Annotated in this window: 46 protein-coding genes (1 of these 46 cut by a window edge); 15 read left to right on the forward strand and 31 right to left on the reverse strand. The window is 59.2% G+C overall.

Annotation, left to right across the window (positions count from 1 at the left end; translation table 11 throughout):
- Positions 1-48: 48 nt before the first annotated feature.
- The 3 genes from CIK76_RS11100 to CIK76_RS11110 are packed head-to-tail and all read right to left on the reverse strand — an operon-like array spanning position 49 to position 4537.
- Entirely contained in the window at positions 49-1233 is a 1185-nt protein-coding gene (locus tag CIK76_RS11100; protein ID WP_096286403.1) for a nucleotide pyrophosphatase/phosphodiesterase family protein, read from the reverse strand.
- 6 nt (positions 1234-1239) lie between these two features.
- Positions 1240-1824 (reverse strand): DUF5998 family protein, encoded by a 585-nt coding sequence (locus tag CIK76_RS11105; RefSeq protein WP_096286405.1) that lies wholly within the window; start codon positions 1822-1824, stop codon positions 1240-1242.
- 52 nt (positions 1825-1876) lie between these two features.
- The gene (locus CIK76_RS11110) at positions 1877-4537 is read right to left on the reverse strand and encodes a GNAT family N-acetyltransferase (RefSeq protein WP_096286407.1); all 2661 of its coding nucleotides are present in this window, start codon (positions 4535-4537) and stop codon (positions 1877-1879) included.
- 99 nt (positions 4538-4636) lie between these two features.
- On the opposite strand from CIK76_RS11110, the gene CIK76_RS11115 reads away from it, so the two are divergent.
- A complete protein-coding gene (locus tag CIK76_RS11115) occupies positions 4637-7267 on the forward strand; it encodes a DNA topoisomerase IV subunit A (protein WP_096286409.1) in 2631 nt (876 codons plus the stop codon).
- A 13-nt stretch (positions 7268-7280) separates the two neighbouring features.
- Here CIK76_RS11115 and cydC read toward each other — a convergent pair whose 3' ends face one another.
- Genes cydC through CIK76_RS11130 form a run of 3 tightly spaced genes read right to left on the reverse strand, consistent with a single transcriptional unit; the run spans position 7281 to position 13253 of the window.
- On the reverse strand, positions 7281-10598 hold the full coding sequence (gene cydC, locus CIK76_RS11120; RefSeq protein ID WP_096286411.1) for a thiol reductant ABC exporter subunit CydC: 3318 nt from the start codon (positions 10596-10598) through the stop codon (positions 7281-7283).
- Positions 10599-10624: 26 nt separating this feature from the next.
- Complete coding sequence (gene cydB, locus CIK76_RS11125; protein WP_096286413.1) at positions 10625-11650, reverse strand: cytochrome d ubiquinol oxidase subunit II; 1026 nt, start codon at positions 11648-11650, stop codon at positions 10625-10627.
- 13 nt (positions 11651-11663) lie between these two features.
- Positions 11664-13253, reverse strand: coding sequence for a cytochrome ubiquinol oxidase subunit I (locus tag CIK76_RS11130; protein WP_096286415.1), 1590 nt, complete (start codon positions 13251-13253; stop codon positions 11664-11666).
- A gap of 393 nt (positions 13254-13646) precedes the next feature.
- Here CIK76_RS11130 and CIK76_RS11135 point away from each other — a divergent pair, with 393 nt between their 5' ends.
- Positions 13647-14018: a BlaI/MecI/CopY family transcriptional regulator gene (locus CIK76_RS11135; RefSeq protein ID WP_096286417.1), complete on the forward strand. Its 372-nt coding sequence runs from the start codon at positions 13647-13649 to the stop codon at positions 14016-14018.
- Positions 14019-14041: 23 nt separating this feature from the next.
- Positions 14042-15007: a M56 family metallopeptidase gene (locus tag CIK76_RS11140; RefSeq protein WP_096286419.1), complete on the forward strand. Its 966-nt coding sequence runs from the start codon at positions 14042-14044 to the stop codon at positions 15005-15007.
- Between the two features lie 115 nt (positions 15008-15122).
- Here the strand turns inward: CIK76_RS11140 and CIK76_RS11145 are convergent, their stop codons facing one another.
- The gene (locus CIK76_RS11145) at positions 15123-17231 is read right to left on the reverse strand and encodes a DNA topoisomerase IV subunit B (RefSeq protein ID WP_096286421.1); all 2109 of its coding nucleotides are present in this window, start codon (positions 17229-17231) and stop codon (positions 15123-15125) included.
- Positions 17232-17454: 223 nt separating this feature from the next.
- Between CIK76_RS11145 and CIK76_RS11150 the strand changes: the two genes are divergently transcribed.
- A complete protein-coding gene (locus tag CIK76_RS11150) occupies positions 17455-17679 on the forward strand; it encodes a hypothetical protein (RefSeq protein ID WP_096286423.1) in 225 nt (74 codons plus the stop codon).
- Between the two features lie 157 nt (positions 17680-17836).
- On the opposite strand, the gene CIK76_RS11155 is transcribed toward CIK76_RS11150, so the two are convergent.
- The 4 genes from CIK76_RS11155 to CIK76_RS11170 all read right to left on the reverse strand — a co-directional run bounded on the left by CIK76_RS11155 (position 17837) and on the right by CIK76_RS11170 (position 22710).
- Positions 17837-19066: an RNA polymerase sigma factor gene (locus tag CIK76_RS11155; protein WP_096286425.1), complete on the reverse strand. Its 1230-nt coding sequence runs from the start codon at positions 19064-19066 to the stop codon at positions 17837-17839.
- Positions 19067-19318: 252 nt separating this feature from the next.
- Entirely contained in the window at positions 19319-20422 is a 1104-nt protein-coding gene (locus tag CIK76_RS11160) for a DUF4192 domain-containing protein (RefSeq protein WP_096286427.1), read from the reverse strand.
- Between the two features lie 66 nt (positions 20423-20488).
- Complete coding sequence (locus CIK76_RS11165) at positions 20489-21757, reverse strand: MFS transporter (RefSeq protein WP_096286429.1); 1269 nt, start codon at positions 21755-21757, stop codon at positions 20489-20491.
- A complete protein-coding gene (locus CIK76_RS11170; protein ID WP_255248438.1) occupies positions 21754-22710 on the reverse strand; it encodes a PAC2 family protein in 957 nt (318 codons plus the stop codon). The genes CIK76_RS11165 and CIK76_RS11170 overlap by 4 nt, the downstream gene beginning before the upstream one ends.
- A 245-nt stretch (positions 22711-22955) precedes the next feature.
- Here CIK76_RS11170 and CIK76_RS11175 point away from each other — a divergent pair, with 245 nt between their 5' ends.
- From CIK76_RS11175 to CIK76_RS11190, 4 genes are all read left to right on the forward strand, one after another.
- Complete coding sequence (locus CIK76_RS11175) at positions 22956-24470, forward strand: leucyl aminopeptidase (RefSeq protein WP_096286433.1); 1515 nt, start codon at positions 22956-22958, stop codon at positions 24468-24470.
- Between the two features lie 257 nt (positions 24471-24727).
- Complete coding sequence (gene lpdA, locus CIK76_RS11180; protein ID WP_096286435.1) at positions 24728-26107, forward strand: dihydrolipoyl dehydrogenase; 1380 nt, start codon at positions 24728-24730, stop codon at positions 26105-26107.
- Positions 26108-26265: 158 nt separating this feature from the next.
- On the forward strand, positions 26266-27933 hold the full coding sequence (gene sucB, locus CIK76_RS11185) for a 2-oxoglutarate dehydrogenase, E2 component, dihydrolipoamide succinyltransferase (protein ID WP_096286437.1): 1668 nt from the start codon (positions 26266-26268) through the stop codon (positions 27931-27933).
- Positions 27934-28041: 108 nt separating this feature from the next.
- Positions 28042-28392, forward strand: coding sequence for a hypothetical protein (locus CIK76_RS11190; RefSeq protein ID WP_096286439.1), 351 nt, complete (start codon positions 28042-28044; stop codon positions 28390-28392).
- A 72-nt stretch (positions 28393-28464) separates the two neighbouring features.
- Here CIK76_RS11190 and CIK76_RS11195 read toward each other — a convergent pair whose 3' ends face one another.
- Positions 28465-29979 carry a protein kinase gene (locus tag CIK76_RS11195; RefSeq protein ID WP_096286441.1) on the reverse strand — a complete coding sequence of 505 codons (1515 nt, stop codon included), beginning with the start codon at positions 29977-29979 and terminating at the stop codon, positions 28465-28467.
- Between the two features lie 105 nt (positions 29980-30084).
- Here CIK76_RS11195 and lipB point away from each other — a divergent pair, with 105 nt between their 5' ends.
- From lipB to CIK76_RS11210, 3 genes are all read left to right on the forward strand, one after another.
- On the forward strand, positions 30085-30732 hold the full coding sequence (gene lipB, locus CIK76_RS11200; protein WP_096286443.1) for a lipoyl(octanoyl) transferase LipB: 648 nt from the start codon (positions 30085-30087) through the stop codon (positions 30730-30732).
- Between the two features lie 31 nt (positions 30733-30763).
- Positions 30764-31765: a lipoyl synthase gene (lipA, locus tag CIK76_RS11205; protein WP_096286445.1), complete on the forward strand. Its 1002-nt coding sequence runs from the start codon at positions 30764-30766 to the stop codon at positions 31763-31765.
- Positions 31766-31923: 158 nt separating this feature from the next.
- On the forward strand, positions 31924-32667 hold the full coding sequence (locus CIK76_RS11210) for a DUF4191 domain-containing protein (protein WP_096286447.1): 744 nt from the start codon (positions 31924-31926) through the stop codon (positions 32665-32667).
- Positions 32668-32726: 59 nt separating this feature from the next.
- Here the strand turns inward: CIK76_RS11210 and CIK76_RS11215 are convergent, their stop codons facing one another.
- The gene (locus tag CIK76_RS11215; RefSeq protein WP_096286449.1) at positions 32727-33164 is read right to left on the reverse strand and encodes a hypothetical protein; all 438 of its coding nucleotides are present in this window, start codon (positions 33162-33164) and stop codon (positions 32727-32729) included.
- A 240-nt stretch (positions 33165-33404) separates the two neighbouring features.
- On the opposite strand from CIK76_RS11215, the gene glnA (CIK76_RS11220) reads away from it, so the two are divergent.
- Together glnA (CIK76_RS11220) and CIK76_RS11225 are read left to right on the forward strand one after the other, a co-directional pair.
- Complete coding sequence (gene glnA / locus CIK76_RS11220; protein WP_096286451.1) at positions 33405-34829, forward strand: type I glutamate--ammonia ligase; 1425 nt, start codon at positions 33405-33407, stop codon at positions 34827-34829.
- Positions 34830-34968: 139 nt separating this feature from the next.
- The gene (locus CIK76_RS11225; RefSeq protein ID WP_096286453.1) at positions 34969-35337 is read left to right on the forward strand and encodes a hypothetical protein; all 369 of its coding nucleotides are present in this window, start codon (positions 34969-34971) and stop codon (positions 35335-35337) included.
- Here the strand turns inward: CIK76_RS11225 and CIK76_RS11230 are convergent.
- From CIK76_RS11230 to glnA (CIK76_RS11245), 4 genes are all read right to left on the reverse strand, one after another.
- On the reverse strand, positions 35334-35801 hold the full coding sequence (locus CIK76_RS11230) for a nucleoside deaminase (RefSeq protein ID WP_096286455.1): 468 nt from the start codon (positions 35799-35801) through the stop codon (positions 35334-35336). The genes CIK76_RS11225 and CIK76_RS11230 overlap by 4 nt on opposite strands.
- A gap of 85 nt (positions 35802-35886) precedes the next feature.
- On the reverse strand, positions 35887-36450 hold the full coding sequence (locus CIK76_RS11235) for a DUF1990 family protein (RefSeq protein ID WP_096286457.1): 564 nt from the start codon (positions 36448-36450) through the stop codon (positions 35887-35889).
- Positions 36450-39476: a bifunctional [glutamine synthetase] adenylyltransferase/[glutamine synthetase]-adenylyl-L-tyrosine phosphorylase gene (locus CIK76_RS11240; RefSeq protein ID WP_096286459.1), complete on the reverse strand. Its 3027-nt coding sequence runs from the start codon at positions 39474-39476 to the stop codon at positions 36450-36452. The genes CIK76_RS11235 and CIK76_RS11240 overlap by 1 nt, the downstream gene beginning before the upstream one ends.
- 51 nt (positions 39477-39527) lie before the next feature.
- The gene (glnA, locus tag CIK76_RS11245) at positions 39528-40868 is read right to left on the reverse strand and encodes a type I glutamate--ammonia ligase (protein ID WP_096286461.1); all 1341 of its coding nucleotides are present in this window, start codon (positions 40866-40868) and stop codon (positions 39528-39530) included.
- Between the two features lie 133 nt (positions 40869-41001).
- On the opposite strand from glnA (CIK76_RS11245), the gene panB reads away from it, so the two are divergent.
- Positions 41002-41838: a 3-methyl-2-oxobutanoate hydroxymethyltransferase gene (gene panB / locus CIK76_RS11250; protein WP_096286463.1), complete on the forward strand. Its 837-nt coding sequence runs from the start codon at positions 41002-41004 to the stop codon at positions 41836-41838.
- Between the two features lie 70 nt (positions 41839-41908).
- On the opposite strand, the gene CIK76_RS11255 is transcribed toward panB, so the two are convergent.
- Positions 41909-42103: a hypothetical protein gene (locus tag CIK76_RS11255; RefSeq protein ID WP_096286465.1), complete on the reverse strand. Its 195-nt coding sequence runs from the start codon at positions 42101-42103 to the stop codon at positions 41909-41911.
- A gap of 112 nt (positions 42104-42215) precedes the next feature.
- On the opposite strand from CIK76_RS11255, the gene map reads away from it, so the two are divergent.
- Positions 42216-43091, forward strand: a complete 876-nt coding sequence (gene map / locus CIK76_RS11260) for a type I methionyl aminopeptidase (RefSeq protein WP_096286467.1) — start codon at positions 42216-42218, stop codon at positions 43089-43091.
- Positions 43092-43198: 107 nt separating this feature from the next.
- Here the strand turns inward: map and nrdR are convergent, their stop codons facing one another.
- The 13 genes from nrdR to murG form a co-directional block, all read right to left on the reverse strand.
- Positions 43199-43687 carry a transcriptional regulator NrdR gene (gene nrdR, locus CIK76_RS11265; RefSeq protein WP_096286469.1) on the reverse strand — a complete coding sequence of 163 codons (489 nt, stop codon included), beginning with the start codon at positions 43685-43687 and terminating at the stop codon, positions 43199-43201.
- A gap of 85 nt (positions 43688-43772) precedes the next feature.
- Entirely contained in the window at positions 43773-45125 is a 1353-nt protein-coding gene (gene hisD, locus CIK76_RS11270; protein WP_096286471.1) for a histidinol dehydrogenase, read from the reverse strand.
- A gap of 75 nt (positions 45126-45200) precedes the next feature.
- Positions 45201-48764: a DNA polymerase III subunit alpha gene (gene dnaE, locus CIK76_RS11275; RefSeq protein ID WP_096286473.1), complete on the reverse strand. Its 3564-nt coding sequence runs from the start codon at positions 48762-48764 to the stop codon at positions 45201-45203.
- A gap of 83 nt (positions 48765-48847) precedes the next feature.
- Positions 48848-49795: an RluA family pseudouridine synthase gene (locus CIK76_RS11280; RefSeq protein WP_096286475.1), complete on the reverse strand. Its 948-nt coding sequence runs from the start codon at positions 49793-49795 to the stop codon at positions 48848-48850.
- Positions 49792-50364 carry a signal peptidase II gene (gene lspA / locus CIK76_RS11285; protein WP_255248439.1) on the reverse strand — a complete coding sequence of 191 codons (573 nt, stop codon included), beginning with the start codon at positions 50362-50364 and terminating at the stop codon, positions 49792-49794. Before lspA ends, CIK76_RS11280 begins: the two co-directional genes overlap by 4 nt.
- A gap of 108 nt (positions 50365-50472) precedes the next feature.
- On the reverse strand, positions 50473-51210 hold the full coding sequence (locus CIK76_RS11290; RefSeq protein WP_096286479.1) for a DivIVA domain-containing protein: 738 nt from the start codon (positions 51208-51210) through the stop codon (positions 50473-50475).
- 226 nt (positions 51211-51436) lie between these two features.
- Positions 51437-51733 (reverse strand): YggT family protein, encoded by a 297-nt coding sequence (locus CIK76_RS11295; protein WP_096286481.1) that lies wholly within the window; start codon positions 51731-51733, stop codon positions 51437-51439.
- 23 nt (positions 51734-51756) lie between these two features.
- Positions 51757-52308: a cell division protein SepF gene (sepF, locus tag CIK76_RS11300; RefSeq protein ID WP_096286483.1), complete on the reverse strand. Its 552-nt coding sequence runs from the start codon at positions 52306-52308 to the stop codon at positions 51757-51759.
- 126 nt (positions 52309-52434) lie between these two features.
- Positions 52435-53157 (reverse strand): polyphenol oxidase family protein, encoded by a 723-nt coding sequence (locus CIK76_RS11305; protein WP_096286485.1) that lies wholly within the window; start codon positions 53155-53157, stop codon positions 52435-52437.
- Between the two features lie 20 nt (positions 53158-53177).
- On the reverse strand, positions 53178-54368 hold the full coding sequence (ftsZ, locus tag CIK76_RS11310) for a cell division protein FtsZ (protein ID WP_096286487.1): 1191 nt from the start codon (positions 54366-54368) through the stop codon (positions 53178-53180).
- Between the two features lie 218 nt (positions 54369-54586).
- A complete protein-coding gene (locus tag CIK76_RS11315; protein ID WP_096286489.1) occupies positions 54587-55321 on the reverse strand; it encodes an FtsQ-type POTRA domain-containing protein in 735 nt (244 codons plus the stop codon).
- A gap of 14 nt (positions 55322-55335) precedes the next feature.
- Positions 55336-56739, reverse strand: coding sequence for a UDP-N-acetylmuramate--L-alanine ligase (gene murC, locus CIK76_RS11320; RefSeq protein WP_096286491.1), 1404 nt, complete (start codon positions 56737-56739; stop codon positions 55336-55338).
- Positions 56740-56741: 2 nt separating this feature from the next.
- Positions 56742-57671, reverse strand: the 3' portion of a protein-coding gene (gene murG / locus CIK76_RS11325; RefSeq protein ID WP_096286493.1) for an undecaprenyldiphospho-muramoylpentapeptide beta-N-acetylglucosaminyltransferase. 195 nt of this gene lie beyond the right edge of the window; only the last 930 of its 1125 coding nucleotides appear in the window; its start codon lies beyond the right edge, outside the window; it ends in the stop codon at positions 56742-56744.

Genomic DNA, 57671 nt, shown 5'->3' on the forward strand with positions numbered 1-57671 from the left:
TGTGCAGTGCCTCTAGCTTTACTGGTCTGAAATCGACTTTTCAGCGAATTACTTGGTGCGATGCGTAAACAGCGGCACGAAGCGCTCACCGGCGGTCAGCGAGCCATGCTGGCCAATCATGTCAAAGGCCATCGGAGCCACCCGCCGCCCATCGTAGAACGCGATCGCTTCGGCTGCCATGATGATCAAGTCGCCCATGCGAGCGGCATGGGCATCAGGGATCTTGCCGAAGTACCCTAGATCGATCGCTTCCTCGCGGCTGAGCACCCAGGCCTTCGAGCCGTAGGCCCGTTGCCATGCGTCGCGTACCTGCTGGCGTTGCCCGTCGCTGGTCGCCGCGGCAAAAGTTAAATGCACGCCGCGCGGTTCCCCACTGGTGAGCTCGACTCCCTCGATGAGTTCCGGTTCGAGGCTGAAATCGATGCGCTGTGATTCAGGGACGTCGACCATTCCGTGGTCACCGGTGATCAGCACGGTGGTCTCTTCCGGCAATCGGGAGACCAGCGATTTGATGACGTAGTCAATTTCTTCGAGGGTGTCGCGCCACTGGCTGGAATCCACACCGAATTTGTGGCCGACTTTATCTAGTTCATTAAAGTAGGTATACACCAGTGCGTTGCGGTGGCTGGCAAAAACTTCTTGAGTGGCCCGGGCCCGTGCGGTAATTTGTTTTGCCGCCACAAATTTCGGTCCGCGCAAGGCGGCACGGGTCAATGCAGAATTCGCAAAGAGGGGCAATGAAACCGAAGCAACATGGATGCCGTGTTCATGGACTCGCTCAAATACCGTGGGAACGGTCTGCCAGGATTCTGGCTTCAGGTCCGCGGGCCAGCCGCCAAGTTGGTTAACTACTCGCCGGCGCTCGGGATCGACCACGTCATAGCCGAGCATGCCATGCTCGCCAGGTGCCACACCTGTGGCCAGGCTGGTCAGGCTCGTCGCGGTCGTCGAAGGAAAACCGGTGCCCAGCTTCTGCGCTCGCTCAAAGAGTGAACGTAGGAATGGGGCGTGCGCCGCGTGAGATTTGAACTGATTCCAACCCAGCCCATCAACCATGATCATGCTGACCCGTTTAGTGGGTTTCAGCCCCAGCGGATTCAGGTAGCCGGGAACGCCTAGTGCGTGGGCGGCGGAAGGGAGGATTTCCGACAGTGTCGTTTTCCCGTAGGCAGGGGCCGCAGGCAGGGCCTGCGGCGGCGTAGGCAAAGCGGGGTCACTCAAAATTTGGCTCATACGCAATCAGATAGTTTCTTGTCGCAAACGCACCGCGAACTCGCGTGCCTTGTTGACCGCGCGCTGCCCGTCGGCCTCTGCGCTAACCCGAATCACCAAGTCCTCGGGTTGCGCGGTTCCGTTCAGCCCATGATCTGCATCGCACTGCGGATCGGTGCAGGGAGCAGGGGCGAGGTCGATTCGGCTCGTCCCGTTCCATGACATGCCGAAGGTCAACTCACGCACCTCATCGCCTGTGCGGTAATGCTGTGGCTGGTGATAGACATAATTGGTAGCGACCGAGGCGATACGTCGCAAAGAGATCATTTCGGTCGAGACCTGAGCCACGACATTATTGCCGTGGTCATCGAGCTGCTGATCGTCTACGTGGATGATGAACAAGACTTTTTCGCTGAGCACCAAGACCGTGATGTGGCGGTGCACTTCGGTGTGGTCGAAGTGCGTCTCCAGATGGACATAGTGGTCAAGCACCGGTTGGGACATCATTGCTTCGGCTAGGACGTCCTGCACCATCTGCGGGTAGAAGCCGGCCCTGACCAGGTCGTGCTGCAATTCAGCACCAGCGGTAGTGGAATACGTTGGTGAGTTCATAACCTAATTCTACCGAGTGCAACGGACCAATTCATCCAAGCCACCCCTCAGCTCAACTTCGCAGGGCCCGTCGCACGCTATCGGTACGCTGTTCGGTATTGCCGATCTTCATGCTGACCCCCAGGACACTCAGCGAATCCTGAGCCACGCTAACCGGCGCAAAGTTCATAATCGTCACCGCTGGGTGATGGTCCTTGAGCATCGAGACGCGAGTGATGAAGTCTTTCAGGGATTCCAGGTCTACCGCCGGCAGACCCTGATAGCCAAGGAGCCGAACGCTGCTACGCGGGCGCCGAATCAGGTTGTCGAGGTCTTCCGTGGTCAGTGGCGCCACGCCGTGGGCCCAATCGTCGAGCAGGTTCACCGGATCGCCGCTCAGCCCAAAGGAGATCACCGGTCCGAGCAGCGGGTCTTCCACCGCCTTGATCACGCAGGCTTGTCCGGCCGGTGCCATGGATTGCACTTCGAGCGAGGTCACGTCGTACGAGGCCATGAGGGCGCTCATATGTTTGAAGTTTGCCTCTAGGCTCTGCGCATCTGGAATGTTTAATCGAACGCCGCCCAGATCGAGGCGTTGGCGCATATCCGGATCGTTGGCTTTCAGCGCGACCGGCCAACCGAGCCGGTCGGCAGCCTCCAACGCTTGTTCAGCTGACCTGACCACCGTCGAATCGAATACCTTGATGCCATAGTAGCCAAGGAGTTTACTGGACTGTTCGTGGTTCAGCTCTTTCAGTTCGGTACCGACGATGTCGCCGACCAGCTGTTCAAGGTACTCATGCGCGCCGGCAACATCCACATCTGTGGGTTCCGGCAGGGCTTGAAAAGGGACATTCATCCACTGGCTATAGCCGTACGCTTTGGACAGCGCGCCAACGGCCTCGGTAGGCGAGGTAAACACCGGAATTCCTTGATGCACACCCTCACGGAATTTCGGATCCGCGATGCCTGGCATGAGGGCAATGACGGGCTTGTCCTGCCCACTGAATTCGGTCAGCACCTTGATCACCGATTGCGCGCTTATCCCGATGGCCGGAAGATGCGCCACGATCACCGAGTGCACCTGCGGGTCTTGCACCAGTTCGGTCACCCGCGCACGCAATTTCGAAATCGATCGTGATTCTCCGAGCGAGTAATCCAATTCTTCACTCTGCGCGGTGGCGAACAGGTTGCGTCCCACCGTGACATCACCGACGATTTCGGCCAGGGCCAAAGAGTTTGAGAGCACCGCTACTTGTGGTCCGGCAGGGGCCGGGAATACCGACAGCAGCGAGGCGACGTCCATGAGCTCTTCGATGGACCTCACCCGGATCACCCCGGATTGCCGCAGCATCGCATTCAACGCCGCCGGCGGGGCCTCGCCCAAGCGCACCGAGTGCCCCGGTGGTATCCGCCGGCCCATCAGGTCCGATTTAGCCACGATCACCGGCTTGCTGCGCGCCAGGCGACGGGCGATGCGGGAGAACTTACGTGGATTGCCGAAGGATTCCAAATGCATCGCCACGACGCCGGTGCGCTTGTCATCCTCGAAATACTGCATCGCGTCATTGCCTGACACATCTGCGCGCAGCCCGGCTGAGATGGCGCTGCTTTGGCCGACCGCGCGTTGCATCGCCGCGCCTTGCAAAACAATGCCCATAGCTGCCGACTGGCTGAACAGACCGACCGGCCCTGCCTGCGGCAATTCGCTTGCCAGCGAGGCGTTGAGGCGGATCTGCGGATCGGTATTGAGCACTCCCAAGGATGCTGGGCCGATGACGCGCATGCCGTTTGCCCTGGCCAGCGCCACCAGCTTGCGTTGGGCCACTAGGCCGTCGGCGGTCTCATAACCGGCGGTCATGAGAATCAGGCTTTTCACTCCGTGCGCGCCACAGTCCTGGATGGTTTCCAGAACCCGTTCTCGTGGCACGCAGATAATTGCCAAGTCCACCGGGCCGGGGACGTCGGTGATATTTCCATAACTCAGCAGCCCGCCGACCTCGAAGGCCTGCTCGTTGACGGCATAGATGGTCCCGGTAAATCCGCCTTCGACGAGCCGGTCCAGCACGTCGTGGCCGATACTCCCCCAGGCGCGGCTGGCACCGATCACCGCTACGGCGGACGGTGCGAGGACCCCGGCAACGCTGCTCGCTTCGGCACGGTGTTCTCGTGCTTCGGTGACTTCCTTCGATTTCTCGGTGGGGCTGATGGGGAATTCCAGCATGATCACCCCATCTTCGAAGTGCCGGGCCACCGCATAGCCGGCATCCGAGAACACAGTGAGCATCTTGCGGTTTTCCGGCAGGATTTCGGCGGTGAATTTGACTATGTCGTTTTCCCGCCCGGCGGCGGCAAGGTGCTCGAGCAGGATTGAACCGATCCCGGTGCCTTGGTATTCGTCCGAGACGTTGAAGGCGACCTCGGCTTCGGCCGGATTCTCCAGCCGGTCGTAGCGGCCTACCCCGATGATCTTCGAACCGCGCAGCACGGTGAAGGCCACCCGGTTGCGATGATCGACATTGGTGAACCGTTCAAGCTCTTTAGGAGTCAGCGACGACTTGTACGTAAAATAGCGTAGGTAAACCGAAGTTTCAGATTGCTGTTTATGCATGTCTTGCAAGGCTTGAGCATCTTGGGGCGTAATTGGCCGAAGATGCGCGGTCGTGCCGTCGCGAAGAACAACATCTGCTTCCCAGTGGGCTGGATATGCCGCTGAAAGTTTACGATCCACCATAGGCTTAGAATAGTCGCGCTTTCGCGTTTGCGCCCAGCTGCAACACGAAATCCGACATTTTAGGCCGTGAAGCAGCAGATGAAGGGCGAAGGCAGAGTAATGGCTCGCAAAAAAACTCCCGAGATTCCCGAGGATTTCGTCGAGAACATCGTCGATATCGATGTCACCAGCGAAATGGAATCCTCCTTCTTGGAGTACGCCTACTCGGTGATCTATTCGCGTGCGCTACCGGATGCCCGAGATGGCCTGAAGCCGGTGCAGCGACGCATCCTCTTCCAGATGGCCCAAATGGGCCTGCGCCCGGAGAAGGGCCACGTGAAGTCCGCTCGTGTGGTCGGGGAGGTCATGGGCAAGCTCCACCCGCACGGGGACACCGCGATCTACGATGCGATGGTTCGTCTGGCGCAGAGCTTCTCGCTGCGCTTGCCGCTGATCGATGGCCACGGCAACTTCGGTTCGCTCGATGACGGACCGGCCGCCCCGCGTTATACCGAGGCCCGGCTCGCGGCCTCCGCGGTGGCGATGACCGCAAACCTCGACGAAGACGTGGTGGACTTCGTCCCCAACTATGACAACCAGTTCATACAGCCCGAAGTTCTGCCTGCGGCGTTCCCCAACCTGCTGGTTAACGGCACCACCGGTATCGCGGTGGGCATGGCCACGAATATGGCCCCGCACAATCTCAATGAGGTAGTCGCCGCGGCGCAGCACTTGATCGCGAATCCGGATGCACCGGTTGAAGAACTGATGAAGTTCGTTCCGGGTCCGGATCTGCCCTCCGGCGGCACGATTGTGGGACTTGACGGCGTCAAGGACGCCTATCGCTCCGGCCGCGGCGCATTCCGCACCCGCGCCACCGTGAACCTGGAAAAGATCTCCGCCCGCAAATCCGCGCTGGTGGTCACCGAGCTGCCCTACACGGTAGGGCCCGAAAAAGTCATCGAGAAGATCAAGGACGGCGTCAACAACAAGAAGATCGTTGGCGTCTCCGATGTCGTTGACCTCACCGACCGCCACCATGGTCTGAAGCTTGTGATCGAGCTCAAGAACGGCTTCAACCCGAACGCCGTGCTGGCCGCTCTCTACAAGTACACCCCGATGGAAGACTCCTTCGGGATAAATAATGTGACCCTGGTCGAGGGGCAGCCGCGCACCTTGGGACTGCGCGAACTGCTGACCGTCTATGTGGAGCACCGTATCGATGTGGTCCGCCGGCGGACCGCGCACCGTCTGGCCAAGCGCGAAGACCGGTTGCACCTGGTCGAGGGGCTGCTGATCGCGATTCTCGACATCGATGACGTCATCGCAATCATCCGTTCCTCCGAGCAGACCGCCGAAGCCCGCGAACGGCTGATGACGGTCTTCGATCTCAGCGAACCACAGGCAAGCCACATTCTGGAACTGCGCCTGCGCCAGCTGACCAAGTACTCGCGGATCGAGCTGGAGGCCGAGGCCGAACAGCTGCGCGCTGAAATCGCCGAACTGCGCGAAATCCTGGGCGACGATCAGAAGCTGCACGCCCTGGTTTCCGCGGAGCTCGGGCAGATGGCGGAGACCTTCGGCACGCCGCGGCGCACCAAGCTGAACAAGTCCTCCGCCCTCGAACCGCTGAAGGGCACCGCTCTGCCCGAAGAGGTAGGCACCGGAAAAACAGCGAAACTGGCCCTGGAAGTCTCCGATTCGCCCTGCTTCGTGCTGCTCTCGGCCACCGGGCAGATCGCCCGCACCCATGACCGGAGCCCGCTGGACTTCTCCTCCGCACGCATCAAGCACGATGTGCTCTCCTCCCAGGTCCCCTCGACCGCCCGCGGAGAGATCGGCGCGCTGACAACCACCGGGCGGATGATCCGCATTTCGTTGATCGATGTGCCGGTGCTGCCCGAAACTCATGGCTTCCCGCAGCTGGCCAATGGTGTTCCGGTCGGCGAATTCCTGAAGCTTGAAAAGGGCGAACGCGTGGTGGCGTTGCTGCCGCTGAACCGGGTCTTCGCTCTGGGCACGCAAAATGGCGTAGTCAAACGCGTCACCCCCGATTATCCGTTGAATCGCGAAGAGTTCGAGGTGATCACCTTGAAGGACGGCGATGTCGTCGTTTCGGCCGCACCGGCCGAGGACTCCGATGAGCTGGTCTTCCTGACTCGCCAGGCCCAGCTATTGCGATTCCCCGCCACCGCCGTGCGTTCGCAGGGGCGTACCGCCTCGGGCATGGCCGGTATCAAGCTGGCCGGAGAGGACAGGGTCATTCATTTCGGCGTGGTGGGCCAGGCCAATGAGGACGCGGTCGTGGCGACCATAGCTTCCGGATCGCAGACCCTTCCGGGAACCTCGGGCCAGTCGGTGAAGCTCAGTTCCTTCAGCGAGTTCCCCGTGAAGGGACGCGCGACGGCCGGAGTGCGGGCACACCGCTTCGCCAAGGGCGAGGACTACCTGGCGCTGGGCTACGCCGGTTATGGGCCGGCCCGCGCCAGTTCGGCCGCCGGGGTGGTGCGCGCCTTGCCGACCGAATTCGCCAAGCGTGATGGTTCCGGCGCCCCGCTGGCGCAGACGATCAACATTCTCGGCGGTTCCCTTCCGGGCCAAGCTCCGGCCGGTGCGGTGGCCGGCAGTGAGCCTGGCGCGCCTGCTCCGCAGCAGAGCGACGCCGCCCCGGCCGCCAAGCCCCGGGTGAAACCAGAGCTGCATCCCGGAGAGGACACCTTGCCGTTCTCCGATGGCGGCGTGCTGCTCTGACAGGCGGCTGCTTTTAGCTGGCGGGTGCGAGGGTTCGGTCCAAGCAGATCGACCCCTCGCAGATTTCGGCCAGCTTCGGCTCGTGGGTGATCAGCACGACGGTCCGCCCGGCGAGCGCGGCACGCAGCGTGCGGATTAGTTCGGCACTTTCATCAACGCCTAGGTGCGCGGTCGGTTCATCGAGCAGGATCACCTGCTGCCCGCCGACCAGGGCTCGGGCGACCGCAAGTTTGCAGCGTTGCCCGCCGGAGAGCCGGTGCCCGCCGCTGCCGATCCGCGTCTCGAGCCCGGCAGGTTGTGCCGCATACCAGCCGGCGAGCCCTACCCGGTGCAGGATTCCGATGAGCGCTTCGTCGGACGCCGGCGCCGCGCTGTTGGCTGCCAGGTTCAGGTTCCGTCGAAGAGTGGAATCGAATAGGTGCGCTTCTTGCGGGCACCAAGCCACCGAATCCATCGCCCCTTGCTCCAGGGCGCGGTAGTTGCCGTGCTCATCGATGCTTTCCAGGCGTCCCCCGCTCGCGGGCAGGGCACCGAGCAAGGCGGTGAGCAGCGTGGATTTACCCGAGCCTGAGGTTCCGGTCAAGGCGGTCCACTCTCCGGGGCGGATCTGCGCGTCCAAGTTGCTGATCACCGGGTTACCGGGCACGTAGCCCAGTTCCAGCCCGGCCAGCCGGTAGCCGTGGACCGTGTAGCCAGGTTGCGTTGCGGTTGCGCCTGGTCGGGCAGTTCCCTGCTCCCCTACCCCGCGGCCTGCAAGCTGATCGGTCAGCTCGTGCAAGGCTCGTCCCTGCTGGATCGCGCCCAGTGCGCTAGCTGCCGGTTCTGCCAGGGACAGGGCCAGCAGCACGGCCAGGGCGGTGAACGATGCGCTGCTTTGTGAGAGGGTCACCAAGGCCGTGGCAAGCAGCACCGTGGTTAGCGCGGCCAGGGCCGGGGCGGTGCCTTGGCCATAGGCGTGGCGGCGAGCCCGGGCGGTATTCCGGCTTTCGGCCCGGGCAAGCTTGTGGAGCACCGGACCGAGGCTGCCGTAGGCACGTAGCGCTTCCTTATTGCGCAGAGTGGATAGCACCAGTTGGTTCAGCTGCAAGCGATGGCGCAGCGCCAGAGCCAGGTGCCTCCCCTCGACGAGTTTCACCAGCCAGCGCGCCGGGAAGGCCAGAAAGAGCCCGGCGCCAAGTGCTGCGTAGCCGAACTCTGGCTGGATCTGGAAAAGCACCACGGTACCAAGAGCCCACACGATCAGTGCTTGCAAGGGTGGGAAGAGCACTCGGGCAAGGGCGTCGCGTAATTCGTCGACTTCGGCGAGCAGATACCGCAGCACCACCGAGGAGCGGCTCATCATGCCCCAGCGTGCGGGGTTGGCGACCATGGCGTTCCACAGCTTTTCACGCAAGGCCCCGGCATAGCCGAGCACCGCGTCGTGGATGGCGAGTTGCTCCAGATACCTGAATACCGCGCGCCCGATGCCCAAGGTGCGCACCATGACAAAGGCGACCGTGAGGTGCAGGATGGCCGGCTGGTAGCTGGCTTCGACGATGAGCCAGCCGCTGAGCCCGGCGAGCGCAACGGCGCAGAGGATGGAGAGCGCCCCGTAGCACAGCGCCTTGCGGGCGGCCCGATAGTTGCCCATGACTTCCCGGCGTGGGTTCCACCGGGGATTGCCCTCTGGTTTCCCCTGGGGCGCGGCCCCGCCGCGCATCGGCGCCTGGGATACTGCGCGCAGGTGATCGGGCGTTGGCTGGCGGGTGCTCAGCGTGGGGCCGGTTTCGGTGATGAGCGGGTCGTGGCTGGCCACCAGCATGGCGCAATCCTCAGGTAGTTCGGCGAGCAGCCGGCGGACCGCGGCCGCGTTCTGTTCGTCCAGATGGGCCGTGGGCTCATCGGCCAGCAGCAGCCGGCAGCTGGGCACCGAGTGCAGCCGCAATAGCGCGCGCAGCACCTCGAGCCTGCGGAGTTCCCCTGGCGAGTACTCCGCTATGGCCCGAGGCAGCATGGCGCGCAGGTTCAGTTCGGCAGCTAGCCTTTCGGTCAGCTCTTTGGGCGCCTCTGGTGCGTCTTGTGCTATCTGCTCGGTTCCCGTCTGGGCGTTGAACTGCGGGTGCTGGCTGATGCATGCCAATTCTCCGGCCACAAAGATTTCCCCGCTCACCAGCTCGGCGGCGAACTCATTGCTGCTGGTTTGCGCCTCGGCGATGAGCTTGAGCAGACTGGTTTTTCCGCTACCGCTTGCGGTGCTCAGCAGCTGGCGGTCTCCGGCGCGCAGGTCCATACTGAAATCGCTATAGATCGGGTTCTGCCCCGGGTATCGAAGCGACAGTTTTCGCACTTCGAGCACATTGGCCTTGCGCATCGGGCCGGTCGGGGCGCGCAGCGAGCTGGCGGGCGTGCCCTGTATTTGTTTGCGGTAGCGTTCGTAGGCTGCGAGCCCGTCATCGGCCGCATGGTAGGCCGAACCGACCTCGCGCAAGGCGATGAACAGTTCGGGCGCGAGGATCAAGATGGTCAGCCCGGCGGCCAGATCCATGTTTCCGCCAACGAGTCGAACACCGATGAGTACGGCGAGCACCGCAACCGAAAGCGTTGAGATCAATTCCAGCCAGAAGCTGGACATGAAAACGGTCCGCAGGTTCTGCATGGTCGCGGCCCGGTAGCGTTCGCTGACCTGCGCGATGGCGTGCCCTTGGTGGCGGGCACGCCCCAATCCGAGCAGCGCCGGCAGCCCTTGGGCGAGTTCATAGAGTTGATTGGCTAGGGCGTCGAGCTTGGCCTGCGACTGCTCGATGGTGTCTTGAGTGTGCATCCCGATGAGCGCCATGAATACCGGAATCAGCGGAATTGTCAGCAGCAGCACCAGGGCACTGAGCCAATCGATCCGCAAGATGTAGATCCCCAGAAGCAGTGGGACAACCGTGGCGCCGATCAGCGCGGGAATGAATTTGGTGAAGTAGTCATCGAGCTTTTCAATGCCATGGCCTGCCAACGTCGAAGCCTCCGCCAGCGACAGGTCATTTCGCTGATCTGCAAGGATCCCCGGGCGCGAAGCGGCGGATGCGATCAGATTTGCGCGCATCTGCTCTTTCGCTCCGGCCCCCAAGCGCCGGGAGCCTGCGTTGAGTCCCCAGACTCCCACTGTGCGCAAGGCCGCCCCGCCCAGCGCCAACCAGAGCAGCAGCTGCTGGTGCGGCTGCCCGAGGGACATCTGGGTAATCCACGTGGCCAACGTGTAGGCCACGAGGATCAGCCCGCTGGTTTTGAGCACCGAGAAGGCCGCCAGCAGGGCAACCTGTCGGCGGGGCAGCAGGTCGCGAGGCAAAAAGCGGGGCGCAGACATGATCGGTTCCTTTCGAGCTGGCTAAATTACTTCACGACCGAGGTCACCAAGTGATCCTCCGGTATATGCTTTTCGCTGATGCGTTTGCGAAATACCCAGTAGCTCCAGGACTGGTAAGCAAGCACCAGGGGAACGCCGAAGGCGGCCACGATGCTCATCAGCTTCAGCGTGTAGGGCGAGCTCGACGCGTTATCGATGGTCAAATCAAAGGCTGCGTCAAGAGTCGAGGGAAGCACCACCGGGAAGGCTGCGACGAAGATCGCGGCCACCGCGGCCAAGAGCGTGATGCCCAGAGCGATGAAGGAGCGAGCTTCATGTCCCGACCGTGCGCTCATCCATGCGCCGCACACCGCGATCAGGGCCAGCCCGAGGAGTCCCCAGGCAGCGGGTGAGCGCTGCCCGAGCAGGACGACCAGGGACCACAGCAGCAATGGTGCGATGCACAGCGGGAGCCAACGGACAAAGAGCCTGCCCGAACGTGCACGGATTGGCCCGTCGGTCTTCAGCCGCAGGAAGGCGATCGAGTGGATCCAGCTAAAGGCCACCACCGCTACACCGCCGAGTATTGCGGACCAGGTGAGCCAGGCGAAGGGCCCGCCGACCCGGTCGCCATTTTCGTTCAGCGGCAGGCCGAGAGTGGTCAGGGCGAGCATTGCGCCGACCCCGAAAGCCGCAACAAGCGACCCCCAGCCCAGGGCCAGATCCCACAGTCCGCGAGTTCTGCTGCTTACGGCTTTTCCGCGGTACTCGATGGCTACCGCACGGAAGATCAATGCCACCAGCACGAGGGTCAGCGGGAGGTACAGCGCGGAAAACAGTGACGCATACCAGTAGGGGAAGGCCGCGAAGGTTGCCCCCGCGGCGGTCAGCAGCCAGACCTCGTTTCCGTCCCAGACCGGGCCGATGGTGTTGAGCAGCACCCGCTTGTGCTTTTCGCCGCCGCGGCCCAGACCGATCTGCATGCCGATGCCGAGGTCGAAACCTTCCAGAAATAGATAGCCGGTCCAGAGCACGGCGATGAGGATAAACCAGAGAGTAGGAAGCCAATCCATTGCTATCGCCTGTCTAATATGCGAAGGCGAGAACGTCGCCCTCGTCGTCGCTAGGGTCTTTGTCCGATGTCTGCTCGTGATCCCGCAGTTCCGGCATGGCCGATCCGGTGCCTCCCCGGATGTATCGGGTGAGCAGCACCAGTTCCACCACCAGCAACACCCCATAAACCAAGGTCAGCGTGATCAAGGAGAACAGCATTTCTCCGGCGCTCACGGTGGGGGAAACCGAGGCGGCGGTGTACATGAACACTTGGTCCACCCCGCCCATCTGAGGGTTCGGCGCCACGGTGAATGGCTGCCTGCCCATTTCGGTGAAGATCCAGCCCGCCGAGTTCGCGCCGAAGGGGGCTGCGATGCTCAGCAGCGCTAGCCGTGAAAGCCATTTGCTGTAGGGCACAGTCCCCTTGCGGGTGAGCCACAGCGCCAGGGCCGCAGTGACCGCCGAAAGCCCGCCGAGGGTGATCATCAGCCGGAATCCCCAGTACGTTACTTCCATCACCGGAAGGTAGCTGATCTCTTCGCCTGCATATTGCCCGAAGGCCGGGTCATCTGGGTAGTGGCTTCCGTACTTTTCCTGGTATTCGGGAATCAGCGTGTTCACGCCCTTGACCGGAGTCTCAAAGTCGCCATTGGCGAGGTAGGACAAAAGCCCCGGCAGTTCGAAGACCGCAACGACGTCGTCACAAGTGGTCGCCCCTTCGGTGCTCACGTTGCCCAGCGTGAGTACCGAGAACCCGGTTCCGTCGTGGCATGCGGCTTCGGCGGCAGCCATCTTCATGGGCTGCTGCTCGAACATGAGCTTTGCTTGTTCATGGCCGGACAGCGCAACTCCAGCGAAGGAGACCACGGCGATCACTGCGCCGATGCGCAATGAAGTGATCCAGACTTTGTGATCCTTTCGATCTCGCACCCGGCCCTTAGCCGGGTCCTCGCCGACGATGACTCGTCCATTGGCATCAACGCTGTCGATGCCTTCCTTGCGGCGGCGGTAGAGGTGGAACCAGGAGATGCCCAGCAGGAAGCCTCCGGCGACCGCGAATGCTCCGAAAATTGTGTGCGGGAAGGTCACCAGTGCGGTGTTGTTGGTGAATACCGCCCAGGCGTCGGTCATCACCGCGCGCCCGTCGATGAGCTCAGTGCCTACCGGATGCTGCATCCAGGAGTTGGCGACCAGAATGAAGTAGGCCGAAAGGATCGCCGCCAGCGAGGCGCACCAGATGGTGGCTAGGTGTATCCGCGGAGGTAGTTTTTTCCAGCCAAAGATCCACAGCCCGAGGAAGGTGGACTCGACGAAGAAGGCGAGCAGCGCCTCCATGGCCAGGGGTGCGCCGAAGACATCGCCCACGTATCGACTGTATTCGCTCCATGCCATTCCAAATTGGAACTCCTGGACGATGCCCGTAGCTACCCCCATGATGAAGTTAATGAGGAAGAGCTTGCCCCAGAACTTCGTCATGCGCAGCCAGTGTTCGTTGCCGGTTCGGTGCCAGACCGTCTGCATCACGGCAACGGTGAGTCCGAGGCCAATGGTTAGCGGCACCATCAGGAAGTGGTACACGGTGGTAATGCCAAACTGCCACCGAGCAATCTCTAATACATCCATGGATTCCTCAACTGTCCCGAGAAGTCGATACTTCATTTTCTACATGTCGTAGAAAATGCCCGTATTGCCAGAATAGACCAATTTCGACAGCTTGTAGAACTCGTGGACCACCGGAAGGGCGGCAGTTTCCTAGGGATGAAAAAGCCAAGATTCCTAGCATTGACACAGAAAGGACTTTCTGAAAGAAAAAACCCCAAGTCAACACCAAGCAGCACCACCCGCTGGCCGATCCAAGGCGGTTATCCGCAAACCCAGTCATCACTCGATATTTTTACGCCACGTAGAAATATCGGACAAACGCCTATATAATGAAATTTCCAAGCAGAATGCTTTCCCCACCCTGTGGAGGTTGGCAGCACTGCATCAGCACTAAAGCAAGTGAGGTAAGACCTGGTGGCCAGCCTTGGCGATCTGGAACGCTCCGTCATGGACCTGCTGTGGGATTCTGCAGAACCGCTTACCGCTAACGATCTTCGTGATGCCCTAGCGGCACTCGGTACTGATGCAAAAGAACTCGCAGTTACCACGGTACTTACCGTGTTGGCCCGACTGGAGAAGAAGGGACTTGTGGCGCGGGAACGCTCCACTCGTCCACATCGTTACACCGCGTCCTCGTCTCGCGAGGACCATACTGTTGGACTGCTAAACGACGCTTTGGGCACCGCTCAAGATCGCGAAGCCGTCCTCGCCCGATTTATCGGAGGAATCTCGGCTGATGAAGCAGTCTCCCTGCGTGCTATCTTGGATTCTGTAAAGACTGTCTGAGTAACATGAACTTCGGGGACTGAGTGCTTCTCACCTCATATTTCCTAGCGGCGTTGGCTATCGTCTTGGCGTGGCCGACGCCGTTGGCATTGTCTAAAGCAAAATGGACCGCGCGCGCCCCGGTGGCGGCGGTATTGCTCTGGCAAGCGATCGCCCTGGGCGGTGGCCTGTCCATGATCGGCTCGATGCTTGTCTGGGGGCTGACCCCGCTCGGCAACGACCTCATCTCCGCGCTGCATGCTAGTTGGCTTCTGGTCACCGGCGATCCCAGCATTAAGTACCCCGGCGTCGTTCACTTATTTGCGCTCAGTACAGCATTGCTCTTCGCTTTCCATCTGGTGCTCACCCTGGTGAGAGCTTCGTGGCGCACGACCCTGCAAAGAGCCAGGCACCGTCAGCTCTTGCGATTGTTGAGCAACCCCTCGCAGACCCGGCCCAATACGCTCGTGCTCGATCACGACCTTCCGGTGGCCTATTGCGTGCCGGGCTTCAACGGATCGGTTACGGTGCTGTCAAAGGGCCTGCTGACCCAGCTCTCCCCCGAGGAACAACGCGCCGTCATCTCGCATGAGAATTCGCATCTCGATCAGCGGCACGATCTGCTGATTCTGGCCTTTACCGCCTGGCACGAAGCATTGCCCTGGCTGCCGACCTCGCGTCTGTCACTGGATGCGGTGCGGCAACTGATCGAGATGCTCGCCGATGACAAAGCACTCGAGGTAGTGGACCGACCGGTTCTGCTTCGCGCCATAGTGAGCGTAGCGTCCTCTATTGCCTCGGTTGGGGCGCCCAAGGATGCCTCAAGCGGAGCCACCGGCGAAGTCGTAGGGATGCCCGGCGGTGAAGTTTCCTCGCGGCGGCTGCAACGCCTGCTGTCACCGGTAGCTCCGCTGAATCGATTGCAGAATTTTGTGGTTCTATCCTGCACGGTGCTGCTCCTGGTGTGCCCCACCGTCTTGCTCATTGCCCCGCGTTTGCTGTCCTGGTAACTAGCCAACGCAAGCGGGAGCATGCCAGCGCTACAAGCTGCGACAAGGCCCTCCCGGACTTGCGGTTAGGCAGGTCATCCGGGAGGGCTATCTCGTGCATAAACATCATGGTCGACTACATGTCGATGCGGTCCCGTTCAAGGTTTTCGGCGCCGGCGATGATGAAGTTCTTGCGCGGAGCCACGTCCGAGCCCATCAGCAAGTCGAAGACTTCCTCGGCCGCCTGAGCGTGTTCGATGCCCACGCGCCGAAGCATCCGATGATGTGGATCCATGGTCGTCTCGGCCAGCTGGTCAGCGTCCATCTCGCCAAGTCCCTTGTAGCGTTGGATCGGTTCCTTATAGCGCTTTCCTTCGGCTTCAATCTTGGCCAGCAGGGCAGACATCTCGGCCTCGGAATAAGTGTAAATTACCTCGTTGGCCTTCGAACCCGGGTTGATCACCTCAATACGATGCAATGGCGGCACGGCTGCATAGACGCGGCCGTGCTCGATCATTGGTCGCATGTATCGATAGAACAGCGTCAACAGCAGCGTTCGAATGTGCGCCCCATCAACGTCGGCGTCCGTCATCAAGATGATCTTGCCGTATCTGGCCTGCTCAATATCGAAGCTACGTCCCGATCCGGCGCCAATCACCTGAATCATGGCAGCGCATTCCACATTCGATAGCATGTCCGAAATGGAGGCCTTCTGCACGTTGAGGATCTTGCCTCGAATTGGCAGTAGCGCCTGGAATTCGCTGGAACGCGCCACACGCGCAGTACCCAATGCGCTGTCGCCCTCGACAATGAAGAGTTCAGAACGCCCGACTTCTTTGCTCCGGCAATCAAGCAGCTTGGTAGGAAGCGAGGACGACTCGAGCGCGGTTTTGCGGCGCTGAGTTTCCTTATGCATCCGAGCTGAAACCCTGGACTTCATTTCGTTGACAACTTTTTCAAGAAGCGTCGACGCTTCGGCCTTTTCATTGCGTTTGGTGGATGCCAGGCGCTCGTTCAGCGCCTTTTCGACGACCTTCGTGACAATCTGCCGGACCTGCGAGGTACCAAGAATTTCCTTGGTCTGTCCTTCGAATTGCGGCTCGGCAAGTCGCACGGTGAGCACCGCGGTCAGCCCGGCCATCACATCGTCTTTCTCAATTTTGTCTTTTTGACCGAACTTGAGTTTGCGAGCATTTGCGTGGACGTTCTTGCGGAAAGACTTCAGCAGCGCTTGCTCGAAGCCGGAAATATGCGTTCCGCCTTTAGGCGTGGCAATGATATTCACAAAGCTTTGGATGGTGGTGTCATATCCGATCCCCCAACGCAACGCGACGTCGACCTCGCACACGCGCTGAACATCTTCGATATGGCTCCGCCCGTTCTCGTCGATTACCGGAACCTTCTCGTGGAACGAACCACTGCCATGGACGCGCCACACGTCGGTAACCGATGAATCGCTGCTCAGGTACTCGACGAACTCACTAATGCCGCCGTCGTGCTGGAAGACTTCCTCGTACGGCCCTTCGGCTCCCTCGGTTCCGGCCAGCGCACGTTCGTCGCGCAAGGTGATCCGCAGACCAGGAACCAGGAAAGAGGTCTGACGGGCACGGTTCTGGAGTTCTTCATATGAGAATTTTGCGTCCGACGTGAAGATATGGTCATCTGCCCAATAACGGATACGGGTGCCGGTCACCCCGCGCTTTGCTTTGCCGATGATTTCCGGAACGGTTGCTTTTTCATGAGCGGCGAACGGGGCATCGGCTTTGGGCCGGCCACGATCTGCGAATTTGCCTGGCTCGCCACGGCGGAACTGCATCGAATAGGTTTTGCCGCCGCGATCAACTTCGACGTCTAGCCGGGCCGAAAGAGCATTGACCACCGAAGCTCCTACCCCGTGCAAGCCACCGGAAGCCCCATAGGAGCCGCCGCCGAACTTGCCACCGGCATGCAGTTTGGTAAAGACGACTTCCATGCCGCTCAGACCGGTTTTTGGCTCGATGTCTACGGGAATGCCACGACCGTCATCATGGACCTCGACCGAACCGTCGGCATGCAAGATGACATTGATGGATTGCCCGAAACCGCCGAGCGCCTCGTCGACCGAGTTATCAATGATCTCCCACAGGCAGTGCATCAAGCCGCGAGAGTCGGTAGACCCGATGTACATGCCAGGTCGCTTGCGTACGGCTTCGAGCCCCTCAAGAACGGAGAGATGACGTGCATTGTAATTATCGGCTGAGGCCACGGGGCTGCAATCTCCTACTGACGCGGGAAAAGAATGAACTACATACCATTCTACTCGTTTATGTGTTCGAACTTGGTGCTATCGCCCGGTCGGTAATTCTCCCGAGTCGTCAGCAAAAGTTCTCCACAAGCGCTACGCGGTGAGCGAAAGCGCCCCGATTTAGGGATAAAGTCAAGGCCAAAGCTGGTTGTATAGATTGAACATCGATTTAAGGAGGCTGGCAATGACTACTACTACCACTAGTCGTGAACTAAATGCCCTCGACCGGTGCGACCGATGCGGCGCACAGGCTTATGTACGGGCTGTGCTGGCTTCTAACAGCGGAGAATTACTCTTCTGTGCCCACCACGCACGCTCCGTGGAACCCAAGCTGCGCCCAATCACTTCGGTCTGGCAGGACGAGTCGGCACGACTTTACGAAAAGCCAAAGGTCGACATCAACGACTAAACGAGTGGGACCTATGTCCTATTCAACAGAAGGGTGATCCAGCCGATGCTGGATCACCCTTCTTGCTTTAAGCGCCTGCTTCCCGTGCTACAGCTTAAAAAGAAATGCGGTCGCAGTATCCTCATTAGGGATATTGCGACCGCATGACGTGAAAAATTTAGTCTAGGTAGTCACGCAGAACTTGTGAACGCGATGGGTGGCGCAGCTTCGACATGGTCTTCGACTCGATCTGGCGAATACGCTCACGGGTGACACCGTAAACCTTGCCGATTTCATCTAAGGTCTTCGGCTGACCGTCGGTCAGGCCAAAGCGCATGGCTACAACGCCTGCTTCACGTTCGGACAGGGTGTCCAGAACCGAGTGCAGTTGTTCCTGCAACAGGGTGAAGGAAACCGCATCGGCCGGAACGACCGCTTCGGAGTCTTCGATCAAGTCACCGAACTCAGAGTCGCCATCTTCACCCAGCGGGGTGTGTAGCGAGATTGGTTCGCGACCGTATTTCTGAACTTCAACAACCTTTTCAGGGGTCATATCCAGTTCCTTGGCCAACTCTTCTGGAGTCGGTTCGCGGCCCAGATCCTGAAGCATCTGTCGCTGTACACGTGCCAGCTTATTGATGACTTCAACCATGTGGACCGGGATACGAATGGTACGTGCCTGGTCTGCCATGGCGCGGGTAATGGCCTGGCGGATCCACCACGTCGCGTAGGTGGAGAACTTGAATCCCTTGGTGTAGTCGAACTTCTCGACTGCACGGATCAGACCCAAGTTACCTTCCTGGATCAAGTCCAAGAAGAGCATCCCACGTCCGGTGTAGCGCTTTGCCAGCGAGACAACGAGACGAAGGTTCGCCTCAAGTAGGTGATTCTTTGCGATCTTTCCGTCGTGAATGATCTGCTCGTAGTCCCAGCGCAAGCGCTGGTCGATTGAGCCGTCATCTTTGGAAAGCTTATCGGTAGCGAAAAGCCCTGCTTCGATACGCAGAGCTAAGTCGACTTCCTGCTCTGCGTTCAGCAGTGCGACCTTACCGATCTGCTTCAGGTAGTCCTTGACCGGGTCGGCGGTTGCACCTGCAACCATGACCTGCTGCTGCGGAGCATCATCATCGGCAGAAGACAAGGTGAATCCCTTGGATTCTTCTTCCGGCTTTGCCGAGCCGTCCTTGGCGCCAGCTGCGTCAGCGGCACCCGACTCAGCATCGTCTTCGGACTCTTCAGAACCCTGCTCGACGTCCGACTCCTCGGAAGTTGCAGTCTTCTTTGCGCGAGGCTTAGCCTTCGCACGGGTAGCGCGCTTTTTCGCGACAGGAGTTTCTGCCGTTTCCTCGGCCTCTGCGGCCTCAGCCTCAGTAACCTTACGATTAGCGTTCGTCTCAGAAGATGACACGAATAACCTTTCTAACGATGCGTTCCGGATGCACCTGCCGGTAACACCACTATGACCCTGTCAAGTCCGAATGCGCTGTATCAGTGACTCAACGCGACGGTGGGTACATTGATTACAACGCACCAACCACGTCTAATGTTCCCAAAAACTACGTTTCTGGAACCTAGACAACTCGAACCTAACCGGGTCTGTTTTTTCATTATCCACTAATTCGCCCACAGACACCACTTGACCCGGTCACCCGCGCGTCTGCTAACCCAGCTGGGCACGCCATGCACGCAGTTCGTCCGTAGCCCATTCGGGCATCGATCCGCGATTCATTAGCTCTCGAAGGAGCTGGGCTAGCCGGTAGTCTCCCCGCTCGCTAAGGACTCGATCGATCAAAGCGATGGCCATGGTGCCGCGCCCACGAGCCCATTCGATCCAAGCCAGGATGCACATCAAGGCGTGGCGTTCGCCATCAACTGCAACACCGAGCAGATCACGAGAAACCAACCACAGCCGTTCCAATCGCTTCCAGTCCGGGCTCTGCCACCCTCGCCCCAGGAGGAAATCTGCCAGAGGTTTAACCTGCTCGCCCCCATTGCCAACGCACAATTGTTTGGTCATTTCCATGGTCTGCGCCGTACCGACGCCAGCAAGAAAAGGCAGTACATCACGGACGAGACGAATTCTCAGGCCCGCCAGCATTCGTGCACTGCTCAGCGAACTCGAATGAATGCGTTCTAGTGCTTCATCATCGCTCAGGTTCAGGACTTCTGCCCATTCATCGAGGCTGTCCAGCAGGTCATCGCCAAATGCACCTGTGAGCTCTTGGACTTCTGCCGCGTTAGCCCACGTTGCTATTCCGGTTCCGTCCCAAGGTCGGTCCAACGGAGCAGAACCGGCAAGGACCAGAGACAGGTTGGTTTCTCCCAGCGCGATGTCTGGCCGTGGGAAAGTTACACCGACGTCGCCGTCGTCGTAGTCCCAGACTTTCTCGCGGCAAAGGCACCAGGCTTGTCGCAGTTGAATGCCATGAGGATCAAAGGCTTCTTCGAGTTCGCCGATCATTTGCTGATAGGGAATCTGCTCTGCGATCTTGATGTCTCCCGGTGCGTATACCACTGCGACAACACTGCGCACCTGTGGAAGTCGCCGAAGCAAGCCGAGCACCTGTGCGACCCACGGCCTGCGGTCCACTTCATGAATTTCGCTGGGCAGGTCAACACGAAGCGTCGCTTCGAGGCGTTGCCCAACGATCAGTAGGAGCACCATCGACTTTTGCGGGTGAAAGCCAAGGGCATGGGGAATATAGGCGAGTACGTCATCGCAATCGGACAACGAGAGGGGCTGCCGTTCGGGTGTAGTAGTCATAACCCCACGATGCGCCCCAAGAACTCTTCCGGGCTTCAGTTCAGCGCGCGCTGTGGAGAAGTGCTCCTACTGGGTATTGGCCGGCTGCTCTCTGGCCTTGCGCCGTTCGATCAGCATGAACGTCACCCCGATCGCCGCCATGACAAATTGCACCGACAACGCAATGCGGAAGGCCGGCAAATTGTATAGCTCGCCCACCGACCCGTTGGCCGCATAAAGCCAGTCCATCACGACGCCGACCAGGTAGATGGTGACGAACCCGCCGAAGAACCCACCGGTATTGACCAGCCCAATGGCGGTACCCATGATGTTTGGTGGGTTGAAGGTCCGGGCAAAGTCGAACGCGATAACCGATGAAGGACCACCAGCCGCCACGGCAACGAGCAAAATGATCAGCACCCATAACGGCGCAGCACCAGGCCAGAACAACACGACCGCCCACATGAACACCATGGCTCCAATAACGCCCAGAGCGAAGTTTGAGCGCTTGTGCGGATATCTGGCCGTCAACGCTCCTAGAAGCGGCCCGTATAAGACCGCAACCGCCACGAAAATCGACATCAACCCGGACGCGAAACCACCTTCGAGCCCTTGACCTTGAACCAGGAAGGGGTACCCCCAGGTCAGCAAGAAAACATTGATCATAAAGGAGGTGGTGAAGTGTGTCCAGAACCCGAGCCGGGTTCCGGGTTGCTTCCACGCGGTGGTTAATCGATCACGGGTGCGCATCGGCGCACTCTCGCTCAGATGCGCCCAGCCCGGACCATTGCGAATCAGGGATATGGCGATCAGCAAGCTTGCTAAAGCCAGACCGGACATGACTGAAAATGCCGGGGTCCACCCAAACTGCACCAAGATCAGATGAAAAGGAAAGAGGCTGACTAGTTGTCCAGCCTGCCCAAAGGTTCCTACCAGCTGCGTTAATACCGGAATGCGCGAGCCGGAGAACCACAACGGAAGCAGCTTGAGTACCGAGACGAACACCATCGCGTCGCCCGACCCAACTAGGATTCTTCCGCCTAACCCCATCGGAACGCTGGTTGAAATAGCCAAGAACGCTTGGCCCATAGCCATCAACACCGAACCGGTGATGATCATGACGCGCGGCCCAATCTTGTCCAGCAGCAGGCCTACCGGAACCTGAGCGCCGGCGTAGACAACAAGCTGAACCACCGAAAATGACGCCAGGATTTGAGCGGTGGCATCAAATCTTTCAGTGGCCTGAAGCCCTGCAACACCAAAACTTGTTCGTTGGGACACGGCCGCCATATAGGTAAATATTCCGGCACAAACCACCAACCAAGATCGCGCCGAGTTTAGGTGAGACTGAATCACTGGTCAGGGTCACCCGATGCGGAGTCCGCTCCCCCGGACTTTCCGTTGGCGTTCAACCAGTCGGTGCTGTCCTCGATTGTGGCCAGGAAGTCTTCAACGCTTGCCCCCAGCTCCTCGGCATCTGGCATTTTTTCGTCTTCATCCAACAGCAGCGAACGGCGTTCGTGATCTTGCGCGTGCTCGTCAAAGCGCTTCTCAAAACCGAGCACCATTTGCTTGACTTCGTTGCTGCTTTCGATCTGTTCGGCAAGCTGAGATTCGATCAACCGGGCCGCTTCGCGCAACTTTTCTGTGGGAAGCGCCAGCTTCAGCGCGGCACCCACATGCTCTAAGGCAGCCACGGCAACCGCCGGATATTCGGATTCGGCCAGGTAATGCGGGGTGTGCAACGAATAGCCTACGACGTCGCGGCCCGCGTCATTCAGGCGGATCTCCAAAAGCGCCATCAGCCCCGATGGGGTTTCGGCGGTAGGGGCCCACGTGGAGATATTTTCGGTGAGATCCTTGCGGTTTCCGTGTGCGGTCACTCCCACTGGGCGGGTGTGTGGCACAGGCAGAGGCAGCGACACGGTGCCGGTCACCAGTTGCACGTTGAACGCGTCGATAAAGTTCAGCAACTCGGCGATGGTGCGTTCCCAACGCAGGTCTGGCTCGACTCCGGTGAGGAACCAGAACTTCCGGTCCAGCGCATCGGTCATCAGGTAGATTTCGATGCGCGGCTCCTGATAGCCGGCGAAGTGATCGCCGAGGAAAGACACCCGTGGGCGCTGGGCGCTGTAGACAACAAGCTCATCCGTGTCAAAACTGGCATAGAGTTCAGAATTCAAATTTCCGAAGAGCTCGTTGCATACCAAGTCATGGGCATGGCCTGCGTCGGATGCTCCACGCAACGAAACGTACATCCCTAGACCCTGCAGACTCGGATCGTCCAAGTTAATGCTGACCAGAGTCATCAACGGATCCTTGGACATTCTCACCTCAATCGTTTTCGGTACCGCCAAGCAGAGGCGATTACTTAAAGCTCAAGAACTTATCCTATCCGTTCAGCCTTTCGCTCGCTGTGAAGTATCGCACGCCGAGCTCAAACCTCGGCTAACATCGGGTGTAGGAAACACTCAGCTCACCGGCCCCATCCACCGGTTATTCTCGCGGGCTGAACCGTCCTTAGACCCTACAAAGGCATAGAAGGAATGATTTTGTGATCAACTCCAGTGATCTCACGTTGACCGCCATTGGTGCAGACATCAAACGTAAAAACGCCGACGCCCTTATTTTGGGCGTGCTGAAGAACGGCGACAAGGTATCCATCGCCGCGTCACCGCTCGCGGCAGAAACCACCACCGCTCTGGAACAGTCGCTCACCGCGCTGAACGTTGCCGGTTCTGCAGACGAAGCAACCGTGCTTCCAGCAGTTGACGGCATCAAGGTCAGGACGATCATGTTCATCGGCTTGGGCGTGAAGGATCTCTCCGAGCTCAACGACGAGAAGTTGCGCCGCGCCGCCGGATCGGCAGCACGCCAGCTTTCCCACGCCAAGACCGCGATCTTCGCCTTGCCTGCCGACACACTCGAGCAAGTTTCAGCCGTGGCCGAAGGGATAGCCCTGGGCGCATACCGCTTCGAGAACTTCCGTTCGAAGAAGAACGACAAGCCAGTCCTTGGCGAGGCATTCATCGCCACCGCGGTCGCAACCTCCAAGGATCTGCCTGCCTTGCTCAAGCGCGCCGCGGTTATCGGCCGCGCCGTGCGTGGCACCCGAGATCTGATCAACACCCCGGCCAATATCTTGTACCCGGAAACCTTCGCCACCGCGGTGAAGGACTACTCCAAGTCGCTGCCGTTGAAGGTCACCATCTTTGATGAGAAGCGCCTGACGAAGGAAGGCTTCGGCGGACTGATGGGCGTTGGTGGCGGCTCGGTCCGACAGCCTCGCATGGTCAAGGTCGAGTACTCCCCGGCCAAGGCCGCCAAGCACCTGGCACTGGTGGGCAAGGGCATTACCTTTGACACCGGTGGCATCTCGATTAAGCCAGCCTCGGGCATGCACGCGATGAAGTCCGATATGTCCGGCGCCGCGGCAGTCTTCCACACCATCGCCGCGGTATCGGAGCTTGGCCTCGACGTGAAGGTCACCGCGTGGCTGTGCCTGGCCGAGAACATGCCAGGCGGCGCTTCGACGCGTCCCGGAGACGTGCTGACCATGCTCGGCGGCAAGACTGTCGAAGTGCTCAACACCGACGCCGAAGGGCGCCTGGTCATGGCCGACGGTTTGGTAGCGGCCAGCCAGGAGAATCCGGATGTGGTGATCGACATTGCCACGTTGACCGGTGCACAGATGCTCGCGTTGGGCCTGCGCACCGCCGGTGTCATGGGCAACGAGCAGGTACGTGACGATTTGGTCGCAGCCTCGGATGCAGTGGGCGAGCTCGCCTGGGGCATGCCGCTTCCGGAAGAGCTCCGTCCAAGCATCGATTCTCAGGTCGCCGATCTGGCCAACATTGGCGAGCGCATGGGCGGGATGATGACCGCTGCGGTCTTCCTGGAAGAATTTGTGGGCGAAACCGACGGTCAGAAGATTCCTTGGGCGCACATCGACTTTGCTGGTCCGGCCTTTAACGAGGGCTCGGCGTGGGGCTACACCCCTAAGAACGGCACCGGTTCGCAGGTTCGCACCTTGGTGGCCTACGCCGAGACGATGTCCGGCACCCGCTAGAAATGCCTTTTTCGACACATCCCGGTGCGGGCGAAGTCATAGCCCAATGCGCCGGGATGTGTGCCAAAATACGAGATATGGCCGACTTTTAGCCAACTCAAGATGACTCTGGTGCTTTGACGGTACTAAGGTAAGTTTTGAAACATCACCGGTGAATTTGTTCGCTCGCGCCCCGTGCGAGAGTTAGACCAGTTCACCACCCGATCTCCAGGTCGGCCATGGCCGACCTCACTTAGCTATTACGAGGGAGCGTTCACGTGGCCGATTCGGCAGCAACGCAAGAATTTGATGTCCTCATCCTCGGCGGTGGTTCCGCTGGATACTCGGTCGCTTTACGCGCCATCCAGTTGGGCTTCACCGTTGGATTGATCGAGAAGGAAAAGGTCGGCGGCACCTGCTTGCACACCGGCTGTATCCCAACCAAGGCGTACCTGCACGCAGCAGAGCTCGCCGAAAACGCTCGCGAAGGTGCCAAGTACGGCATCAACTCCTCCCTCGAGTCAATTGACCTGGGCGGAGTACGCAAGTACAAGGACGGCATCGTCGCCGGCAAGCACAAGGGTCTTCAGGGTCTGCTGAAGATGAAGAAGGTCAACGTTATCGAAGGTAGCGGACGACTGGTCTCCAAGGACACCATCGAGGTTGATGGCGTCCCCTACAAGGGCAAGAACATCGTCCTTGCGACCGGTTCGACTTCCAAGACCTTCGGCCTGGAAATCGGTGGCCGCGTGCTGACCAGCACCGAAGCGCTGAACATGGTTGACATGCCAAAGAGCGCCATTGTGCTCGGTGGCGGCGTCATCGGTGTTGAGTTCGCCTCCGTCTGGAAGTCCTTCGGCGTCGACGTGACCATCGTTGAGGGCCTGCCTTCGCTGGTTCCAAACGAAGACCCAGCCATCATCAAGAATCTCGAGCGCTCTTTCAAGAAGCGTGGCATCAAGTTCAACACCGGTGTCTTCTTCGAGAAGGTCGAGCAGGATGCCGACGGCGTCAAGGTCTCCCTAGCTGACGGCAAGACCCTCGAAGCCGAGATCGTCCTCGTTGCCGTCGGCCGTGGCCCGGTCACCGAGAACATGGGCTTCGAAGAGCAGGGCATCACCCTCGATCGCGGTTTCGTGATTCCTAACGAGCGCCTGCACACCGGCGTGGGCAACATCTATGCCATCGGCGACATGGTCCCTGGCGTTCAGTTGGCACACCGCGGTTACCAGCACGGTATCTTTGTCGCCGAAGAAATCGCTGGCCAGAACCCAACCATCGTCGAAGACATCAACATTCCAAAGGTAACTTTCTGCGAGCCAGAAATCGCCTCGGTCGGCTACTCCGAGCCTGCCGCAAAGGAGAAGTTCGGTGAGGACCAGATCGAAACTACCGAGTACAACTTGGCTGGTAACGGCAAGTCCTCGATCTTGGGCACCTCCGGCCTGATCAAGATGGTCCGCGTCAAGAACGGCCCAATCGTGGGCGTTCACGGCATCGGCGGCCGCATCGGCGAGCAGATCGGTGAAGCACAGCTGATCGTGAACTGGGAAGCCTACCCGGAGGATGTTGCACAGCTCATCCATGCACACCCAACGCAGAACGAGTCGCTGGGCGAAGCCGCAATGGCTTTGGCCGGCAAGCCACTTCACGGCTAAATACGCTGTTGGTCACCGGGTAGCGCGTTCACACACGCGCTACCCGGTGCACTAAGCTCGGAGGCAACGCCTCCATTCATCGGTTTCTGGGTGTTCAACCGTTTAAATTGCACACTCAAACCACACTTCAAGCTTGATTTAAGAGGAGATACGGGAAGATGTCTGAGACCGTAAACCTGCCCGCACTGGGTGAAAGCGTTACCGAGGGTACGGTAACCCGATGGCTGAAACAGGTCGGCGACCGCGTTGAGGTTGATGAGCCGTTGGTGGAAGTTTCCACCGATAAGGTCGACACCGAGGTTCCATCACCTGTCGCTGGTGTTATCGAAGAAATTTTCGTCGCCGAAGATGAGGAAGCCGAAGTAGGCGCTCCTCTGGTTCGTATCGGTGATGGCTCGGGTTCCGACGCCGCTGCACCGGAAGCCCCTGCAGCCGAAGAGGCACCTGCGGCCGAAGAGGCGCCTGCGGCCAAGGAGGAAGCTCCTGCTGCTCCAGCGGCCGAAGAAGCCCCTGCCGCAGCACCTGCTGCAGCAGACTCCGCTTCGGGCACCGAGGTCACCCTCCCAGCTCTGGGCGAATCGGTCACCGAAGGTACCGTCACCCGCTGGTTGAAGGAAGTTGGCGAAGAAGTCGCCGTAGACGAGCCACTGCTCGAGGTCTCCACCGACAAGGTAGACACCGAAGTTCCTTCACCAGTTGCCGGCACCCTGCTGGAAATCCGTGTTGCTGAAGACGACACCGCTGAAGTTGGTGCCGTTCTTGCAGTGATCGGCGCTGCGGGCGCTGCTCCGGCTGCCAAGGAAGAAGCTCCAGCCGCTCCAGCACCAGCTGCCAAGGAAGAGGCTCCTGCCGCTGCTCCTGCTCCTGCTCCTGCTGCCGAGAACAACAGTGATGCAGGCTACGTCACCCCGTTGGTGCGTCGTTTGGCCAACCAGCACGAAATCGACATCGCTTCCGTCAAGGGCACCGGCGTTGGTGGACGTATCCGCAAGCAAGACGTTCTTGACGCAGTAGCTGCCAAGGAAGCCGCCGCTGCACCGGCTGCTGCTCCTGCCGCTCCTGCTGCTGCTAAGCCGGCCGCCCCGGTTGTCGAGGCATCCTCGTTGCGCGGTACCTCCGAGAAGGCTCCACGTATCCGTCAGGTAATCGCCCGTCGTATGCGTGAGTCCCTAGAGGTCTCCACCCAGCTGACTCAGGTTCACGAGATTGACATGACCCGCGTGGTCAAGCTGCGCGCTTCTGCCAAGAATAATTTCAAGGCAGTCAATGGCGTCAACCTGACCTACCTGCCATTCATCGCTAAGGCAGTTGCCGAAGCCTTGAAGGCTCACCCGAAGCTGAACGCCGAGTACAACGAAGAGACTCAGCAGATCACGTACCACAATGCCGAGCATCTGGCGTTTGCGGTAGACACCGACAAGGGCCTGCTGGTTCCTGTTGTGTCGAACGCTGGCGATCTGAACCTGGCTGGCATGGCTTCGCGTATTGCCGACGTCGCAGAGCGCACCCGCACCAACAAGATTGGTCCGGATGAGCTTTCCGGTGGCACCTTCTCGATCACCAACATCGGCTCGGTCGGAGCACTGTTCGATACCCCGATCATCAACCAGCCACAGGTAGCAATCCTGGGTACCGGTGCGATTGTGAAGCGTCCAATGGTCATCACCGATGCCGATGGCAATGATTCGATCGCCATCCGTCACATGATGTACCTATGCCTGACCTATGATCACCGTCTGGTTGACGGCGCCGATGCAGGTCGATTCCTGCAGACTCTCAAGGCCCGTCTTGAGGGTGGCGCTTTCGAAGGCGACCTGGGTCTGTAAAGTCGTCGATCGACTTTCACAAGCGAGGTAAACGATCGCCCCTTCCGTTCATTCGGGAGGGGCGATCGTCGTTTCTACAATTCGTCGAAAATCAATTAGGCTGGAGCCATGGACTTCCTAACTCTTATCCTTGTTTTCTTGCACATCCTCGGTGCGGCAGCGATCTTCGGTGGCTGGCTGGCAAACTTCAAGACCCCTACCGTGAATGTTTGGCAGTGGTACGGCGCGATTGCTCAGCTAATTACCGGTTTGGCTCTCGTTGGCATGGCCGAAGCAGGCGATGGCGACGTGAACCACATGAAGATTGGCGTCAAGGTTGTCATCGCTATCGCCATTCTCGTAGCGGCATTCATCGGTCGTAAGAAGGTCAAGGCCGGCGAAGAGGTTTCGACCGGGATTGCGCACGCAACCGGCGGCCTGGCATTGATCAATATCGCGATCGCCACTCTCTGGGTCTAAGCTACAAGACAGTCTTGCAGCTCCACGCAAAGGCGAGGCAACCCGAAGGCAATTTGGGTTACCTCGCCTTTGTCATGCCTCGCGGCTGAGCACCTTTCCAATTTTCCATTTCCCCTCAATCAGCTTCAGTTCCACTTCGATACGTTCCCGCGTGCCACGGGCCACCTGATGGACCACACGGTTCACTGAATCCACATAGTCGTAGGCTTCCTGAGTGGATGTCGCACGTAGTATCACGGTGTCTGGTTGCGCACGGGCAGTCACCGAGATGCCTTCCAAGCGGGTAGCTAGTCCATTGATTCCCAGCTTCAGCGACTCCAAGCGTTCGAGCGTTTGCTGGTCTCTTTTGAATTGCTCGGAGGCGGGCGGATAAATCGCTGACAATGCTTTGAGGTCCTCGGTCTCTAAGGCCGCATCCCGTTCGCGTGAAAGCTTGATGAAACTGGCTATTACCGTCTCAGCGGAGAACGCGCAGGCAGGAACCACGGCTCCGTCGAGGATCCGGCATGGTTCACGCCGTTCCTGTGTTTGCGACAGAGACCCCGTCTCCGATTGCCCGCGCTCCCCCACTAGATTTACACCGAGAAAGCTCGCACCCACGAGCATTGCCCCTCCAGCGACAGCCAGCAAGACCTTGCCACGTCCTGGGGTTCGGCGTAGTTCATGCATACGCCACTCGGGTGTGCCAAGATCTCTTTGACTCTTCTCCGTCTTGGGTCTTCTTGGCCGCTTGCGCCGACGCCGGCCGAGCGCCTCGCTAGGGTGAACTGTGGCCATTAGATGAGTCGATTCTACCGGTGTGCACTGTTCCCAATTGATGGCTTCAGCCTGCGCCGCAGCGAAGAGCGTCCGGGCGAATTGCTCCGCTGTCGGCCTCTGCTCCGGATCTTGATGCAGAGAATCAAGCAGCAGCTCATGGATCAGGGTGGGCACCGCCGGGAAGATGACCGTGACCGGCGGGCGCATATTCGGTTCGGAAGGAGCGGTTCCTTCAAGCAGGAACCAGAGGCACGCACCTAAGGAATAAACGTCCTGCTCACCGAGGCGCCCCTCTGGTTCGCGCGCGGAAACCTCAGGCGCCATAAACCCCGGAGTACCCGACCCGGGTGTCTCATCGATACCGGTTCGGCTTTCTTGAAAATCGCCTAATTTCGGCATTCCATCGGCTGTCAACAACACGTTGCCAGCCGAGACATCGCCGTGAATTTGCCCAGTGGAGTGCAAGGCGGCCAGAGTCTGGGCTATCGGCGCCAAAGCTGTGACGCACTCTCCGAGTGAAAATGGTGCGCGTTCTTCGAGAAGTTGAGCCAGGCTTCCGCCGGGACAGTACTCCATCAGAATCCCCTCGCCCAACTGTGTCGAAAGGGTGCCGTAAAAATCTATGACATATTTCCTTGCGGATTCGACCTGCTGCTGACGCAGCGAACAGATACTTTCGGCGTTTGTAGAAAGCTTCAACACCATGTAGCTCTGATCCGAGTCACGGCGCATTAACCAAATTTTGCAGGGTGACTTGGCCTTTAATGGACGAACCGTCACATATCCGGGGCAAGTTGGCCAGGCCAACAGATTGTTTGAATCATTCATGTTCCAGTTCTAACGCAAAGAACAGATTCTCGCCTCGGTTATCCACAGCTCAGCGCCTCTCAGCCAATTAGCGGGGCCTGTTGCAAAAGGCGTATGGTAACCACTATGGCGATCGAATTCGAACGAGTCGGACTCGGCACGGAGCTAATTCCATATTTGCAAGCGTGGGATTACCAGCAAAATTTGCACGATGCTGTAGCGGCCGATGAACAGACCCCGCGAGTCCTGTTTCTTGAACACGAGGCGGTATATACCGCCGGCAAAAGGACCGAACCTGAAGACTTACCCCTAGATGGCACCCCCGTTGTTGACGTTGACCGTGGCGGGAAACTGACCTGGCATGGCCCCGGACAGCTCATCGGCTACCCGATCGTGAAGCTGAAGAAAATCAGCGCGATACGTCTGTATGTGGAGACCCTCGAAGAAGCGTTGATTAACGTCATAGATGAAATGGGCATCCCCACCGTTCAAGTCAAGGGGCGTTCAGGCGTCTGGGTCCCAGGCAAGAACGGCGAAGAAGATCGAAAGATAGCCGCCATTGGCATCCGCATCACCCGTGGAGTCACCATGCACGGTTTTGCGCTCAATTGCTCAAACGATCTGGCCGCCTACGACCAGATCATTCCCTGCGGAATTACCGATGCCGGCGTAACCACGATCTCCGAACAACTAGGCCAGACGGTCTCCCCCAACGATGTCGTTGAGCGGGTGCAAGAGGAACTTGAACGTCTCCTCTCGCCACAAGTCGTCTAAGCAAATATTACTAACGTAGAAGGACCCTCCAATGAGCATTGAACCTGAAGGCCGTCGACTGCTGCGCGTCGAAAAGCGCAACGCCCAGACGCCAGTTGAGCGCAAGCCCGAGTGGATCCGCGCCGAACTCAAGATCGGCCCCGAATATGTGGGCCTGAAAAATTTGGTGCAGTCCGAAGGCCTCCACACAGTATGTGAAGAAGCTGGCTGCCCCAATATTTTCGAATGCTGGGAAGACCGCGAGGCATCGTTCCTTATCGGCGGTTCCGAATGCACCCGTCGTTGCGACTTCTGCCAGATTGACACCGGAAAGCCTGCTGCACTAGATCGCTCAGAGCCATTCAAGGTGGCCATGAGCGTGAAGAAGATGGATCTGCGTTACGCAACCGTCACCGGCGTGGCCCGCGATGATCTCGAAGATGAAGGTGTCTGGCTGTACGCCGAAACAGTACGCCAGATCCACAAGATGAACCCGAGTACCGGAGTCGAGTTGCTCATCCCCGACTTCTCCGGAAAACCCGATAACCTCGACGCCATTTGCGATTCGAAGCCTGAAGTCTACGCACACAATGTGGAAACCGTCCCGCGTATTTTCAAGCGCATCCGTCCGGCTTTCCGCTACGAACGCTCCATGGATGTCATCACCCACGGTCGGAACCGCGGCTTGATCACCAAGTCGAACTTGATTCTGGGCATGGGCGAAACGCGTGAGGAGATTTCCGAAGCTATGCGCGACCTGCATGAGGCGGGCTGCGATTTGCTGACGATCACTCAGTACCTACGCCCAACCGAACGTCACCTTCCGGTCGACCGCTGGGTCAAGCCGCAGGAATTCTTGGAGCTGCAGCAAGAAGCCGAGGAACTCGGTTTTGCCGGCGTCATGTCCGGACCATTGGTTCGTTCCTCATACCGCGCGGGACGACTCTGGGCTGGAGCCATGCGCAAAAAGGGTCGCGAGATCCCAGAGTCCCTTTCCCACATCGAATCCTCGGGTACTACCCGTCAGGAAGCTGCTTCGCTGCTTAACCGCTGAGCCCAACTCCATGTTCAAGCATTCGGATCCAATTGCCGTAAAACCCGGCGATTGGGTCCGAATTCATGTTGTGCAGCGCACCGCGCGGACTCTTCGGATTCGCCCGGAATTCCTCGAAAGAAAAATAAGCCAGTCAGATCGCGTAGAATTGAAGCACTATGGCCAAAAACTCCGATAACGATGCGGCCGCGCAACAGAAGCGTGGTCTGTTTTCGCGTAAACCAAAAGCTGAAAAACAAAATAAAGAGCCCGGGCGCCTAAAGCAAATGGTGCAGGTCTTCCAGATGACCCGCCGTAACGATCCGATGGTCGTTTGGTGGATGGTCTTGGCCTTCCTTGGCGTCATTGCCGTTGGACTGATCATCGGTATCTTGATCAACAACTGGATCACGTTGCTAATTATCGCGATCCCTCTTGGCTTGCTCGCCGCCCTGTTCATCATGTCCCGTCGGGCCGAGAAGGCCGCGTTCGCGCAGCTTGAAGGCCGTCCGGGTGCCGCTGGCGCGGCGATGAGCGTACTGCGTCGCGGCTGGATCTTGAAGGATGAGCCAGTCGCGTTCAACCGCCACCAGGATCTGGTGTTCTTGGCGGTTGGCCGTCCCGGCGTTGTGCTGGTCACCGAAGGCCCAAGCAGCCGCGTGCGTGATCTGGTGGCGTCCGAACGCAAGCGTATTGCTCGCGTTCTGCCGAATGTTCCGATCCACGTGATCAACGCCGGACAGGACGAGGACCAGACCGATCTGGTAGAAGTCAGCAAGAAGATGAAGAAGCTTCCGAAGGCAATCACCAAGCTGGAGATCAGCGCGGTAGACAAGCGACTAACCACGCTTACCGCCAACCGCCTGCCGATTCCCAAGGGCATCGACCCAAACCGAGCACGCCCTAACCGCCGAGCTCGCTAAACAGGCATAAAGAAAACCGCANNTGCGGTTTTCTTTATGCCTGGATTCTTGAACGCGGACTAGCGGATATTCACCAGTACGCTTTTTCCTGCCCGGTCGTGGAAGCCGCGCTGATCCGCGCCCGAGAACAGAACCGGAATCACCAAGCACAACAGCACCGATCGAATGACCCCGGTGAGCGGCTTGATCGCCGTGCCATCCATGGATTGAACTTGCAGCCCAAAGGTCCGATGCCCAATACTGTGGCCGGTGAAGCCAACGGCAATCATCTGGCCGGCACAGAACAATGCGAGCGTGGCGAGGTCGTTCAAGTTGAACAGCCACCAGCTCAGCAACATGGATAGTCCCCAGTCCACGCATAACGCGCCGAGCCGACGCGGCAACCGGCCGATCGCCCCAGGCCCTTTTTCCGGTCGTCCCAAGCGCTGGCCCGGCCATTCTTGCGAGTTTAATTGCGGGGGGCCTTCGAGCCACGAGCTAAAGTCTTTGCGTTCCACATAACTAGTGTATCTGGGCGATCTGTGTGAATCTCATCAGTTTGTTACGCATCACAAAGCCACTACTGACCCGGTACGACGCGCCCGTACTCGCGCTTTGTAACGTAGCCGAAACAATCGAGACACCATTCAGAAACGGTTTCTAGGTAGGATTACTTGGTAAGCAAGAGAACTGATCAGATCAATTCGTATGATCGTTCCGTTTACCAAACCAATAACTCAACAGGGAGTCACCTGCACATGTTTACCAGCCCAGAAGAAGTCTTGGCATATATTGCCGAAGAGGACATCAAATTCGTTGACATCCGCTTCACCGATCTACCAGGTGTCCAGCAGCACTTCAACGTTCCGGCGAAGTCCGTGGATGCAGACTTCTTCGTCAACGGCCAGCTCTTCGATGGTTCGTCCATTCGCGGTTTCGCTGGCATCTCTGATTCCGACATGCAACTGATCCCTGACGTCACCACCGGCTTCGTCGATCCGTTCCGTATCGAAAAGACCCTGGCCTTCAACTTCTCGATCATCAACCCACGCACCGGTGAGCCTTACCACCGCGATCCGCGTGGCGTAGCCGAGCGCGCCGAAGCCTACCTGGAATCGACCGGCATCGCCGACACCGCAGTCTTCGCACCAGAGGCCGAATTCTTCATCTTCGAAGACGTCCGCTACGAATCCACCCCACAGGGTGCCTTCTACAAGGTCGACTCGGACGAGGCGCCTTGGAACACCGGCCGCAAGGAAGAGGGCGGCAACCAGGGCTACAAGACCCCTTACAAGGGTGGCTACTTCCCAGTGTCGCCAACCGACAAGCAGGCCGACCTGCGCGATGCGATCTGCGTCGAGCTGGACAACGTTGGCCTCGAAGTCGAACGCAGCCACCACGAGGTTGGCGCAGCCGGCCAAGCCGAGATCAACTACAAGTTCAACACCATGGTCCACGCGGCCGACGAGCTGATGCTCTTCAAGTACGTCGTGAAGAACGTTGCCGATGCTTGGGGCAAGTCCGCCACCTTCATGCCAAAGCCGGTCTTCGGCGATAACGGCTCGGGCATGCACGTGCACCAGTCGCTGTGGGCCAACGGCGATCCGCTGTTCTACGACGAAAAGGGCTACGCAGGTCTGTCCGATACCGCTCGTTGGTACATCGGCGGCCTGCTGAAGCACGCTTCTGCCGTGTTGGCATTCACCAACCCAACGGTGAACTCCTACCGCCGTCTGGTCAAGGGCTACGAAGCACCGGTCAACATGGTGTACTCGCAGGGCAACCGCTCCGCAGGTATCCGTATTCCAATCACCGGCTCGAACCCTAAGGCTAAGCGCATCGAGTTCCGTGCACCGGATGCTTCCTCGAACCCTTACCTCGCCTTCGCGGCTCAGCTGATGGCAGGCCTGGACGGCATCAAGAACCGCATCGAGCCTTCGGACCCAATCGACAAGGACCTCTACGAGCTTCCTGCCGAGGAAGCCAAGGACATCCAGCGCGCGCCAGAAAGCCTGGAAGAGGCTCTGAAGGCATTGGAGGCCGACTACGAGTTCCTGCTCGAAGGTGGGGTATTCACCGAGGACCTGATCCGCACCTGGGTCGAGTACAAGCGTGAAAACGAAATCAAGCCACTGAGCCTGCGCCCGAACCCATACGAGTTCGAGCTCTACTACGGTTGCTAATTCCGCCACGGATCAACTGAACCGCTAGGAATGCAAAACCTGTCCCGTGGGCCATCTTGGTCCACGGGACAGGTTTTTGTCGTGTCGCCGCCTTAACGGATCGATGGCCGATATCGCGGATCCGGTCTAGCCTTGGGCTATGGATACATCGAACTGGCTCCCCGTCAAACGTGCCGATGGGGAAACCGTAGGATACCTGGAACCACTTGTTGCGTCCTACGATCGGGTCTGCCCGAGATCTGTTTTGGGCCATGCGGTGCTCGATTCGTGCGATTATTTCCAGGGTGAAGCGTTGTTGACCGAGCGTGGCATCGGCGAGCTCATGAACCATTGGATGCTCCGCAATGCCACGTCGGACGGGCACGGTCCGCTGTCTATTCTCGAAGTTTCCCCAGCAGGTATCGTCGTGGCCGACGCGCTTCTGACCAAGGCGCTGGCGCCAACCGAAAGAATTCACCTGGCATGGCCCGATATTGATGCCGCTCTGGTTCCCTACCCGCTGGACTAGTAGCGCGTCTTGTCAACCTTGTCGGCCCATTCGGCGAAGACCGATGCAGCATCGGTCGAAGGAACATGGGTGAAAGGGATCAGTCGTTGCCCCATCGGTTTGTCCAGTTCCGTGTAAATGAGTTCGTCATCAAATCCGATGCGAGCGGCATCTTGGCGCGTGTTTGCGTAATACACATGCTTAAACCGCGACCAGTAAATCGCACCGAGGCACATGGGACATGGCTCGCAACTGGTATAGAGCTCGCACTCGGACAGGTCGAAGCTTTTAAGCTTCGCCCCGGCATTGCGGATCGCGATCACCTCGGCATGGGCTGTCGGATCGTTCATCCCGAGCACCATATTATTGCCCGTCGCGATCACCGCACCGTCGAGTACGATCACAGCCCCGAAAGGCCCTCCCTGATTGGCTTGCATCCCCTGACGCGACAGAGCGACCGCCTCGTCGAAAAATCGTTCGTCCATAGTTGCACCGCTTTCTACCTGCCTGAACCGCACCGATTCCCGAATGTTGCATCCAACGGTGGCTCAATTGCCAGTCTAGGGAGGTTCACCGGCTATTGGTAGAGCCGGACGTACTGCTGCCGCTCGCCCTCGAGCTGCCAGGCATTCGGAGCGCCTTGAAGTACCGGTAGCGAGCAATCAGTTGGGCGGCTCTGAGCAAGGGGAACAGCCCGCGCCAAGGCTGCACGTCGGCAGGCCTGGTCAATGACCTGATCGTGAGGAAGTTTCCGCCGGTACGTTGTTCGAGGACGAAGCACTCTTCGCCGCTAACCGGATGCCCCGCCAAGGTCCGGTAAGCGAAGCCGACTCGCTGAGTCGTTTCAACAACGGAGATCACTTCCACGGGTTCAAGGATCCTAGCCCCTGGCAAATCGACCCTGATGACCGGGCGCTGCCCAACGGCAACAGGCAGCGCAGGAAGCACGCTGAATCCGCTGCGGGTTTTGATCCCCCAGCGCAGCACCTGTTCCGAAGCCCAGCGCCAATGACGCTCCCCCGCACCGATCCGGACCGTTTTCTCCCAGCGTAGATGGCCAAAACCACTGGCTTGCCAGATCTGGCTCTCGGGAGTCGTTAACGACGCGGGAGCAGGTGGGTCCGAGCCCACCATTAATCTTCAAAACCGTAGAAGAGCTGTTCAAAGATTGCACGCGAATGCCTGGTGGCACGCAGGTAGTCCTCTTCCAATGCCGGACCTTGATTGGCCTCGTAGCCGCACCAGCGTGCCACTGCCTCCATATCCCTGGCCGAGCGTGGCAGCACATCGCTAGAACGTCCGGAGGTAATGATCTCGGCGCTTCGAATCCGTGTAGCCAAGGACCAGGTGAAGTCCAAGAGCTCGGCTTCTTCTTCGCTGATCAGCTCCAATCCGGCCATGGCATCCAATGCCTTGCGCGTGGCCGGAGTGCGCAGCGATGGATGTTTCCATGCGTAGCGCAGTTGATAAAACTGGACTAGCCATTCAATATCGGAAAGCGAGCCCCTGCCAAGTTTCAGATGCCGGTTGGGATCGGCACCGCGAGGCAGTCTTTCGGACTCGACGCGAGCCTTGATCTTTCGAATGTCCTTCATCTGGCCCTCGTCGAGCCCCTTGCCGTAGCGTACCGGCTCGATAAGCTGGATGAAGTCCGCAGCAAGTTGCGCGTCGCCGGCAAATGGGCGGGCCCGTTGCAGAGCTTGGCGTTCCCAGACTTCCACCCAACGCTCGTAGTACTGGGCATAGGCGTCAAGCGAACGAACCAGCATCCCTGCTCGCCCTTCGGGACGAAGATCGGAATCGACTTGGAGCTTCACTTCTGCGGGAATGGCCGGCTTGAGCGGCTTGTTGCTCCAGGAGGTCAGCTCGGTCACCACGCGCAAGGCCTGTTCTTGGGACTCTTGGGCGCTGGTGCCGTCAACGGGACGCTGCACGAAGAGCACGTCGGCGTCCGAACCGTAGCCGATCTCCTCCCCGCCTTGCCGGCCCATGGCGATGACGGTGATGATCGCATGCACTCCATGCTTTTGCTGGTCCGCCGCGAGCAGCACCTTCAAAATTCCATCGATCATGTTTCCGTCGATATTCGACAGCGCCTCACCGACTTGCGAGACGTTCAGCAGACCCGCTCCGTCCGCCAGCGCAACGCGCAAGAACTCGCGACGGCGCACCAAACGGATTTGCCGGATCGCCGCCTCGGGCTGTTTGGTGCGCTGGATGATCGAGGCGTTCTGCTGCTGCAGGCTCTGGTAGGTCTGCGGCGCCAACGCGCTGTTCGAGCCCAGCCACGCGGCCGCCGCCGGCTCGTTGGCCAGCAGATCGGTCAAGAACCGTGTGTTTGACAGCAGGTGGCTCAAACGCTCGGCCGCCGCATTGGTATCGCGCAGCATGCCCAGGAACCACGGAGACTTCCCCAAGGCCTCGCTGAGCCTGCGGAACCCCAGCAGACCGGCGTCCGGGTCCACTCCCCGTGCGAACCAATCCAGGAGCACCGGCAGCAGCTGCCGCTGCAGTGAGGACCGGCGCGAGACTCCCCCGGTCAACGCCTCGATATGGCGCATCGCCGCCTTCGGATCCAAATAGCCCAGGGCACGCAGACGTGCCTGCGCGGACTCCGGGGTCAGGCGCACCTGGTCTGCCGAGAGATTCGAGCTGGTGACCAGCAGCGGGCGGTAGAAGATGCGTTCGTGCAGCGAACGGACGAGGCGTTTGGTCTCATTCCACCGGCGCAAAAGCTTTTCAGGGTTCGTGGCCTGCAGGTCACCGGCCCCGCGCACCGCCCGAGCCAGCACCCGCTGAGCGCCCTCAACGCGTGGCATCAGGTGCGTACGGCGCAGCTGGCTAAGTTGGATTCGGTGTTCTAGCAGACGCAGGTAACGGTAAGACTCGTCAAAGTTTCTCGCATCTTCGCGGCTGATGTATCCGATCTCGCTCATCGCCCGGATCGCCAGCGTGGTCGTCGGCACCTGGATCTCGGGATCCACGCGTCCGTGGACCAATTGCAGAAGCTGCACGGTGAATTCCACGTCGCGCAGTCCGCCGGGCCCCAACTTGATTTGCCAAGGAACTTCTTCCTTGTCGATGTGGTCGCTCACCCGCCGACGCATGGACTGCACGGATTCAACGAAGCCTTCGCGCTCCGAGCTGGACCAGATCATCGGGGAGACCATGCGCTCATAAGAACGTCCAAGTTCCGGGTCCCCGGCAATGGCCCGCGCCTTGAGCAGCGCCTGGAACTCCCAGGAGTGCGCCCACCGGTTGTAATAGGCTTCGTGTGACGACAAAGTCCGGGTCAGGGCCCCGTCCTTGCCTTCCGGACGCAAGTTCGCGTCCACTTCCCAGAGCATCGGTTCGGGACCAGGGACCATAATTGCACGAGCCGTATTGCCGCACAGTACGGTGGCGATGGCGGATGCGAGGTCCTCATCCAGGTTCGGGGTGCTGCCGTGCACATAGATCACGTCTACATCTGAAATGTAGTTCAATTCCCGAGCACCGCATTTACCCATGCCGATGATGGAAAGCTTGACGCTATCTACATCTTCCGAGGTGTACTGCTCGGAGGCTTCGGCGCGTGCGATTGCCAGTGCGCCTTCGAGCACCGCACCAGCCATATCTGCGAGTTCGGCGGCAACTAGGGGAAGAATTTCCTGCGGATCCGCGGCGCCAAGGTCTCGGTACGCCAAAGACAGCAGCGCCTTACGGTAACTCGCACGTAATTTCTGCCGCGCTTCGGCCCCAATGCACGATGATATCCAGTGTTCGTTGGCGGTACGCGTAGCGCCAACCGAGTCAAGCATGGCACTACGTAGGGATTCGAGCCCGACAGGCCGAAAGGTTTTGCTCGGCGCCTGGCTGACTACCGCCAAGGCCTCTGGGCAGCGGATCAAGAACTCACCCAGGGCCGAAGAGCTGCCGAGCAGTCGAACCATTGCCAAGCAGGTATCTGGCTGTCGAAAAATCTCAGCGGCTTCGGGGTGACGATCCACAAGCCTGAGCGCCAGCAGAAGTGCCTGGTCGGGATCTGGCGCGTGCGCCATCATCCTCACGATGAGAACCGGATCAACGTTCGCCAGTGCTTCTGCTTCAAGGAACTTCTTGGCGCGTTCGGTATCGCTGAATCCAGCGTTGATCAGTGCCCGTGAGGATACTTCTGCCATATTTTTCGTGTGTCTCCCACTTGCCGCCACGTCGTGGACGTGGCGTACTCCTTAGAGGATTCCCAGATACTTGTTGAGCTCGTAGGGCGTGATGACCTGACGGTATTCTTCCCACTCGGCTCGTTTATTTGCCAAGAAGGAGTTGAAAACCTGTTCGCCAAGCACCTCTGCCATCAGCTCGGATTCTTCCATGGACTTCAGCGCATCGTGCAGCGTGCCAGGCAGCGGGACGTGGCCCGAGGCGCGGCGTTCTGCGGTGGACAGTGCCCAGACGTCGTCCTCGGTCGGCTCCTCCAGTTCGTATCCCTCACGGATGCCCTTCAGCCCGGCGCCAAGCAGGGTTGCGTAGGCCAGGTAGGGGTTCGCGGCGGAATCGATGCCGCGGTATTCCACGCGGGCGCTCTGACCCTTGCCTGGTTTGTACAGCGGCACGCGGACCAAAGCGGAACGGTTGTTGTGGCCCCACGAACGGTAGCTTGGAGCTTCACCGCCGCCCCAGAGCCGCTTGTAGGAATTCACGTACTGGTTGGTGATCGCGGTCATCTCGGGAGCATGGTGCAAAATGCCGGCGATGAATGAACGAGCTACGTCGGAGAGCTGGTACTCGCGGCCGGCCTCGAAAAATGCATTCGCGTCGCCCTCGAACAACGAGAAGTGCGTGTGCATTCCGCTGCCTGGCTGGTCCGCAAACGGCTTGGGCATGAAGGTGGCGTGGATGCCCTTCTGCATGGCCATTTCCTTGATGACGGTGCGGAAGGTCATGATGTTGTCGGCGGTCTGCAGTGCATCTGCATAGCGCAGATCAATTTCGTTCTGCCCTGGCCCGGTCTCGTGGTGCGAGAACTCGACCGAAATTCCCAAGGCTTCCAAGGTAGTCACCGAGGCGCGACGGAAATCTTGGCCCACGCCATCGGGCACGTGGTCGAAGTAGCCGCCATTGTCTATCGGCTGCGGGCGGCCCTGCTCATCGAGCTTGCTGTTCTCCAGCAGATAGAACTCGATCTCCGGGTGCGTGTAGCAGGTGAATCCCATGTCGGCCGCTTCGGTCAGCTGGCGCTTGAGCACCTGGCGGGGATCCGCGCTGGAAGGCTGGCCTTCGGGGGTGAGGATGTCGCAGAACATGCGGCTGGTGGGTTCGACTTCACCACGCCACGGCAAAATCTGGAAGGTCGCCGGATCCGGCTGCAGCAGCATATCTGATTCCGAGATGCGCGACAGCCCGTCGATCGAGGAGCCGTCAAAACCCAGGCCCTCTTCGAAGGCGTCTTCAACTTCGGCCGGGGCCAACGCTACAGACTTCAAGGAACCGACTACGTCGGTAAACCACATACGCACGAACCGAACGTCACGTTCTTCAATGGTGCGCAGCACGAATTCCTGCTGACGATCCATAATTCACCGCCTCAAAATCTTTGATTCCCGCACTGATCACAGCCGGGAGTTAAACAACCTGAAGCAAGACTATACGTTTTGGGCCTCAATCTCTGCCACGCACCGCTGGGTGCAAGTGCGATAAGGTTTTTCTATGCCCCAACCATATCTTTCCGACCCTGACAAAGGCCCTTCCCGCATTCGGGTTCACCATTTACAGCAGGCAAAAGAGCATGGCGAAAAATTCGCCATGTTAACCGCATATGACGTCATGATGGCCGAGATCTTCGACCAAGCAGGCATCGAGCTGCTCCTCGTAGGCGACTCAGCGGCCAACACCGTGGTTGGCTACGACTCCACCTTGCCTATTACCGTGGACGAAATGATCGTCTTCACCAAGGCCGTCGCCAATGGTGCCAAGCGCGCTCTGGTCGTAGCCGATCTTCCATTTGGTTCCTACGAGCAGTCCCCGCAGCAAGCGGTAGCCACCGCGGTTCGGCTCATGAAGGAGGGCGGCGCCCAGGCCGTGAAGGTTGAAGGGGGCCATCAGTTCGCCGAACATGTTCAAGCGATGGTGCTTGCCGGAGTTCCGGTCATCGGACATATCGGATTCACCCCGCAATCCGAGCATGCCCTGGGCGGCTACCGTGTTCAAGGACGCGGAGACGGCGCCGCGGAGATGATCTCGGATGCCCAGGCGCTAGAGCGTGCCGGCGCTTTTGCGGTCCTCATGGAAATGGTGCCTAGCCCTGTGGCGGCCAAGGTCGATGCGGCTCTGCGGGTGCCAACCATTGGCATCGGCGCAGGAAACGGGACCACCGGACAGGTCCTTGTCTGGCAGGACCTCCTGGGGCTGGGGGCTCACCGCACCCCGCGATTCGTGAAGCAGTACGCCGATCTTCGCTCGGTGATTTCCGCCGCCGTCGGCGAATACCACCGGGACGTCGTGAGCGGCGCATTCCCCTCGGCCGAGTACGAGTTCAAGGACTAGCAAGTTCCACGGCCGTCACACTGGACCCGGGTGCAAGGAATCAATTTCCCTCGCACCCGGGTCCAGTTCGTTATTCGTCTTCTTCGTCTTCGGCATCCCAGGCTTCGTTGCGGGCCTGCACCTTGGACATCGCGTTGCGTGCCGCATCCTCGGTATCGTAGGGGCCGAGAAGCTGGGTCCAGTCGGACTGCGGTCCCTTCTCGATGCCGCCGGTCGATACGTTGTACCAATATTTGCCTTCACCGGGGGTGGCGCTCTGGCTCACGGTCAGCTCCTAGGTTCGATTGCTGTTGCTGACTCCACGCTAGCTCAATCTCACGCATATCGGTGGCTTCAGAAAAGCGATGTTGGGCTAGCTGCGTAGTTAGAATGTTTATATGGCTACTGTTGCAACTGCACCACTTGGAACCCTGACCCCTGGCACGATCTCACCGGAGCTCTTCGTCCCGGCGCATATCGAACGACCCGAATATGTGGGCAAGAAGGAACCGGCGAAAAGCACGGCCTCGGAAGTTAAAAGTCCTGAAGTGATCGAGCGAATCCGCATTGCCTCACGTATCGCGGCCCAAGCGTTGGCCGAAGTTGGCAAGGCCTGCCAGCCGGGCGTGACCACAGATGCGCTTGATCGTCTGGGACACGAATTCTTGATGGATCACAACGCCTACCCATCTACTCTCGGCTATCGGGAATTCCCCAAATCGCTCTGTTCCTCGCTCAATGAAGTCATCTGCCACGGCATCCCGGACAGCACCGTGTTGCAGGATGGCGACATCATCAACATCGATATCACCGCGTACATCGGCGGGGTGCACGGGGATAACAATGCAACGTTCCTCGTGGGCGACGTTGACGAAGAATCCCGGCTCTTGGTGGAACGCACCGAAATGTCCTTGAAGCGGGCGATCAAGGCCGTGATGCCGGGGCGTGAGATCAACGTCATCGGGCGCATCATCGAAAGCTACGCCAAGCGCTTTGGCTATGGCGTGGTCCGTGATTTCACCGGCCACGGGGTCGGCGAGGCATTCCACACCGGGCTGATCATTCCGCACTACGATGCGGCACCGGCCTACGATACCTTGATCGAGCCGGGCATGGTCTTCACCATCGAGCCGATGCTGACCCTGGGCACCATTGAGTGGGATATGTGGGCCGATGACTGGACGGTGACCACGCGCGATAAGAAGCGCACCGCGCAGTTCGAGCACACCCTGCTGGTCACCAACGACGGCGCCGAGATTCTCACCCTTCCGTAGCTGCTCGAGTCCTCGATTTCCGGCAAGCAACAAGGCCGGGCCCCGAACCGTCATGGTTCGGAGCCCGGCCTTGAAACTATCTGCCTACGGCTGGGAAGCGCTGGCCCTTAGTCTGCGGTTAGCGGACGCTGGTTTCCCTGCGGGGTCTTGGCCCGGCGGTCGCGCAGCTTCGCGATCGCGGTTTCGAAATCCGTGAGCGACTGGAAATTGTGATAAACGCTAGCGAAACGCAAATAGGCGACTTCGTCCAGGCGCGACAGCGGCTCGAGAATCGCCAGCCCAACTTGATGGGCCGGGATTTCTGCGGCCCCGGAAGTCCGGACCGCTTCCTCAACCTCTTGAGCCAGGATGGCCAGATCGTGATCGGTCACGGGGCGGCCTTGGCAGGCCTTGCGCACACCGTTGATGACCTTGTGGCGCGAGAACGGCTCCACTGCGCCGGACTGCTTCAAAACGCTCAGCGAAGCGGTTTCCGTGGTGGTGAAACGGCGCGAACACTCGGTGCATTGACGACGGCGTCGAATGGACACGCCGTCATCGGCGACTCGGCTATCGACCACACGCGAATCTGCGTTGCGACAATAAGGGCAATTCATGGCACCTCCAACTTTTTGCGACCGTGGTGTCTACCGAGGCCTACGGCGTACAGAAATCCACACACGTCACCTAATAGTTTAGCTTCTAAAGCGCCTGACGGACCGCGACTGCATCGCCGTGCGCTGGAAGGTCCTCTGCATTGGCCAGATTGATCACGTGAGCGGCTACCTCAGCGAGCGCTTGCTTGTCATAGTCGATCACCTGTATGGCCTTCAAGAAGGTGTTCACATTCAGGCCCGAGGCGTGCAGGGCGGTACCGCTGGTAGGAAGCACGTGGTTTGAACCCGCGCAGTAGTCTCCCAGCGACACCGGGGCGTATTCGCCCACGAAGATCGCCCCGGCGGCATTGATCCGCGCGGCGACCTCGGCAGCGTTTTGGGTCAGCACCTCGAGGTGTTCGGCCGCATACGCATTGCATACTTCGATCCCCTGCTCCAGGTCATCGACCAGGATGATCGCCGATTGCGTACCTGACAAAGCCTGCTGCACGCGTTCTGTGTGTTTTGTTGCGGCCACCTGTGTGGCAAGTTCGGCGCGCACAGCGACAGCTAGCTCCGGGGAATCCGTGACCAGTACGGCCGCCGCATTCGCATCGTGTTCGGCCTGCGAAATCATGTCCGCGGCGACGAAGGCCGCGTTGGCCCGGTGATCGGCGAGGATCGCGATTTCGGTGGGACCGGCTTCCGCATCGATTCCCACTACTCCCTTGACTAGGCGCTTAGCGGTCGCGACGAAAACATTGCCCGGACCTGAGATGACATCTACCGGTTCGATGTCTCCACGCTGGTCCCCGGGGACTTCGACGCCGTAGGCGAAGGCCGCGACGGCTTGCGCACCACCCATGGCGTGCACCTCGGTAATGCCCAGCAGCTTCGCCGCGGCGAGGATGGTCGGGTGCGGCAGTCCTCCGAAGTCCTGCTGCGGAGGGCTGGCCAACGCCAGCGAAGTGACGCCAGCGGCCTGCGCGGGAACGGTGTTCATGATGACCGAGGACGGGTAGACGGCCAATCCTCCGGGAACATAAAGCCCGACGCGGCGCACCGGCACCCAGCGCTGGGTCACAGTGCCGCCGTGGCCATAAGCCACACTTGCTTCCTGCGGCAGCTGCGCTGCGGCGAAGACTCGCGCGCGGCTGATCGATTCTTCCAGAGCCAGCCGGACCTGCGGATCTAGCTCGTCCAGGGCGCGATCGAGTTCGCTCTGCGGTACCCGGGTATGCTCCAGATCAACCTTGTCGAATCGCTTCGCGAGGTCCTTCAACGTTTCCATGCCATGCTCGCGCACATCCTCGATGATCTGCTGGACCACCTCGGCGGCGGTCTGCGAGTTCACTTCAGGTCGCGGCAGTTTGGCCTTGAGCTGAGCACGGTTGAGTTTTGCTCCACGCCAGTCGATGGTCGCGAGTTCGGAAAAGACTGTATCTGGGTTTGAAGTCACGATCCTAGTTTAACGCCTCTGGCCGGGTTAGGTTTCCTTTGGTTACCCAACCCGGTCATAAGCCCCGGGAACTTGCTAGACGTCCAAGCAGGCTGGGCCGAGCAATACCTTGAGGTCTCCGAACAATGCGGGGTTCGGATTGACCCTGAAGTTCATCCCCAGCCGCATCAACGAGGTTCCACGGCTACCGGTGAGTTTCACCCGCACCTCGGTATTGCCGTTGTGGGTACGCAGCACGTCACCGAGCTTTTGAATCAGCGACTCGGTGGCCTTATGCGTCGGAATGCCGATGACCACCGGTCCTGTGCCAGAGGCATCCGAGAGTTCCGGAATCATCATTTCTTGGGCGTTGAGCGTAATCGAACCATCATCGCGGCGCTGCACGCGGCCCTTGATGACCACGATCAGGTCATCGGCCAGAATCTCGGCGATCGGCTGATAGGCCTGCCCGAAGAACATGACTTCCATGGAGCCCGAGAGGTCTTCGATCTCACAGCGCGCGTAGGGATTACCGGATTTCTTGGCAATGCGCCGCTGCAGGCCGCTGATCATGCCTGCAATCGAAATGACGTGCCCATCGGAGGGCCCTTCATCCGAAAGCACGCTGGTGACCGGCATATCCGCATACTGGTCCAGGGCAGAGCCCAGACCCTGCAAGGGGTGGTCCGAGACGTAGAGGCCGAGCATATCGCGTTCGTAAGCGAGCTTTTCCTTCTTCTCCCAGTCGGGAAGGTCGGGGACGGCCACCGTCATCGCGTCCGAAACATCGGAGGTATCCAGCGCGCTGAACAGATCAAACTGGTTCGCGGCCTCATTGCGCTTAAGCTGGATGACCGAGTCCACGGCTTCTTCGTGGATAGCCACCAGCGCGCGGCGCGGGTGCTTCATCGAATCGAAGGCTCCGGCCTTGATCAAGGATTCGATTGTGCGCTTGTTGCACACTACCGCAGGCACCTTGCTCAGGAAGTCGCTGAAGTCCCGGTAGGCCCCCTTTTCGGTGCGCGCTTCGACCATGCCTGCCACGGCGTTGGCGCCGACGTTTCGGATGGCGCCCATGCCGAAGCGGATGTCCTTGCCCACAGGGGTAAAGTTCAAGGCCGATTCGTTGACATCCGGTGGCAGTACGGTAATACCGATGTGGCGGCATTCGTTCAGGTACAGCGCGAGCTTGTCCTTGTCGTCACCGACGCTGGTGAGCAAGGCGGCCATGTATTCGGCCGGGTAATGAGCCTTGAGGTAGGCGGTCCAGTAAGAGACCACACCGTAGGCCGCCGAGTGGGCCTTATTAAAGGCATAGTCGGAGAAGGGCAGCAGAATATCCCACAGGGTTTTCACCGCGGCGTCGGAATAGCCGCTGTCGTTCATGCCCTTTTTGAAGCCCGCAAACTGCTTATCCAGTTCGGATTTCTTCTTCTTGCCCATGGCGCGGCGCAGAATATCTGCTTGACCCAGCGAGTAGCCGGCCAGTTTCTGCGCGATCGCCATAACCTGCTCCTGATACACGATCAGGCCGTAGGTCCCGCCGAGAATATCCGCAAGCGGTTCTTCGAGTTCCGGGTGGATCGGAGTGACGTCCTGCAGCCCGGTCTTGCGCAACGCATAATTGGTGTGCGAGTTCGCGCCCATTGGACCTGGGCGGTACAGGGCGATAACTGCCGAAATGTCTTCGAAGTTATCCGGACGCATCATTTTCAGCAGCGAACGCATCGGGCCACCGTCGAGCTGGAACACCCCGAGGGTGTCACCGCGGGCCAGCAGCTGGTAGGCCGCGGGATCTTCCAGGGTCAAGACCTCGAGGTCGATCTCGTTCCCGGTGTTGTACTGGATGTTCTCCAGCGCGTCGGAAATGATGGTGAGGTTGCGCAACCCCAGGAAGTCCATCTTGATCAATCCCAAACCTTCGCAGGTCGGGTAGTCGAACTGCGTGATGACTTGGCCATCCTGAAAACGGCGCATAATCGGGATCACGTCGATAATCGGATCCGAGCTCATGATGACGCCGGCGGCGTGTACCCCCCACTGGCGCTTCAGCCCTTCCAGGCCCTTCGCGGTCTCGAAGACTCGCGCGGCTTCCGGGTCATTCGCCACCAGGTTGCGGAAGTCCCCGGCTTCGGAATAGCGCTTCGAATCCGGATTCTCAATGTCGTTGAGCGGAATGTCCTTGGCCATCACTGCCGGGGGCAGTGCCTTAGTCAAGGTTTCACCCATGCTGAATGGGTAGCCAAGCACGCGTGAGGAGTCTTTCAACGCTTGTTTGGTCTTGATCGAACCATAGGTCACGATCATGGAGACACGTTCATCGCCATACTTTTCGGTCACGTATTTGATGACCTCCGCGCGGCGACGATCATCGAAGTCGACGTCGAAGTCGGGCATGGACACACGTTCCGGGTTCAGGAAGCGTTCGAAGATCAGCCCGTGCACCAGCGGGTCGAGGTCGGTAATACGCATGGCATAGGCAACCATGGAACCGGCACCAGAGCCACGGCCCGGACCGACACGGATGCCGTTGTCCTTGGACCAGTTGATGAAGTCCGCCACGACGAGGAAGTAGCCAGGAAAGCCCATCTTGATGATGACGTCCAGCTCGTAGTCCGCCTGTCGGCGCGAAGCGTCCGGAACGCCGTTGGGATACCTGTAGTGCATCCCCTTGTCGACTTCCTTGATCAGCCAGCTGGTCTCATCTTCTCCCGGCGGACAAGGGAACTTCGGCATGTAGTTCGCGTTGGTGTCAAAGGTGAGATCAACGCGATCTGCGATTTCAAGGGTGTTGTCGCAGGCTTCTGGATGTTCCTTGAACAGCTCACGCATTTCGCGCGCGCTCTTGAGATAGTAGCCGGAACCGGAGAATGCGAAGCGGCTGCCACCCTGGTCATAGGTCGGTTCATCGAGCGTGGAACCCGAGTTGATGGCAAGGAGCGCCTCGTGCGCTTTCGAATCAGCTTCATGGGTGTAGTGCAGGTCGTTGGTCGCCACCAAGGGGATGTTTAGCTCGCGGGCCAGGCGCAACAGGTCCTTGGTGATCCTGCGTTCAATCTCCAGACCGTGGTCCATGATCTCGCAGTAGTAGTTTTCCTTGCCGAACAGATCCTGGAGCTCCGCCGCGGCAGCCTTGGCCGCATCGTATTGCCCGAGACGAAGCTTGGTCTGCACCTCCCCGGAGGGGCAACCGGTGGTCGCGATCAGGCCCTCGGAATGCTCGTTGAGCAGTTCGCGGTCCCAGCGCGGGTACTTGCCGAACACTGAATCCAATGAGGCTCTGGAGGAACCCTTGAACAGGTTGTCCATACCCTTGTTGTTATAGGACAGCAAGGTCATGTGGTTGTACAGGCCACCGCCGGAAACGTCGTCGCCTTTTTGCGATTCATCGGTACGCCATTTCACACGGGTCTTGTCATTTCGGGCCGTGCCCGGGGTGACGTAGGCTTCTACGCCGATGATTGGCTTGACGCCAGCGTCGGTAGCCCGTTTCCAGAAATCGAAGGCGCCAAAGAGGTATCCATGGTCGGTGATGGCCATGGCTTCCATGCCTTGCCGGTTGGCTTCTTCAAATAGCTCGCCTAGCCGGGCTGCTCCGTCCAGCATGGAGTATTCGGTATGGGTATGCAGATGGACAAATCCGTCACGTGTCGCGCTCACTGAACCAGTCTAGCGATTCACGCAACGAATTTCGTCCACTGCCCCACCCGCTGTGGGAGCTCTCATAGCAAGCACCGAGGGAACTAGTAAGTTCCTTCGCGCAGTAGCTCCAATGCACCCGACAGATCGTGCGGATATTCGCTTTCGTACTCGACCCATTGATCGGTGACCGGATGGTTGAATCCTAGACGCTTGGCATGTAGCCATTGGCGGGTCAGCCCCAGGGCGGCACTGAACTTCGGGTCCGCACCATAGGTTTGGTCGCCGACGCAGGGGTGGCCGAAGGCTGAGAAGTGCACGCGGATCTGGTGGGTTCGACCGGTTTCCAATTGCACTTCGACCAAACTTGCCCGTCCGAAGGCTTCGAGCATTTCGTAATGGGTCACCGAATCGCGCCCGCCTTCGAGTACCGCGAACTTCCAGTCGTGTCCCGGGTGGCGGCCGATGGGCGCGTCGATGGTTCCTTCAAGAGGATCCGGCAATCCCTGGACCACCGCGTGGTAGACCTTCTTCGGAGTACGTTCCTTGAAGGCACGCTTGAGCGCGGTATAGGCGCGTTCGGACTTGGCCACCACCATCAGGCCGCTGGTTCCGACGTCGAGCCGGTGCACGATGCCCTGGCGTTCCGACGCACCTGAGGTTGAGATGTTATATCCCTCGGCCATCAGCGCACCGACCACGGTCGGTCCGACCCAACCCGGCGAAGGATGCGCCGCGACGCCTACCGGCTTATCGATGACCACATAGTCATCTTCGTCGGCAATAATCTTCAGATCTTCCACGGCAATTACTCTGATTTCTAATGGATCGGCCTGGGGTGGGATGGTCACTTGCAGCCTGTCCCCCGCTTGGAGTTTGAGCGGCTTGGTGACAATCCGTCCGTTGACTTCAACCATCGAATCCTTGCACAGGGATTTGGCCAGGGTGCGCGGGATTTCCAAGGTCTTGGAGATGTGGACGTCCAGACGTTGCCCGGCATCCTCTGGGGCGACGACTAGTGCGTGGTTCTCGGTGGTGTCGGTACCGCTCATGCTGTGGGCTCCGTGCCTTCGTCGTCCCCGTCGTTTATTTTCTTAGTCGGCGCATCGCCGATGGTGCCATCCAAATTCCTTCCGCGGATCAGCATCAGCGCAACCACGATCATCGAGCAGACGATAAACGAGTCGGCGACGTTGAAGATGGCAAAGTTTTGGACGGAGAACATGTCAACTACATGCCCGAAGCCAAAGGCCGGCTCGCGGAAGATTCGGTCGGCCAGGTTTCCCGCGACCCCGCCAAGCAGACATCCCAGGATGATCGCCCAGGAGCGTACCGCGACCTTGCGCAGCAGCAGATAGATCACGTAGACCACGACCGCCGCTTGCAAGATGGCAAAGACGATGGTGAAGTCTTCGCCCATGGAGAAGGCGGCCCCGGGATTGAGAATGTAATGGATATCCAAGAAATTCGGGATGACCACGAAGGATTCGCCGAGTTCCATATTTCTCTCCACGAGAATTTTGACCGCTTGGTCCAGGACCAATGCGATCAGGGCGATGACCAGCCCTATGCCGGTGAAGCGCTTGGCCGCAGCAGCACTTCTCGGTTGTGAAGCACTCACACTATTACCCATTAATTCCCTTTAAACATCAACGGTGGCGCCGGACAAACCCGAGCACCACCGTCAACTGTACTTATATTTAGTTCAAGCCATCAAACCCGTAAGGGACTAGTTGGACTTGGTTGCGTTATCGATGGATCCCTGCGACTCAAGGTCGCGGAGCTGTCCTTCGATGTAAGTCTTCAGACGTGCACGGTAGTCACGCTCGAAGCCACGCAGCTGCTCAAGCTTGCGCTCAAGTACGGACTTCTGCTGTTCCAGTGCGGAGAGAGTCTTGCGGCTCTTCTCTTCTGCAGAGGTAACCAGCGAGTTCGCTTCGGTCTTAGCTTCCGAGATGATCTTGTCACGCTGCTCAACACCGGAGGCAACGTATTCATCGTGCAGTCGCTGTGCCATCGAAAGCACGTTGGCTGCAGATTCTGCGGATTCGGTGCGAGGAGCGGCAGCAGGAACGGCGTTGGCTCCAGGAGCCGCGTCCTTCTTGTCCTCGACCTTGGCTGCAGCAACCGGAGCTTCGGCCTTCTTGGCCTCGGCTACTGGTGCAGCGGCTGGGGTCTCGACCTTCTTTGGCTCTTCCGGCTTGGTTTCAGCCTTCTTTTCTTCAGCTGGTTTCGCAGCTGGAGCGGCGGCCACGGGAGCTGGAACGGACTGTTCCTTGGCCGAGACGCTGGTGTCCCCGCCTTGCGCTGCCAAGCGGCTGCGCAGCTCTTCGTTCTCACCGGTCAGGCGACGCAGCTCCACAACGATCTCGTCGAGGAAGTCATCTACCTCGTCTTGGTCGTAGCCTTCACGGAACTTGGTCGGCTGAAACCGCTTATTGACTACGTCTTCTGGCGTCAAAGCCATTGGGTCACCTCAATACTGGGATCATTTCCGCTCGACCGTTGATGTCTAGCGAAACACTTACCGTTCATTCAGTGTCGCGACCGGTGAAGTCGGAGCACTATTTCCTAAAGGATATAACGATTCGGACACTAATTACGAAACCGAACTGCCGGGACAGCTCTTTTTCTATTGAATTTTACAGTTTAGGACTCTGCCAGATCCTCGTATTCTTCTACGAAATACCTGCTCAGATCCCTGTACTGTAACCTACGCCACTAATGATCGATTTGACAATCATTACGACGATAAACAGGATCAAAAATGACAAGTCAAGCCGGATTCCACCGATATCCAATGGCTTAATCCTGCGTCTCAACCAACGCAGCGGCGGGTCGGTAATCGTGACGATTGCAGTTGCAGCCACTAGCGCGATCCCTTTCGGTCGCCAATGCCGTGCAAAACTTTCAGTTATGTCCAACACAATTCGCATTATTAGCAGAATCTGCAAGACAGCTAGCAGGAAATAAATAATCCCGAACACCATGTTTACGCGCTCGCTCCTGCAGCTTAACTCTGGTTGAAGAAAGTCGCCTGGGCTTCGGACTGTTTACGGTCTTCACCCAGTACTTCCACAGTGGCCGGGGAGAGCAGAAATACTTTATTCGTGACTCGCTCGATGGAGCCGTGGAGTGCGAAAACTAGGCCAGCCGAGAAATCGACTAGGCGCTTAGCATCGGTTTCTCCCATATCGGTGACATTCATAATCACCGGGATTCCGTCACGGAAGTTCTCACCGATGATTTTGGCATCGTTGTAAGAACGCGGGTGAACGGTAGTAATTTGACGCAATTCGGAATCCTCATCCCGTACTGAAGGGGCACGCTTAATCGGTGTGACCGGAGCACGGTATTCGCTCTCTGGTTCTTTGGCTACGGAATGCGGGGCAACCGGCTTGACTACCGGCTGCGGGCGCGGGGCTTCGGAAGGACGCTGCGGGGCAGCATCTTCTACGGCCCGCACCTGGGTCCTAGGTTCTGAGTTGTCCATTTCGGCCTCGCTCTGCTCGACAGCATCCGCCAAGCCAAGATAGACCATTGCCTTACGTAGTCCGTCAGCCACGATATTTCTCCTCAGTTGTCCCGTGCATGCACGCGCAGGTGCATGATTCCGCTACTCTGACGCTACCGCACGGCAATCGACAGGCATCGCTCATTCGAATTTTTTTGCGCGGTGTGTCGCGCAAGCCTAGGTTTTCGGCCATATCAGGCCAGCCAATCGACCCGCTTGAGGAGTTCTTCGATAGGAGAAGAATCTCTCATCCTCCAAGGTGCAAATTCTGCTTTGCTGCACCTGAACGCCTAGTGCCGAGAGCTCTTGCTCGGCCGAAACCGGTAGATCGAGCGCGGGGGTCCCCCAGCTGGTGCTGGTTCGTATGCCCGGTCGCGCTAGCTCGGATTCGGCTGCCATGGCTTCCGGGACTTCATAGCAGCGCCCGCAGATCGCCGGACCGATGACGGCCTCAACCGATTCTGCGCCCAATCCATGCAGTTCATCGACGGTATGCGCCAGAATCCCGCCCAGTAGCCCCCGACGACCGGCGTGGGCCGCGGCGGTGAAAGTCCGAGCATTGTGCGTGTCTCGTGCCACAAAAAGGACCGGCAGGCAATCGGCCACCAGGACGGCGAGGGCTTCGCGCCCGGTAGGGTCGATGAGCGCATCGCAGGTCGGCGCCTCGGGTTCATTCCATGAGGTGCGCTGCACTGGGGCAATATGCACCGCCACTGTGGAATGGATTTGGTTCATGAAGTGCAATGAAAAACGACGAACCCCGATCGAGTCTTCCAGCTTGGCCCGATGCTCCCCCACTAAGTGGGGGTCATCATTTACATGCAAGGCCAGGTTTCCCTCGGCTTGCGTGGTAAATGCCAGTTGGATACTCGAATCGAGGTTCGACGCGAAATGTAGCACTGCTCAGCTTGTCGCTGTTTTTACTTTAGGAAGTCCGGAACGTCCAGGTCATCGTTCGAACCGTTAAGGTCCGAGTCGACAACGTCTGGAAGATCCTGGAAGGAGTTGTCCTGCTCCGCTGCCGCTGGCTTTGCTTCTGGAGCAGCGGCCGCCGGAGCTGGTGTTGCTTCAGGGGCCACCGCAGCTGGAACAGGCTGCTGCTCTTGTGCTTGACGGCTGGCCGCTGGCTTCGAAGCCAGCGGAGCCATCGGCTTGCTGGTTACATCTGGCTCGTCAAAGCCGGCAGCAATCACCGTAACTCGAGCTTCGTCACCCAAAGCGTCGTCGATGACGGCACCGAAAATGATATTGGCTTCTGGGTGCGCGACTTCCTGAACCAGACGAGCTGCCTCGTTGATCTCAAACAAACCGAGATCCGAGCCACCCTGAATGGAGAGCAGGACGCCATGCGCACCGTCAATGGATGCTTCCAGCAACGGCGAAGCGATTGCTAGCTCTGCGGCCTTGACCGCACGATCCTCGCCACGTGCTGAACCGATACCCATAAGTGCCGAGCCGGCACCCTGCATAACGGACTTCACGTCGGCGAAGTCGAGGTTGATCAGACCCGAGGTGGTGATCAAGTCGGTGATGCCCTGAACACCGGAAAGCAGTACCTGGTCTGCTTGGCGGAATGCGTCCAGAACGGAAACGTTGCGGTCCGAGATGGACAGCAGTCGGTCGTTCGGGATGACGATCAGAGTATCGACTTCGTCGCGTAGTGCTTCGATGCCATTTTCGGCCGAGTTCGCGCGGCGGCGACCTTCGAAGGTGAATGGGCGGGTGACGACACCGATGGTCAGAGCGCCCAATCCGCGGGCGATTCGTGCCACGACGGGCGCGCCACCGGTACCGGTGCCACCGCCTTCACCGGCGGTCACGAAGACCATGTCGGCGCCGCGTAGGACGTCTTCGATCTCTTCAACGTGGTCTTCGGCTGCCTGGCGTCCCACATCAGGGTTCGCGCCAGCGCCGAGGCCGCGAGTAAGTTCGCGTCCTACGTCGAGCTTAACGTCGGCATCACTCATGAGTAGAGCCTGCGCATCGGTATTGATGGCGATGAATTCAACGCCCTTGAGACCGACTTCGATCATTCGATTGACTGCGTTTACACCGCCACCGCCGATTCCGACGACTTTAATGACCGCGAGGTAATTCTGTGGAGCTGCCACGTCCCGCTTCCCTTGTTAGATGTGCTACATATTTCACGATTCATGCGCGAAACCTTGACCTTTTGCCTTAAGGTTAAGTTTCTGTCAAGCTATCGCTATTAAGAACGCTATGAGCCATGCTGGCTTTCTGCAACGACCGCCGTGGCGTGTCGCCTATTGAAACCTATCTTTCCAGAATTTACCTTGAGAATGTTCATCCCTCGCCCGTGGCGAACGACTTAATACGTCACCGGGTTTTCTGGATTGGTCACGTCGATGACCTTGGCCATCTTCGGATTTTCATTTAGTTCGTCGAGGAAAATCTTCGCAACTTCATTTTTAAGTGCGGCCTTCCCTCCGTCTCCCCAGATCAGAGTTCGCTTCTTCGGCAAGGCGAGTTCCATGAAACCGGCCTGGGTCAGCGTAGCGGTGGAGACCTGCTTGAGCACGTTGGGCTCCACCGTGCTCAGGATCCCGGTCAGCAGCTGAAACTGCTCCGGGTCTTTGGTTTGATCCGAGGCCTTCACCCGAGGAAGTTTGGTTTTGTCCTTCTCTCCGACTTTTTTCAGCTTCTCTCCGGTAGACGAGACGATATAGGAATTTTTCCCCTCCTCCAGGATCGCCACAGGCACGGCCTCGACCACTTCGACGACTAGCGTGTCGGGCATTTTTGCACGCACCACAATCTCGTCCACGGCTGGCTGATCGCCGATAAGCTCTACGACACGCGATTCGGAGATCCGCGGCAGCGGCACTCCTTCCAGCGGCGCCAACGCTTCGAGCAGCTTCTGCTCGCTGACCAGTTTGCTTCCGGTCACCTCAATTTTCTTCGCGGCAAGCAGCGGCGAAAAACTGAGAATCAATACCGCCGCGATGCTCAGCGCCACAATGCTTGCGGCGATGATAATGAGCAGCTTGCGTCGTTTCTTCTCCGGGCTGGCTGGCAGCTCGACAACCTTGGTGTTTTCCCCCATAGTGGCTCCCAGCTTTATTCGCAGGACAGTGCCGCGACGATTTGCGAACCAAGTTCGGTCACATCTCCGGCACCAATGGTCATCACGACATCTCCGGGTTCGGCATACTCGACCACGTGGGCCACCGCCGCCACCGGGCTGAGCACCTCGCTTGGCACTTCGATCCGCTCGGCGATCAGCGCGCTGGTGACTCCGGGGATCGGCTCTTCACGTGCCGGGTAGATCTCCAGAACGCGCACGCTGTCGGCCAACGACAAGGCTTGGGCGAACTGGCGGTAGAACTCTTGGGTTCGGCTGAAAAGATGCGGTTGGAACACCACATGCAGCTTGCCGTCCCCGGCCACCGCGCGTCCTGCCTTCAAGGCGGCATTTACTTCGGTGGGATGGTGGGCGTAGTCATCATAGACACGCACGCCTTCGGCTTCGCCTTTGAACTCGAAACGGCGCGCTGCACCTGCAAAACTGGCCAAAGCCTCAAGCGCATCGGCGATTTCAAGCCCGGCATCCATGCCTACCGCCAGGGCTGCGGCAGCGTTAAGCAGATTGTGCTGGCCAGGCACCGCAAGGTTCAGCGTATGGCTCTCACCGCTGCCCCATTCGATGGTGCACACGAAACGCCCGTCGTCCAGCGCGCGCGCATCGCTGAGCCGACGGTCAGCGTGATCGGCGAAACCGTAGGTCTGGATCCGCAGTTCGGGACGTTCATGGCGCATCTTGCGAGCCAGGCCGTTGGCGCCTTCATCATCTGCACAGCAGATGAGCAGACCATCCGCGGGCAGCAACCGAGCGAAATCTACAAAGGCCTGGTGCACGGCTTCCGCCGTACCATAGTGATCGAGGTGATCGGCTTCGACGTTGGTGACCACAATGACATTTGGCCGATAATTCAAGAACGATGAATCGGACTCATCCGCCTCGGCGACGAAGATCCCTCCCGCGCCGAGTTCTGCGTTGGTGCCCAGACTTGGAATGTTCGCGCCCACGGCAAAAGACGGGGCTGCCGCTGCGGTCTTCAGCATATGGGCGGTCAACGACGTAGTGGTGGTCTTGCCGTGGGTTCCGGCGATGGTCACCACCTGCTGATGGCCGCGCATGGTCGCTTCGAGCCCCTCGGAGCGGTGCAAGATGCGCAGTCCCCGGCGGAGCGCTTCATCGTATTCGGCGTTCCCGGGCTTGATGATCGAGGAGATCACCACGGTGTCCGCGTCACCTAAGTTCTGTGGGTCATAGCCGACATGAATACGCGCGCCGCGCTCACGCAAGCCGTCGAGAACCGGCAGGTTCTTGGCGTCGGAGCCGGACACCGATACCCCATAGTCCAATAGCAGTCGGGCTACGGCAGATACGCCAACACCGCCAACACCCATCAGATGTACCTTGCCAAGTTCGGCGATGTGCTCGCCTGGCTGCTGTGCCATGTTTAGCCTTTCTGGCCCGACGCTGAACGGCGGGTTGAAACTTCATCGATAATCAGGGCCGCCATCTGTTCGGCGGCGTCTCGCTGCCCCTGGGCCGCGGCGGCCTGCGACATCTGTTCAAGTTTATGCTGATCGGTGACCAGCTTCAGCACCGTGTCGGTGACAAAGTCGGGAGTGAATTCGCCGTCGGAGACCAGCACCGCGCCCCCGGCTGCGACGAGTTCACGCGCATTGAGCTTCTGCTCACCATTGCCGATAGGCAAGGGCACCAGTACCGAAGGGGTGCCCGCCACGGCCAGCTCGCAGACGGTCCCGGCACCCGAACGGCAGATCATCAGATCGGCCGCCGCATAGGCGTAGTCCATGCGTTCCACATATTCGCGCTGCGTATAGCCCTCCTGCGCCAAGAGATTTCCCTGGGCATCGGTGGCCTGCTTTTCCCGGCCGGTAATATGCACCACATGAATCCCGGCGGCCGTCAGCTCATCGAGCGCGGCAATAATCGTGGTGTTCAAGCTCTGCGCTCCGGAGGAACCTCCGGTGACCAGGAGAACCGGAGCTTCATCGGTGAGGCCGAAATACGCGCGTGCTTCCTCGCGCAACGCGTTGCGATCCATCAGCGCAATATTCGAGCGCATCGGCATGCCCACCTGGCGTTCCTTAGGCAACCCGGTATTGGCGAAGGTGGTTCCGACCGCTACCGCGTGTTTGGCACCCAATTTATTGGCCATGCCGGCTACCGAGTTCGCCTCATGGACAAAGGTCGGTATCCCCAGCTGCTTTGCCGCGAGATAGGCTGGTGTGCATACGTAACCTCCCACGCCGAGCAGTGCTTCGGCACCGGTTTCGCGCAGGGTCCGCTTCGCTTGGCTTAGCGCCTTCAGGAATCGGAAAGGGAACTTGAGCAGATCCAGCGAAATACTGCGAGGCAT

The sequence above is a fragment of the Glutamicibacter sp. BW80 genome (genome assembly GCF_002332385.1).
Lineage (GTDB): Bacteria > Actinomycetota > Actinomycetes > Actinomycetales > Micrococcaceae > Glutamicibacter.

What these genes read in the sequence shown, in the direction of transcription:
- CIK76_RS11190 (WP_096286439.1), top strand. Translation starts at nt 28,042, where the DNA reads ATGGACTTCCTAACTCTTATCCTTGTTTTCTTGCACATCCTCGGTGCG.
- glnA (WP_096286451.1), top strand. Translation starts at nt 33,405, where the DNA reads ATGTTTACCAGCCCAGAAGAAGTCTTGGCATATATTGCCGAAGAGGAC.
- CIK76_RS11210 (WP_096286447.1), top strand. Translation starts at nt 31,924, where the DNA reads ATGGCCAAAAACTCCGATAACGATGCGGCCGCGCAACAGAAGCGTGGT.
- sucB (WP_096286437.1), top strand. Translation starts at nt 26,266, where the DNA reads ATGTCTGAGACCGTAAACCTGCCCGCACTGGGTGAAAGCGTTACCGAG.
- CIK76_RS11290 (WP_096286479.1), bottom strand. Translation starts at nt 51,210, where the DNA reads ATGGCTTTGACGCCAGAAGACGTAGTCAATAAGCGGTTTCAGCCGACC.
- lipB (WP_096286443.1), top strand. Translation starts at nt 30,085, where the DNA reads ATGGCGATCGAATTCGAACGAGTCGGACTCGGCACGGAGCTAATTCCA.
- CIK76_RS11100 (WP_096286403.1), bottom strand. Translation starts at nt 1,233, where the DNA reads ATGAGCCAAATTTTGAGTGACCCCGCTTTGCCTACGCCGCCGCAGGCC.
- CIK76_RS11225 (WP_096286453.1), top strand. Translation starts at nt 34,969, where the DNA reads ATGGATACATCGAACTGGCTCCCCGTCAAACGTGCCGATGGGGAAACC.
- CIK76_RS11105 (WP_096286405.1), bottom strand. Translation starts at nt 1,824, where the DNA reads ATGAACTCACCAACGTATTCCACTACCGCTGGTGCTGAATTGCAGCAC.
- CIK76_RS11150 (WP_096286423.1), top strand. Translation starts at nt 17,455, where the DNA reads ATGACTACTACTACCACTAGTCGTGAACTAAATGCCCTCGACCGGTGC.
- CIK76_RS11280 (WP_096286475.1), bottom strand. Translation starts at nt 49,795, where the DNA reads ATGAGCGGTACCGACACCACCGAGAACCACGCACTAGTCGTCGCCCCA.
- CIK76_RS11170 (WP_255248438.1), bottom strand. Translation starts at nt 22,710, where the DNA reads ATGACTCTGGTCAGCATTAACTTGGACGATCCGAGTCTGCAGGGTCTA.
- panB (WP_096286463.1), top strand. Translation starts at nt 41,002, where the DNA reads ATGCCCCAACCATATCTTTCCGACCCTGACAAAGGCCCTTCCCGCATT.
- CIK76_RS11115 (WP_096286409.1), top strand. Translation starts at nt 4,637, where the DNA reads ATGGCTCGCAAAAAAACTCCCGAGATTCCCGAGGATTTCGTCGAGAAC.
- glnA (WP_096286461.1), bottom strand. Translation starts at nt 40,868, where the DNA reads ATGGATCGTCAGCAGGAATTCGTGCTGCGCACCATTGAAGAACGTGAC.
- CIK76_RS11235 (WP_096286457.1), bottom strand. Translation starts at nt 36,450, where the DNA reads ATGGTGGGCTCGGACCCACCTGCTCCCGCGTCGTTAACGACTCCCGAG.
- nrdR (WP_096286469.1), bottom strand. Translation starts at nt 43,687, where the DNA reads ATGAATTGCCCTTATTGTCGCAACGCAGATTCGCGTGTGGTCGATAGC.
- CIK76_RS11130 (WP_096286415.1), bottom strand. Translation starts at nt 13,253, where the DNA reads ATGGATGTATTAGAGATTGCTCGGTGGCAGTTTGGCATTACCACCGTG.
- cydB (WP_096286413.1), bottom strand. Translation starts at nt 11,650, where the DNA reads ATGGATTGGCTTCCTACTCTCTGGTTTATCCTCATCGCCGTGCTCTGG.
- map (WP_096286467.1), top strand. Translation starts at nt 42,216, where the DNA reads ATGGCTACTGTTGCAACTGCACCACTTGGAACCCTGACCCCTGGCACG.
- cydC (WP_096286411.1), bottom strand. Translation starts at nt 10,598, where the DNA reads ATGTCTGCGCCCCGCTTTTTGCCTCGCGACCTGCTGCCCCGCCGACAG.
- CIK76_RS11240 (WP_096286459.1), bottom strand. Translation starts at nt 39,476, where the DNA reads ATGGCAGAAGTATCCTCACGGGCACTGATCAACGCTGGATTCAGCGAT.
- CIK76_RS11230 (WP_096286455.1), bottom strand. Translation starts at nt 35,801, where the DNA reads ATGGACGAACGATTTTTCGACGAGGCGGTCGCTCTGTCGCGTCAGGGG.
- CIK76_RS11110 (WP_096286407.1), bottom strand. Translation starts at nt 4,537, where the DNA reads ATGGTGGATCGTAAACTTTCAGCGGCATATCCAGCCCACTGGGAAGCA.
- CIK76_RS11160 (WP_096286427.1), bottom strand. Translation starts at nt 20,422, where the DNA reads ATGACTACTACACCCGAACGGCAGCCCCTCTCGTTGTCCGATTGCGAT.
- lipA (WP_096286445.1), top strand. Translation starts at nt 30,764, where the DNA reads ATGAGCATTGAACCTGAAGGCCGTCGACTGCTGCGCGTCGAAAAGCGC.
- CIK76_RS11195 (WP_096286441.1), bottom strand. Translation starts at nt 29,979, where the DNA reads ATGAATGATTCAAACAATCTGTTGGCCTGGCCAACTTGCCCCGGATAT.
- CIK76_RS11295 (WP_096286481.1), bottom strand. Translation starts at nt 51,733, where the DNA reads ATGGTGTTCGGGATTATTTATTTCCTGCTAGCTGTCTTGCAGATTCTG.
- CIK76_RS11315 (WP_096286489.1), bottom strand. Translation starts at nt 55,321, where the DNA reads ATGGGGGAAAACACCAAGGTTGTCGAGCTGCCAGCCAGCCCGGAGAAG.
- murC (WP_096286491.1), bottom strand. Translation starts at nt 56,739, where the DNA reads ATGGCACAGCAGCCAGGCGAGCACATCGCCGAACTTGGCAAGGTACAT.